Origin of the sequence: Bacillus hominis, assembly GCF_030348325.1 — a bacterium.
Classification (GTDB): Bacteria; Bacillota; Bacilli; order Bacillales; family Bacillaceae_G; genus Bacillus_A; species Bacillus_A hominis.
Map to the genome: position 1 here is coordinate 146,418 of NZ_JAUCFS010000005.1, position 57,671 is coordinate 204,088.

Genomic DNA, 57,671 nt, shown 5'->3' on the forward strand with positions numbered 1-57,671 from the left:
TTATGATTTAGCTAATAAGGATACAAAGTCATATAGTAGACGTAAAGCGGAGGATTTAAAAAGGCGTGTTGAGATCATTAATAAGCCTGATGTAGACTTTTTTGCGAGTATTCATTTAAATGCCCTAACTAGTAGTGGATCTAAGGGCGCACAAACGTTCTACTACCGTTCATCGATTGAAAATGAGCGGGCTGCGAAATTTATACAAGCTGAATTGAGAACAAGCTTAGAAAATACGAATCGTTCTGCTAAAACAATTCCTCACGTGTATTTATTGAAGTATGCCAAAACACCAGGTGCTTTAATTGAGGCTGGCTTTTTATCGAATGTGAATGAAAGATATATGTTAAATTCGGAGAAATACCAGCAAAAAGTAGCGGCTGCAATATATCGTGGTATATTACGTTATTTTACGGAAAAAGGAAATCCTCCAGAATAAGGAGGATTTTTCGAGTTTCTCTCGTTAACGAAGTTTTCCGAAAATATGTTATACTGGAAATGTAAACGCATTTATTTCAAAAATAAAGAGAGATAAATTTAATTAACATTACGTTATTTTTCATACAGGGGGCTGGGCTAATTATGGTAACAAAAGAGCAGGTAGTGGAAGCGTTGGAAGGGATTATAGATCCGTTTGTACATAAAACGTTAAAAGAAACAAATGCAATTAAAGAGGTAACAGTCAAGCCTGAGAAGGAACATGTAAGTGTTAAAATTGCAATTGTAAAGACAGGTACAGCGGAACAAATGCAGTTGCAGTCTGGAATTGTAAAGTTAGTAAAAGAACTTGGAGCAGCAACAGTTGGACTTCGTTTTGCAGAATTTACAGAAGAGGAATTAGCTCAGTTTGCACCACCGCAAGAGGAAGAGAAAAGTGAATCCTTATTATCACCGAACTCAAATACAACATTTTTAGCAGTGGCAAGTGGAAAAGGTGGAGTAGGGAAATCGACTGTTTCTGTTAACCTTGCAATTGCTTTAGCTCGTTTAGGAAAAAAGGTTGGTATCATTGATGCGGATATTTACGGTTTTAGTGTACCGGATATGATGGGTATAGAAAAACGTCCAATCGTAAGAGGTGATAAGATAATACCAGTGGAGCGTCTAGGCGTGAAAGTAATCTCAATGGGATTCTTTGTAGAAGATAACGCACCTGTTATTTGGAGAGGACCGATGCTTGGGAAAATGTTAAATCACTTTTTCACAGAAGTAGAATGGGGTGATTTAGATTACTTAGTATTGGATCTACCACCAGGTACGGGTGATGTTGCTCTAGATGTGCATTCGATGTTGCCGGCTTGTAAAGAGATTATTGTAACAACGCCGCATCCAACAGCGGCATTTGTAGCAGCGCGCGCCGGAGCCATGGCTTTACGTACAGAACATAGTATTCTTGGTGTTGTTGAAAATATGGCGTATTTTGAAAGTAAAGCAACTGGTGAAAAAGAGTATGTGTTTGGAAGAGGTGGAGGAGATAAATTAGCTGAGGAACTTCAAACGGATGTAATTGGCCGAATTCCACTTCAACAACCTGATTGGAATAAAGAGGACTTTGCGCCGTCAGTATATGAAGATACACATACAACGGGTCTTATTTATCGTACGATAGCTGAGACGGTTATTGATAAAACAGCTGTTACACAAAAATAAAGTAGTAATGAGTGGACAATGTATATATTGTCCACTCATTACTATAATTTTTATTGTTGTTCTTTGTTCCCATCTTGAGAACCACCTTCACCGCCTGCGCCTTTCTTATCAGACCCACCTTTTTCGGCTTTTTGTACACCTTTACTAATAATGTCAATCATCTTAGCTTGGAAGAGTGGACTTTCGGCAGTTTCGGTTAGTACTTGCTGTAAATATTGACGATATTCTTTGCTCTTCATTGTTTGTAACATAATTTTCTCTACTTCAGGATTTTTCATAATCTCTATAACACCTGATTGGTATTCAGGATCTTTTAGTAAAGTTTTCATTAAGTTTGTTTGTTCTTTGCCCATACTTTTAGCAAATTTCGATGAGAACTCAGGGTCTTTAAAGAGCTTTTCCCAGAATTGTTGCCCTTTTTCAGATACCATCGCATCTTCAATCGTTTTCTTTACTACTGTTTCATCTAGTATGAGTGCTTGTTTCATTTTTTCATCGGTTAATACATCTTGGATCGCCTTTTTTCCTTGGTCGGTTTTTAAAATATCAACAATCATTTTTTTTGTTTGATCATAATCAAGTTCGGATTTTGCTTCTTTTTCTTGTGCACATGCCACTAGTGCCATAAATAGAAAAGAAGAAATCAAAACGAGCAGCATCCGTTTCATAAGTTGGAGCTCCTTTCAGCACAGTTCTCTTTTTTTAATATAAATCTCTTTAAGGAATTTATACATGAACATGGCTAGCTTTTTGAAATTGTCATTGATACAATTTAATTAGAAATATAAGAATAATGGGGGATGTGTTGTGAATAGCCGCAAGTGGGTACGACTATTTTTTACGACGTTGTTTCTTGGTGGGATTAGCACGGTCTTTATTGGTTTTGTTTTAGAGTGGGACAAGTACGTTAAATTTTTTCAAAATTTTGACGGAAAAGAAATTTTAGCAATTTCTTTTTGGTTGATGGGTGTAGGGTTTATTTTTAGTGTTATAAGTCAAATGGGGTTCTTTGCGTATTTAACGATCCATCGTTTTGGATTAGGGATGTTTCGGTCATCTTCTTTATGGAATGCAGTGCAACTTTTCTTTATTGCGTTTGTATTGTTTGATTTCGTTTATTTAAGGTCAGTACTTATTGCGAATGGGGAAGTTTCATTAGGGAATAACATACTTGTTGCTGGGATGTTATTTGTGTTTGGGGCAATTGTCGCTTACATAAAGAGTAAAGAAACGAATAAAAAAGCATTTGTGCCTGCTCTGTTCTTTATGGTTGTTGTAACAATTCTTGAATGGGTACCAGCGCTCCGGATTAATGATACAGATTGGTTATATTTAATGGTGATACCACTTCTATTATGTAATGCATATCAGTTACTTGTATTGCATCGTTTAATTGGACAAAAGAGTAAGTCAGCTTAATGAGGAGAGAGTGGATTTTTAATTATCCAGATTTCTATCGTCTGTAAATACTAGGATGAAAAAAGCTCTGCTATCTTAACGAAAGATAGCAGAGCTTTTTATGTGTGAAGAATCGTGTGGAAAGGAACTACTTAATATCTTCACTTTTTGTACTTGTGTTGGAAATGAGTTGTGATACAGATGTTTGTTCATATCCGTCGCTCTTTAATTTTTGTAAGAGTAATGGTAAAGCATTATTTGTTTGAAGGGCAGAATCAGAAGCATGTAATAAGACAATATCTCCACCCTTTAAATTGCTAGAGACTGTGGAAACGATTTTATTTACGCCGGGATTTTTCCAGTCATTTGAATTGTTACTCCAATGAACAATGGTGTATCCGAGTGATTCCGCTATTTTAAGAGTTGTTTTGTTAAAATCGCCACTAGGTGGACGTAATAGCTTGACTTGTTTTACGCCAATTTTTGTAAAAACATCTTGTGCCCGCAAAAGATCTCTTCGTATTTCATTTGCTTCTAGTGAAGTGTAGGACGTGTAATTATAGCCCATACTACCAATCTCATGTCCATCTTTCATGATGCGTTCGACAATATCAGGGTGTCTTTCAGCCCATGCAGCAGAGAGAAAGAAAGTTGCATTCTTAATTTCTCTTTCTTTGAGTGTATTAAGGATTGGAATAGCTTTTTTGTCTCCCCAACTAATGTCAAAAGTGAATGCAACTTGTTTTTTTGCAGTGTCCCCTTTGTAAATCACTTTAGGACCAGTAGCAGTTGAAAAAGCAGATTCATGTGAATATGTTTTTAAAAAGAGTAGCCATGCTGTAAATAAGGAAAGTACGATTATTAAGCTAATGTGTTTAAATGTTCTTTTACTCGTAATAAAAAAGAAAAACATAATATTACGCCCCTTTGTCCAATCCTTTTCAGTTACATATATGCTTTAAATTTAAAAAAGAGAACAAGGGATTAATATCGTAAGTGGTGGATATAATGAGTGATAGAATTTTGTTTTTGATGATACATTATTGGTAATTGAAAATGAGTGGGGCGTTTATCGGTACACGTAAGGAATTATTGGGGTGATAATTTGCTTGGGATTATGTTGACGAAGGAAGAGAAGAAAGAAATGGAATACATACTGAAGAGAGAGTTAGAGGAACTTTTATTTGATTTTGCAGATGAGCGTATACATGGCGTTGTAAAAAAAGCGATGGAAGAAAGGTATAAAATCATTTTTTGTTTATTTCGGAGAGTTGCTAATAGGGAAGAATGTATTCGTTATGTAAGAAAAAGAATTTTTTATTAAAAAGTGTTGACGTTAAGAGTAGGTATATGATAAATTAATAAACGTCGCTGATGCAGAAACGCAGAAAACGACAAAAAAGAAATTGAAAAACTTAGTTGACATCGAAAAATGAAGATGTTAACATAAGGGAGTCGCAAATGAGCGGCTAAGTAGTTCTTTGAAAACTGAACGAAACAAACAACGTGAACGTCAATTTTTATTTTTAGATGCTAGACAAACTAACTTTATTGGAGAGTTTGATCCTGGCTCAGGATGAACGCTGGCGGCGTGCCTAATACATGCAAGTCGAGCGAATGGATTAAGAGCTTGCTCTTATGAAGTTAGCGGCGGACGGGTGAGTAACACGTGGGTAACCTGCCCATAAGACTGGGATAACTCCGGGAAACCGGGGCTAATACCGGATAATATTTTGAACTGCATGGTTCGAAATTGAAAGGCGGCTTCGGCTGTCACTTATGGATGGACCCGCGTCGCATTAGCTAGTTGGTGAGGTAACGGCTCACCAAGGCAACGATGCGTAGCCGACCTGAGAGGGTGATCGGCCACACTGGGACTGAGACACGGCCCAGACTCCTACGGGAGGCAGCAGTAGGGAATCTTCCGCAATGGACGAAAGTCTGACGGAGCAACGCCGCGTGAGTGATGAAGGCTTTCGGGTCGTAAAACTCTGTTGTTAGGGAAGAACAAGTGCTAGTTGAATAAGCTGGCACCTTGACGGTACCTAACCAGAAAGCCACGGCTAACTACGTGCCAGCAGCCGCGGTAATACGTAGGTGGCAAGCGTTATCCGGAATTATTGGGCGTAAAGCGCGCGCAGGTGGTTTCTTAAGTCTGATGTGAAAGCCCACGGCTCAACCGTGGAGGGTCATTGGAAACTGGGAGACTTGAGTGCAGAAGAGGAAAGTGGAATTCCATGTGTAGCGGTGAAATGCGTAGAGATATGGAGGAACACCAGTGGCGAAGGCGACTTTCTGGTCTGTAACTGACACTGAGGCGCGAAAGCGTGGGGAGCAAACAGGATTAGATACCCTGGTAGTCCACGCCGTAAACGATGAGTGCTAAGTGTTAGAGGGTTTCCGCCCTTTAGTGCTGAAGTTAACGCATTAAGCACTCCGCCTGGGGAGTACGGCCGCAAGGCTGAAACTCAAAGGAATTGACGGGGGCCCGCACAAGCGGTGGAGCATGTGGTTTAATTCGAAGCAACGCGAAGAACCTTACCAGGTCTTGACATCCTCTGAAAACTCTAGAGATAGAGCTTCTCCTTCGGGAGCAGAGTGACAGGTGGTGCATGGTTGTCGTCAGCTCGTGTCGTGAGATGTTGGGTTAAGTCCCGCAACGAGCGCAACCCTTGATCTTAGTTGCCATCATTAAGTTGGGCACTCTAAGGTGACTGCCGGTGACAAACCGGAGGAAGGTGGGGATGACGTCAAATCATCATGCCCCTTATGACCTGGGCTACACACGTGCTACAATGGACGGTACAAAGAGCTGCAAGACCGCGAGGTGGAGCTAATCTCATAAAACCGTTCTCAGTTCGGATTGTAGGCTGCAACTCGCCTACATGAAGCTGGAATCGCTAGTAATCGCGGATCAGCATGCCGCGGTGAATACGTTCCCGGGCCTTGTACACACCGCCCGTCACACCACGAGAGTTTGTAACACCCGAAGTCGGTGGGGTAACCTTTATGGAGCCAGCCGCCTAAGGTGGGACAGATGATTGGGGTGAAGTCGTAACAAGGTAGCCGTATCGGAAGGTGCGGCTGGATCACCTCCTTTCTATGGAGAATTGATGAACGCAGTTCATCAATAAACGTTGACTTGTTTCGTTTCGTTCAGTTTTGAGAGAACTATCTCTCAAGTTTAAATGTATGTTCTTTGAAAACTAGATAACAGTGTAGCTCATATTTTTTAATTTTAGTTTGGTTAAGTTAGAAAGGGCGCACGGTGGATGCCTTGACACTAGGAGTCGATGAAGGACGGGACTAACGCCGATATGCTTCGGGGAGCTGTAAGTAAGCTTTGATCCGAAGATTTCCGAATGGGGAAACCCACTATACGTAATGGTATGGTATCCTTACCTGAATACATAGGGTATGGAAGACAGACCCAGGGAACTGAAACATCTAAGTACCTGGAGGAAGAGAAAGCAAATGCGATTTCCTGAGTAGCGGCGAGCGAAACGGAATCTAGCCCAAACCAAGAGGCTTGCCTCTTGGGGTTGTAGGACATTCTATACGGAGTTACAAAGGAACGAGGTAGACGAAGCGACCTGGAAAGGTCCGTCACAGAGGGTAACAACCCCGTAGTCGAAACTTCGTTCTCTCTTGAATGTATCCTGAGTACGGCGGAACACGTGAAATTCCGTCGGAATCTGGGAGGACCATCTCCCAAGGCTAAATACTACCTAGTGATCGATAGTGAACCAGTACCGTGAGGGAAAGGTGAAAAGCACCCCGGAAGGGGAGTGAAAGAGATCCTGAAACCGTGTGCCTACAAATAGTCAGAGCCCGTTAATGGGTGATGGCGTGCCTTTTGTAGAATGAACCGGCGAGTTACGATCCCGTGCGAGGTTAAGTTGAAGAGACGGAGCCGCAGCGAAAGCGAGTCTGAATAGGGCGTTTAGTACGTGGTCGTAGACCCGAAACCAGGTGATCTACCCATGTCCAGGGTGAAGTTCAGGTAACACTGAATGGAGGCCCGAACCCACGCACGTTGAAAAGTGCGGGGATGAGGTGTGGGTAGCGGAGAAATTCCAATCGAACCTGGAGATAGCTGGTTCTCCCCGAAATAGCTTTAGGGCTAGCCTTAAGTGTTAGAGTCTTGGAGGTAGAGCACTGATTGAACTAGGGGTCCTCATCGGATTACCGAATTCAGTCAAACTCCGAATGCCAATGACTTATCCTTAGGAGTCAGACTGCGAGTGATAAGATCCGTAGTCAAGAGGGAAACAGCCCAGATCGCCAGCTAAGGTCCCAAAGTGTGTATTAAGTGGAAAAGGATGTGGAGTTGCTTAGACAACTAGGATGTTGGCTTAGAAGCAGCCACCATTTAAAGAGTGCGTAATAGCTCACTAGTCGAGTGACTCTGCGCCGAAAATGTACCGGGGCTAAATACACCACCGAAGCTGCGAATTGATACCAATGGTATCAGTGGTAGGGGAGCGTTCTAAGTGCAGTGAAGTCAGACCGGAAGGACTGGTGGAGCGCTTAGAAGTGAGAATGCCGGTATGAGTAGCGAAAGACGGGTGAGAATCCCGTCCACCGAATGCCTAAGGTTTCCTGAGGAAGGCTCGTCCGCTCAGGGTTAGTCAGGACCTAAGCCGAGGCCGACAGGCGTAGGCGATGGACAACAGGTTGATATTCCTGTACCACCTCTTTATCGTTTGAGCAATGGAGGGACGCAGAAGGATAGAAGAAGCGTGCGATTGGTTGTGCACGTCCAAGCAGTTAGGCTGATAAGTAGGCAAATCCGCTTATCGTGAAGGCTGAGCTGTGATGGGGAAGCTCCTTATGGAGCGAAGTCTTTGATTCCCCGCTGCCAAGAAAAGCTTCTAGCGAGATAAAAGGTGCCTGTACCGCAAACCGACACAGGTAGGCGAGGAGAGAATCCTAAGGTGTGCGAGAGAACTCTGGTTAAGGAACTCGGCAAAATGACCCCGTAACTTCGGGAGAAGGGGTGCTTTCTTAACGGAAAGCCGCAGTGAATAGGCCCAAGCGACTGTTTAGCAAAAACACAGGTCTCTGCGAAGCCGTAAGGCGAAGTATAGGGGCTGACACCTGCCCGGTGCTGGAAGGTTAAGGAGAGGGGTTAGCGTAAGCGAAGCTCTGAACTGAAGCCCCAGTAAACGGCGGCCGTAACTATAACGGTCCTAAGGTAGCGAAATTCCTTGTCGGGTAAGTTCCGACCCGCACGAAAGGTGTAACGATTTGGGCACTGTCTCAACCAGAGACTCGGTGAAATTATAGTACCTGTGAAGATGCAGGTTACCCGCGACAGGACGGAAAGACCCCGTGGAGCTTTACTGTAGCCTGATATTGAATTTTGGTACAGTTTGTACAGGATAGGCGGGAGCCATTGAAACCGGAGCGCTAGCTTCGGTGGAGGCGCTGGTGGGATACCGCCCTGACTGTATTGAAATTCTAACCTACGGGTCTTATCGACCCGGGAGACAGTGTCAGGTGGGCAGTTTGACTGGGGCGGTCGCCTCCTAAAGTGTAACGGAGGCGCCCAAAGGTTCCCTCAGAATGGTTGGAAATCATTCGTAGAGTGCAAAGGCATAAGGGAGCTTGACTGCGAGACCTACAAGTCGAGCAGGGACGAAAGTCGGGCTTAGTGATCCGGTGGTTCCGCATGGAAGGGCCATCGCTCAACGGATAAAAGCTACCCCGGGGATAACAGGCTTATCTCCCCCAAGAGTCCACATCGACGGGGAGGTTTGGCACCTCGATGTCGGCTCATCGCATCCTGGGGCTGTAGTCGGTCCCAAGGGTTGGGCTGTTCGCCCATTAAAGCGGTACGCGAGCTGGGTTCAGAACGTCGTGAGACAGTTCGGTCCCTATCCGTCGTGGGCGTAGGAAATTTGAGAGGAGCTGTCCTTAGTACGAGAGGACCGGGATGGACGCACCGCTGGTGTACCAGTTGTTCTGCCAAGGGCATAGCTGGGTAGCTATGTGCGGAAGGGATAAGTGCTGAAAGCATCTAAGCATGAAGCCCCCCTCAAGATGAGATTTCCCATAGCGTAAGCTAGTAAGATCCCTGAAAGATGATCAGGTTGATAGGTTCGAGGTGGAAGCATGGTGACATGTGGAGCTGACGAATACTAATAGATCGAGGACTTAACCATATAATATGTAGCAATGTTATCTAGTTTTGAAGGAATATATATTTAAAATTCCTTTTGACATTCTGAAAAGAATGTGTATAATGATAAAAGTCTGGTAATGATGGCAGAGAGGTCACACCCGTTCCCATACCGAACACGGAAGTTAAGCTCTCTAGCGCCGATGGTAGTTGGGACCTTGTCCCTGTGAGAGTAGGACGTTGCCAGGCTTATATTGTTCCGCAGTAGCTCAGCGGTAGAGCTATCGGCTGTTAACCGATCGGTCGTAGGTTCGATTCCTACCTGCGGAGCCATTATGCTTCCATAGCTCAGCTGGTAGAGTACTTCCATGGTAAGGAAGAGGTCACCGGTTCAAGCCCGGTTGGAAGCTTGGGAAAATTTTTTATTTTTTGGCCCGTTGGTCAAGTGGTTAAGACACCGCCCTTTCACGGCGGTAACACGGGTTCGAATCCCGTACGGGTCATCACTTTTGGAGGATTAGCTCAGCTGGGAGAGCACCTGCCTTACAAGCAGGGGGTCGGCGGTTCGATCCCGTCATCCTCCACCATATATTTTTAAATGTCGGAGGGGTAGCGAAGTGGCTAAACGCGGCGGACTGTAAATCCGCTCCTTCGGGTTCGGCAGTTCGAATCTGCCCCCCTCCACCATTTTCTTTAAAATAACCTGAAAGGGTTTATTTTTTTGAAAAGATAACCATACTAGTAAATATTAATGGGCTATAGCCAAGCGGTAAGGCAACGGACTTTGACTCCGTCATGCGCTGGTTCGAATCCAGCTAGCCCAGCCATTTACGAGCCATTAGCTCAGTTGGTAGAGCATCTGACTTTTAATCAGAGGGTCGAAGGTTCGAATCCTTCATGGCTCACCATTTTCGCGGAAGTAGTTCAGTGGTAGAATACAACCTTGCCAAGGTTGGGGTCGCGGGTTCGAATCCCGTCTTCCGCTTAATTACTAAGGGGCCTTAGCTCAGCTGGGAGAGCGCCTGCCTTGCACGCAGGAGGTCAGCGGTTCGATCCCGCTAGGCTCCATATAAATGGGGAAAGCTTACATCAAATGATGTAAGCTTTTTTTGTGTTTAAATTCCATTCCAAAAGGAAACTTTTCCGTATATCGTTTAGAATGAAAAAAAGGATTGAATAAGGGGGAGGTAATTATGAAAGTTGTCATTGCATCGGATTCATATAAAGAAAGCCTGAAAGCTATAGAGGTATGTGAAGCTATTGAAAGAGGCTTTGCAGCAATTTTTCCTAAAGCAGAGTATGTTAAAGTACCAATTGGAGATGGAGGCGAAGGAACGGTTGAATCTCTTGTTGGTGCTACAATGGGGAGAATTATAACACTTAGTGTGACAGGACCGCTTGGAGGGAGCGTGCAAGCCTTTTATGGTATGTCTAAGGATAAGAAGACAGCATTTATTGAAATGGCAGCAGCATCAGGATTACAACACGTTCCAATTGAAAAGAGAAACCCGCTTATTACAACGACAAAAGGGACAGGCGAACTTATATTACATGCATTAGATCAAGGAGCTAAACACATTATTTTAGGGCTTGGAGGAAGTGCTACAAATGATGGTGGGGCTGGTATGCTATCTGCCTTAGGCGCAAGATTTATAAATAGGAAAGGTGAGGTAATAGAACCCTCTGGAGGGACATTGCATTTGATAACCACTGTTGACCTTTCTAGGATTGATTCACGCCTGGAGGATATAAAGTTAGAAGCAGCATGTGATGTAGATAACCCTTTAGTTGGACTGAGCGGGGCATCTTTTATATTTGCGAGGCAAAAAGGTGCGAATGTAGAGATGATGAAAGAGCTAGATGAGAATTTAAAACATTATGCTAATATACTTAAACAACATGTGTCTTTTGATGTATCTGAAATACCAGGTGCGGGGGCAGCTGGAGGAATGGGAGCCGCTGTCGTTGCAGTGCTAAAGGGACAGCTAAGAAAAGGGATTGAAATTGTATTAGATTATACAAATTTTGATAAGTGTATAGAAGGTGCCGATCTTATTGTAACTGGTGAGGGAAGAATAGATGAACAAACAGCTTATGGAAAAGCTCCTGTTGGTGTCGCGAAGCGGGCGAAATGTCGTCATATTCCTGTAATTGCTATTGGTGGATCTGTATCTCCGAACTATACAATTGTTTATGAAAAGGGAATTGATGCAGTGTTTAGTATTACAGCCAGTCCAATGACATTAGAAGAAGCATATAAAGCGGCAGAAGAGAATATCGAAATGACAGCAAAAAATATTGCAGCAGTGTGGAAACTAGCATCAGAAAAACGCTTCTAAATATAGAAGTGTTTTTTAATCCAGTTATTTGAGAATATTTTGTGTAATCCTAGATGGTGATGGAGAAAAGCACTCATAAAAATATTAGCTGATAGAAAAGTTAGTTGGTTCATTAAGTTAAGTTTATACATAGAACAGTTTGAAAATTGGGATTCCAACGTAAATATAAGTGAATAAAATGTATATCCATGCAGAAAAATGTCGAGTTGAGTCAGACTATAAAAAAGATTTAAAATATTTAGTGAAGGCATAAAAGGGGGATACTATCTATGAAAAAAGAAATCTCAGTTATTGGAGTTCCAATGGATTTAGGACAGATGCGTCGTGGGGTTGATATGGGACCAAGCGCGATCCGTTATGCAGGGGTAATTGAAAGAATCGAAGAAATTGGATATAACGTAAAAGATATGGGAGATATATGTATAGAGAGAGAAAAAGAAATAGATGAAAATACAAAGTTAAGAAACCTTACACAAGTTGCAACTGTATGTAATGAATTAGCAAGTAAGGTTGATAATATTATAGAAGAAGGTCGTTTTCCACTTGTATTGGGCGGCGATCATAGTATTGCTATCGGTACGTTAGCTGGTGTAGCGAAACATTATAAAAATTTAGGTGTTATTTGGTATGATGCACACGGTGATTTAAATACAGAAGAAACTTCACCATCAGGAAATATTCACGGTATGTCACTTGCTGCAAGTTTAGGTTATGGACATTCTTCACTTGTAGACTTATATGGGGCATACCCGAAAGTGAAAAAAGAGAACGTTGTAATTATCGGTGCACGTGCATTAGATGAAGGGGAAAAAGACTTTATTCGTAATGAAGGCATTAAAGTATTTTCAATGCATGAAATTGATCGTATGGGTATGACGGCTGTTATGGAAGAAACAATTGCTTACTTATCTCATACTGACGGTGTTCATTTATCATTAGATTTAGATGGTCTTGATCCTCATGATGCACCAGGAGTTGGGACGCCTGTAATTGGTGGTCTATCGTATCGTGAAAGCCACTTAGCGATGGAAATGTTAGCAGAAGCTGATATTGTTACATCTGCTGAATTTGTTGAAGTAAATACGATTTTAGATGAGAGAAACAGAACAGCAACAACAGCGGTTGCTTTAATGGGGTCTTTGTTCGGTGAAAAACTAAAATAAATGTAAGAAAAGCAACTGAGAAGTTGCTTTTTTTATTTGAAAATAAGCGTATAATAATGACTTATATTATACTGTACTGTAGGGTAAGAAAGTTTGACATCTTACCAATTTAGGCCGAAGGAGGTCGTTTGTAATTGTCGTTTGTTTCATGTATGGTATAATTAACTAGTTGTTGGAAATACATACAGATAGAGCATAAAACAATATTTCAATATATGGATAGAATTGCTCGTAAGTAGGAGGAAGGGTTAGCATGCCTTTTGAAGATACGACCATTTTGAAATATCTTAGTACGGCATTAGATATTGCTGTTGTATGGTTTATTATATATAAGCTAATTCTTATAATCCGGGGTACGAAGGCTGTTCAACTTTTAAAAGGTATTACAGTTATTATTGTCGTCCGGATGATCAGTATTTTACTTGAATTGCATACGCTATATTGGCTAACGGAACAAGTATTAACGTGGGGATTCTTAGCTGTTATTATTATCTTTCAGCCAGAATTGCGAAGAGCACTTGAGCAGCTAGGACGAGGTAGCTTGTTTTCGCGTGTGGGAACTCACGAGGACGATGAACCTGAAATTGTTGCAACAGCGATAGCGAAAGCAACGGAATATATGGGAAAACGTAGAATTGGTGCATTAATTACTTTATCAAAAGAGACCGGTATGGGTGATTATGTGGAAACGGGTATTCCGCTGAACGCAAATGTGTCATCAGAATTACTTATTAATATTTTTATTCCAAATACACCTCTTCATGACGGAGCGGTAATTATGCAAGGAAGTACAATTAAAGCAGCAGCATGCTATCTTCCATTATCAGAAAGTCCGTTTATTTCTAAAGAATTAGGAACTAGACATCGTGCTGCAATGGGAGTTAGTGAAGTTACTGATAGTATTACAGTAGTTGTGTCTGAAGAAACTGGTCAAATTTCTTTAACGAAAAATGGTAAGTTGCATCGTGATTTGAAGACAGAACAGCTGAAGGATATGTTATTAGCTGAATTTAGTGGAAACGAAAAAACGACTTCTTCGTCTTTATGGAATTGGAGGAGAAAGCGTCATGGATAAGTTAATGGAGAATCATTGGTTTTTAAAAGGGATCTCATTACTATTGGCGTGTATGCTTTTTATGTCAGCGACGTTAACTGAAAAAAATACGACATCAGGTATATTACCTTTTGCAAATGATACGAAAGAAACATTAACTAATTATGAGATTAATCTTAAGTATGATGAGGAGAAATATATTGTAAGTGGTATTCCAGCAGAGGGCGTTAAGGTGAAGTTAGAAGGCCCAAAATCAGCAGTTGCTACAGCAAAAGCAAAAAAACAATTTGACATACCAATTGATTTGCGAGATAGTCCAAAGGGAACTTATGAGATTTCTTTAAAAACGAACGGGCTTCCAGATGATGTGAAAGGAACAGTTCAGCCATCAACAATTAAAGTTACTCTTCATGAAAAGGCGAGAAAATATGTTCATGTAGATTTGAAATTATCAAATGAGGATCAAATGCCAGCGGGGGCTACTCTCGAAAAATCAAGCCTTAAACCGGATACTGTTGAGGTAGTTGGGACGAAAGAAGAAATTGAAAGCATTTCATCTGCCAAAGCGTATGTTGATTTAAAAGGTGTTAATAAAACTGTTACAAAAACGCCCGAAGTTACATTATACAATAAAGAAGGAAAACGTTTAAATGTAAGAACAAGTCCATCTAAGATTAGTGTAACGTTGAATGTGGCAACGCAAACTACAGCCAATAATACTGAAAAAACAGTTCCTTTAACATATTCGAAAAAAGGGAATTTACCAGAAGGTTTAGCTGTTACAAATATTAGTGTTGAACCAAAAGAAGTAACGATAGCAGGTCCAAAAGACATTTTGGATAATATACAATCTATAGAGGGGATCGAGGTAGATCTTAGTCAATTGACGGATTCTACAACATTCGATGCCTCTGTTTTATTGCCAAAAGGTGTAACAAGTGCAAAACCAAATCAAGTGAAGGTTTCCATAGGGGTACAAAAGGTAAAACAAACGAAAAGTAAAACTATTGATGGTATCCCGATTCAAAAAAGTGGAATTCCGAATGATGTTACTGCTCAGCTACTTTCGCCACAAGATGGAAAGATAAGCGTTGATATTTCAGGAGAAGCAAGTATAGTAGATAAAATAACAGCTGCTCAAATAACAGCTGCGATTAATCTGCAAAATGTATCTCCGGGGACGAATGATGTTTCTATTCAAGTGAGCGGTCCTGGTAATATTTCGATAGAAGCAAAACAAAAAAGTGCTAAAGTCACAATTGTGAAGAAAGAAAAGCCAGATAAAGAAGTACAGGGTGATATTGAACAACCAGATTCAAAAAACAATCAAGAAAATCAAACTGAAAAACCAAAAAATCCTGAATCTGATCCAGAAAAGGATCAGGAAAAAGATAAAGATAAAGAAAATGGCCAAGAAACGAGCCAAGAACCAACAGAAGATAATCAAAAAGAGCAGGAAAAAGGAGCGAATAATAATGGGTAAATATTTTGGTACAGACGGAGTACGCGGGGTTGCAAATAAGGAATTAACACCTGAATTAGCATTCAAAATTGGACGTTTTGGCGGCTATGTATTAACAAAAGATACAGATCGTCCAAAAGTAATTATTGGCCGTGATACACGTGTATCTGGACATATGTTAGAAGGAGCTTTAGTAGCAGGTCTATTATCAACTGGAGCAGAAGTAATGCGTCTTGGTGTTATTTCTACACCAGGTGTGGCTTATTTAACAAAAGCTTTAGATGCACAAGCGGGTGTTATGATTTCTGCATCTCATAATCCAGTACAAGATAATGGAATTAAGTTCTTCGGTTCAGATGGTTTCAAATTAACAGATGAGCAAGAAGCAGAAATTGAAGCATTATTAGACAAAGAAGTTGACGAGTTACCACGTCCAACAGGTACTAACCTTGGCCAAGTGAGCGATTACTTTGAAGGTGGACAAAAATATTTACAATACATTAAACAAACTGTAGAGGAAGATTTCTCTGGTTTACATATCGCTTTAGATTGCGCACACGGTGCGACTTCTTCTTTAGCTCCATACTTATTTGCAGACTTAGAAGCTGATATTTCAACGATGGGAACTTCTCCAAACGGTATGAATATTAACGAAGGTGTAGGATCTACACATCCAGAAGTCTTAGCTGAATTAGTAAAAGAAAAAGGTGCTGATATCGGACTTGCTTTTGATGGTGATGGCGACCGTTTAATCGCTGTAGATGAAAAAGGAAACATCGTTGATGGCGATCAAATTATGTTTATTTGCGCGAAGTACATGAAAGAAACTGGTCAATTAAAACATAATACAGTTGTTTCAACAGTTATGAGTAACTTAGGTTTCTATAAAGCACTTGAAGCAAACAGTATTACAAGTGATAAAACAGCAGTTGGTGACCGCTACGTAATGGAAGAAATGAAACGTGGTGGATATAACCTGGGCGGAGAACAATCAGGTCACATTATTTTACTTGATTACATTACAACTGGTGATGGAATGTTAAGTGCACTTCAACTTGTAAACATCATGAAAATGACGAAAAAGCCATTATCTGAGCTTGCAGGTGAGATGACAAAATTCCCACAATTACTAGTAAATGTTCGTGTAACAGATAAAAAATTAGCATTAGAAAATGAAAAAATCAAAGAAATTATTCGTGTTGTAGAGGAAGAAATGAACGGCGACGGTCGTATTCTTGTTCGTCCATCTGGAACAGAACCGCTTATTCGTGTAATGGCAGAAGCACCAACACAAGAAGTTTGTGATGGATATGTACACCGCATTGTAGAAGTTGTTAAAGCTGAAGTTGGCGCTGAATAATTCAATGAATTTATTGAAAAGGAGCACAAGAAGTGCTCCTTTTTCATATGTTTTATAGACGATGAAAAAAATTTCATTGACGGGTTTATCATGTTTGTTATAAGATGGTCTTGTTCTTTTTCTCAAAGTAAATATTGTAAATTATAAAAGCGCCAGAGCTACAAGTAGTGTAGTTGACGAGGTGGAGTTTTATCGAGATTTCGGCGGATGACTCCCGGTTGTTCATCACAACCGCAAACTTTTGCTTAAAACATTAAGGTGACTTAGTGGACAAAGGTGAAAGTGTGATGAGAGAAAAGGAACGGATGAATACTAGCTGTATAAGTATATACGGACTTTAACCCAATCGAGAGGAAGGTGAAAGCCGTTACAAGCTTACAGGGCTAGCAATATGTAATCCGTTTTTTTTTAGTACAAATAAAAATGGTATCGGACTATGTCGTTACATGTTCGCAGAGCAGTGTAAGCATTTGTAACGGCGACTAAACATGTGTGGAATCGTAGGATTTATTGGAGAGCAAGATGCAAAGGAAATTTTATTAAAAGGTTTAGAAAAGCTAGAATATCGTGGATATGATTCAGCAGGTATTGCAGTACAAGCAGAGAACGGTGTTGTTGTATACAAAGAAAAAGGCCGTATTGCAAAACTTCGCGAAGTCGTAGAGGAGAATGTAGCAGCAAGTGTGGGAATCGGTCACACACGCTGGGCTACACACGGTGTTCCAAGCAAAGTAAACGCGCATCCGCATCAAAGTACATCAAAGCGTTTTACATTAGTTCATAACGGTGTAATTGAAAACTATGAATTAGTGAAAAAAGAATATTTACAAGATGTAACGTTCGTAAGTGAAACAGATACAGAAATTATCGTGCAGCTTATGGAACAACAAGTAAGCACAGGACTAAGTGTAGAAGAAGCATTCCGTAACACGTTATCTCTTTTACATGGTTCTTACGCAATCGGACTACTTGATGCTGAAAATCCAAACATGATTTATGTTGCTAAAAACAAAAGCCCGCTATTAGTAGGTGTTGGTGACAACTTTAATGTTGTGGCGAGCGACGCTATGGCGATGTTACAAGTTACAGATCAATTTATCGAGTTAATGGATAAAGAAATCGTAATTGTAACGAAAGAAAGTATTACAATTAAAAACTTACAAGGTGAAACGATTGAACGTGCACCTTATACAGCGGAATTAGACGCAAGTGATATTGAAAAAGGAACATATCCTCATTTCATGCTAAAAGAAATCGATGAGCAACCACTTGTAATCCGTAATATTATTCAAAAGTACCAAGGTGAAAATGGCGAGATTGAACTGGATGCAGATATCCGTAATGCAATCTTAGATAGCGATCGTATTTATATCATTGCATGCGGAACAAGCTATCATGCAGGTCTTGTTGGAAAGCAATTCATTGAGAAATTTGCGAAAGTACCAGTTGAAGTACACGTAGCAAGTGAATTCTCTTATAACATGCCATTATTAACAGAAAGACCATTCTTCATTTACATCTCACAAAGTGGTGAAACAGCTGATAGCCGTGCAGTACTTGTGCAAACAAATGAAATGGGTCATAAAGCATTAACGATTACGAACGTACCTGGTTCTACGCTTTCTCGTGAAGCTGATTATACACTTCCGTTATACGCAGGACCAGAAATCGCAGTTGCATCGACGAAAGCATACACAGCTCAGCTTGCAGTACTTTCAATCTTAGCGGCTGACATTGCAAAAGCGAAAGGTGAAGTTCTTGATTTTGATTTAACACAGGAGTTAGGACTTGTAGCAAACGCAATGGTAGTACTTTGTGATCAAAAAGAAGAAATGGACGCATTAGCAAAACAATTTTTAGCAACAACGCGTAACTGCTTCTTCATCGGACGTAGCGTAGACTTCTTCGTAGGTTTAGAAGGTGCGTTAAAACTAAAAGAAATCTCTTACATCCAAGCAGAAGGATTTGCTGGAGGAGAATTAAAACACGGTACAATCGCCTTAATCGAAAACGGTACACCGGTTATCGCACTTGCTACACAAGAGCACGTAAACCTTGGAATTCGTGGTAACGTGAAAGAAGTAGTAGCACGCGGAGCTAACCCATGTATCATCTCAATGAAAGGCTTAGAAATGGAAGGCGATAGCTTCGTATTACCAGCTGTACACGAAGCACTAGCACCGCTAGTAGCAGTTATTCCATTACAACTTATCTCATACTACGCAGCACTTCACCGCGAGTGTGACGTTGATAAGCCACGTAACTTAGCTAAGTCTGTTACGGTTGAGTAGAGGTTGGTAGATTTGAAATAAATTTGTGAAACTTCACCCCTTTGGATATTTTTATCTAAAGGGGTGTTTTTGTGTCCAAAAGAAAAAGAACATCTAAAATCGATAAATGGATTAAAGAGGGGCGAGGAACTAGCTGTGGGGATGGATAGAATCCCCACTGATTAAAGTTTCACTTTATCGGATTTGGAAAGGAACTACTTTTGTTTATCTGAATTTTCTGTTATCATTTTTAGGTATTCGTGAACAATTTCCTTTATTACACAGGAAGAGACGATAGATTATTAGACATTACGAGGGGGCTTATTAATGCAAATAAATGAAAAAACATATTTAAGTATAGAAGAGATTATTTCATTACCAACCTTATCAGATACAAACATAAGTGATGATGGAAAAAACGTAGCATTTATAAAGAAGACGGCTAATTGGAAAGACAATACATATAGGAATCATGTATGGATATATGAAAAAGATAAGGGACAGAGTTACCCATTAACAAATGGGGATATAGATAGTACATGCCCGTTATGGTCTCCAAATTCTAGGGATATCGCATACCTTAGCCCAGTTGGTGACGGGGGTAATAAGAAAAATCAAATCTTTGTTAAATCAATAGATGGTTATGACGGGGTTCAAATTACTGATGAGAAAGAAGGAGTCAGTAATTTTAAATGGGAGCCTACTGGAAAGGGTTTTTATTATGTTGCGCAGTCAAAAGAATGTGAGGAGATAAAGAAACGTAAGGAACGATATGGGGATTTTCAACATATAGGTAAGGAACACGAGCACAATTGTTTATATTACATTGAAATAGAAAAAGTGATACAAAATGATGAATATGAACATGAAAACAGAGTTGTGTATCAACTAACTGATGGGAAGGATTTTCATATCCATGAATTTGATATTTCAAATGACGGGAAAAAGGTTGTATTTATGGCTACACCAAGCCTAAACGATTATATGAATGGTGATCTATACATATTAGATGTTGAAGCTAGGGAACTACAAAAGATGAATGTAGATAAGTTGTTGGGCGGGAGCGTTTGTTTTTCTCCTGAGGGCAGCAAAATCTGTTACTCAGCAAGCATAAGAGAGAGGGATTACTATAGAAACCATATACAAGAAAGTACATTAGAGATATATGATATGAATATTGGAGGGGTAATTCAGCCTCTAACAAACTTTGATAGTACGGTTATGCCATTACAGTGGACAGCTAAAGGGATTTTAATTAGATGGCAGGATAAAACGAATTATCTTATTGGATTGCTAGCTGAAGATGGCACTGTGGAAATATTAAGCGAAAAAGTAGATGGCTTTATAATGGATGCTTCTATAACAAAGGATGGAAAACATATATCCTACAATAAGGCTATAACAAATGAAACTTTTGAAATCTATTTAGACGACAAAAAAATAACGGATGAAAATAGCTTTTTCAAAGGGAAACTTAAAAGTAACAGGGAAATCATCTCATGGAAAAGTAATGAGGGTCTTGAAATAGAAGGTGTTTTATCAACGCCGGTAGAGTTTGACACTAATAAAAAATATCCTTTATTAGTAGTAATTCACGGCGGTCCGGCTTGGGCATCCTTTCCGATATTTTCAGACTGTTTTAATGAGAAATATCCTATTGAACAGTTTATCGAAAAGGGCTTTATAGTTTTAGAGCCAAACTACAGAGGAAGTTCTGGTTATGGTAATGAATTCTTAAAAGCAAACTATAGAAAACAGGGAATCGCTGACTACGATGATGTTATATCTGGAGTGGATAAACTTGTTGATCAAGGGATAGTAGATAAAGATAGAGTAGGGGTTATGGGATGGAGTAACGGGGGATATATATCAGCTTTCTGTTCTACATTTAGTAGTAGATTTAAAGCTATTTCAGTTGGAGGTGGAATTACTAACTGGAGTACCCATTATGTACATACAGATATCCCTTACTTCATTAGGATGTATTTAGGAAATAATCCATGGGATGATCCAGATATATATATGAAAACATCACCAATGACATATATTAAATCAGCCTGTACGCCCACCTTAATCCAACATGGTGAAAAGGATGCAAGAATTCCAACTACAAATGCATATGAGCTATATCAAGGGTTAAAGGATATGGAAGTTGATACAGAATTAATTATATTTAAAGGAATGGCATATAGTCCTAATCAGCCAGGAACTAACGTGGCTATTATGAAGCAGAATTTGATGTGGTTTTCACACTATATTCTTGGAGAAAGTATGAAAGATTTTAGGGTTTTATAATGGATATACTCGGAGGATACATAAGGAAGCTTTTTTCTTATTTATCCTGTAATTGCAGCTCTATGATTTCCATGTGTTTTTATAGCGAAAAAGAGCATCTGAAATTAAAAAATCGAGGGACTGTTGAGTGACAATAAGATGTTTCGTTAAAAGGTCAGATTGTTGAAAAAGAGATTTAATAAATTATATAATTTATTGTAAACTGCATTCAAACAATTATTGAGAAGATTTATTTTGAAACATATACTTAAATGATTATAAGGAAACATAATATGGAGGACTAATATGACAGGGAATAAAAATGATTTGCCAGTAGAACAACGTGAAGAGTTATTCAAAGTATTGAAAGCTCGCTTTGAGAAGAATATGAACCGCCATGAAGGTCTTGAATGGATTAAAATCGAGGAAAAGCTGGATGCTAATCCTGAAAAATTATGGTCACTTAACGAAATGGAAGTGACTGGCGGTGAACCGGATGTTGTTGGGTATGACAAAGAGAAGGACGAGTATATTTTCTGCGATTGTTCAAAGGAGAGTCCTAAAGGCCGCAGAAGCCTTTGTTATGATCTTGAAGCGTTAGAATCAAGAAAAAAACATAAACCAGAAAATAACGCTATTGATGTGGCAACCGCTATGGGTATTGAACTATTAACTGAAGAACAATATCGAGAGTTGCAACAACTTGGAGATTTTGACATGAAATCATCGAGCTGGGTACAAACACCTTCAGATATTAGGGAACTCGGTGGTGCACTTTTTTGTGATTATCGCTTCGGACACGTTTTCGTGTATCACAATGGAGCAGATTCCTATTATGCTGCCAGAGGTTTTCGTGGTTCGCTAAGGGTTTAAGTTTGGCATAAATAAGAAAAGAGCCTGTATTCAGGCTCTTTTCTTATTATATATTCAGCAATTTATTTAGGTAATGTAAATTTAGCTTTTTTACCTTGTGAAATATCTTTTGCCTCTTTATTTCTCATAGGTCCTAACTCAATCTCAAAGCTTTTGTCTTTCCAAATTTTTTCATACTGCTCTTGATCTAATGTATATACTTGTAGTAACTCTCCAGACGTTCCGGTTTTAACGGAAGCATTATAGTCGTAATTTAATAGCATACCTTCGCTAATTGTATATTGTGTACCATCATTAACTCTTAATGTAGAGCTTATAGGAGATAGTGCGACGTCTTGCGTATCTTTGTTATCAAGTTTGAATTTGACTGTTAAAAGAACAATACCATTTTTGAAATTTGCAAATCGTGGAGCCTCGACAGAGTTTGGCGTGAATTGAGCAAATTGATATCCATCTAATGTAACGTTGACAGCACCTAATTCTTGACTGTTATTAATACCGGATTGTTCTTTTAACATTTTTTTATCGCCCATGTTATTAGCGGTAGCTTTATCTTGGTAGAAAGTTTTATCTGCTGCAACCTTTTCAGCGCCTTGAGCGTTTAAACTTAATGAAAAGTTTCCAGGGCTTCCGATTGGGGCATCAAATTTCCCTTTATTAGCTTGTGCAGTTGGAACTGTGACTGAGACTGTTGAGAGACTTGAAATTTTCGCTAAATCATCTTTTCCAAACGGATAAGCGATATAACCAGAAATAGTTTCTCCTGCTTTTACTAAGTAATCATTCGTTGGAGCAAGCTTAGTTGGTAGCTGATCTTCTTTTGGAATTAAATCTTTATAGTTACTATATACTTTCTGCGCACCAGTAAACGACATGTCCAATGCTGGCATATAATAGATATCTTTAGCTGAACTATTTTTTACGCTATAGTTCACAAGAATAACCCCGCCCTCTGTTTGACGGTTAAATGGAATGTTGAAGTCTGTATGGAAGCCATTTAATTCAACTAATGTATAACTATTCATTGATACTGAAATATCTTCAGCTTTATGTACTTGTGGTTCCTTATTTTCAAAAAGAACTTTTGTTTTACCACCTGTTTCTTTTTCCATATAGGAAATCAGCTTGGAATAATCGCTTGAGCTAGTAGCTGTAGCTTCAGTTTTTTTATCTTCTGATTTTTTTTCTTCAGGTTTATTTTCTTTCGCTGTATCCGTTTTTTCTGTTTTGCTTTCTTTGCTTGCAGTTTCTTTTTGTTCTTTATTTGTCGTATCGCTTTGACCGCAGCCAGTTATTACAAAAGCTGCTACAATTATTGTAGAAAATAAAGAAAGTAATTTTTTTGACATGTTTCTTCCCCCTATTTGTTTAAAACTAAACTCTCACATTAGCCCCACGTTTTATTATAAGAAGGTTAGTCAATATTTACCAGTATTTTTTCTGATTATTTTTATTATTTGGATATTATAATATAATAAAGTTAATAGAAGTTCATCATGGAATATCGGTTTTTATTTTTTTATCATTTGAAATATTACATCATATTGGTATGATAGAAACAGAGATATATGGAAAGGGGACAAAGACTCGATATGTGGATGAACTTGTAATGATTAGAATTTAGATAGATGAATTTTTCTCTCATAAGTGAGGGGTTATTTAGCTATCTGTAAATCATTCAAGGACTGCATATTTGGCCTGTACATCCCTTTTGTAAGGATAGATGCCTATTTTATGTATCTGTCTTTTTTGACGGGAAAGTTTATATCTCTTATATAAAATATGCGGCCTTTAATTTGGAGGAGTATATGATGAATCAATTAAAAAATAAAGTAGCAGTTGTTACAGGTGTTAGTCGTCTAGATGGTATAGGGGCAGCTATTTGTAAAGAATTAGCTGGGGCCGGATACGATATATTTTTTACGTATTGGATGAATTATGATAAAGAGATGCCTTGGGGCGTTGATCAAAATGAACAAATACAATTAAAAGAAGAGCTGTTACAAAACGGTGTTAAAGTATCAAGTACGGAGTTAGATTTAACTCGGAATGATGCATCAAAGCAGCTTATAAATAAAGTTACTGAACAATTAGGGTACCCCCATATATTAATTAATAATGCAGCGTATTCTACGAATAATGATTTCTCTAATTTGACTGCCGAAGAGTTGGATAAGCATTACATGGTAAATGTTCGTGGGACTACATTGTTAAGTAGTGAGTTTGCACGTGGATTCAAGAAGAAGTCCGGTGGTAGAATCGTTAATATTACTTCGGGACAATTTAAAGGGCCTATGGCCGGGGAGTTAGCGTATGCAACAACGAAGGGAGCTATTGATGCTCTTACTAGTACGTTGTCAGCAGAAGTGGCCCATTTAGGAATAACGGTGAATGCAATTAATCCAGGTCCAACCGATACAGGGTGGATGACTGAAGAGATAAAACAAGGATTAAGACCGATGTTTCCTTTTGGTAGAATTGGTGAGCCAAAGGATGCAGCAAGGCTAATTAAGTTTTTAGTAAGTGAAGAAGCAGAGTGGATTACTGGGCAAGTTATTCATTCAGAAGGTGGATTTAAAAGATAAAGTGAAACTTTAATCAGTGGGGGTCTTACTGCCCACAAATAGCGGGATAAAAAGAAGGTATCTCACCCTGGTGAGATACCTTCTTTTTTAATCTTTCTTCAATCTTCGTGCAACACCATTTCCTAAAGACTGCAATCCTTGAACGAGGATAATTAAAATAAAGACTGTTGCATACATCACTTCAGGTTCGTAGCGTAAGTGCCCGAAGCGATATGCCAAGTCCCCTAGCCCGCCAGCACCTACAAGTCCGGCCATTGCTGTTGCACCAATTAAGCCAATTGTTGCGATTGTTAATCCGAGTACAAGAGAAGGGCGAGCTTCTTTAACCATGACGTGCCAAATAATTTTTATAGTAGAGACTCCCATTGCTTGATATGCTTCAATGACGCCGCGATCTACTTCTAATAAAGCAGTTTCCATTAAACGTGCGATGTAAGGGGCTGTGAATACGACAAGTGGTACGATAACACCTTGCACACCAATGGATGTTCCCATTAGAAACTTTGTAAAAGGTAAAATGAAGAATAATAGAATGATAAATGGAAGAGAGCGAATGATATTGATAACTGTATTAAGAATAGGATAGATAATTTTATTTTCTCGCTGTCCACCAGGTCTCGTTAAAACAAGTGTGACACCAAGTGGCAATGCAATAAGGATAGAGATAAGTAGTGAAATAGATGTCATTTGAAATGTTTGAATGGTTGCTTCCCATATTACGTTACCCCATTCATCCAAAAAGGACTTGTTTCCCATAATCAGTTCTACCTCCTTCTACGATGATCCCTTGCTCTTGTAAAAATGATAAAGCACGGTGTACTTCATTTTCTTCACCTTGCATATGAACGACAAGTTTCCCATATGCTTCATGTTTTAGCTGTGTAATATTACCGGATAGAATGTTCGGATATACTTGGAAACGTTTTGTAGCGACAGCTAATGCCGGTTCCCCTGAAGGGGTCCCTATAAATGAAAGTGTTACGATCTCACCAGTGCTTTGTAGCGCTTTCTGTACTTCTTCTGGAATCTTCGCTGCGAATGCGCTATTTACAAATTTTTTCGTTGTTACATGTTGTGGGTTTGTGAAAATATCTTTCACAGTCCCGCTTTCGACTACTGCTCCATGTTCCATAACGGCAACTTGATCACATATACGCTGGATGACGTTCATTTCGTGTGTAATTAGTAAAATCGTAATCCCGATTTCTTCATTAATCTTTAATAATAAATCAAGAATAGAATCGGTCGTTTCCGGATCTAATGCGCTCGTTGCTTCATCACTTAATAAAACTTCAGGCTCATGAGATAGTGCGCGAGCGATCGCTACACGTTGTTTTTGACCACCAGATAATTCACTTGGATAGGCATCTTTTTTATTAAAGAGATCAACAATGCGTAAATACTTTTCTACCCTTTTTTCAATTTCATTTTTGGGCAGACCAGATAGACGTAAGGGGAGTGCGATGTTTTCATAAACGGTAATGGTTTTAAGTAAATTGAAGCCTTGAAAAATCATGCCGATTTTTTGCCTCGCTTTTGCAAGTTCTTTTGTCGATAAGGTTGTTAAGTCTTGATCGTTTACAATGATATTTCCTGTCGTTGGTTTTTCTAATAAATTTACACAGCGAATTAATGTACTTTTACCAGCACCGCTATATCCAATGATTCCAAATACCGCGCCCTTTTCTACTTTAAGAGAAGTAGATTTAAGAGCCTCAACATTCCCTTTTTTTGTTGTAAATACTTTGGAGACGTTTTTTAATTCAATCATTATAGTCAGCTCCTACCAAGACGGTAAAACAGAACCATCGAATTTTTTCTCAATGAAATCTTTTACTTCTTTAGATTGATAAGCTTTCTTTAATTTATTTACAACTGCATCATCTTTGTTCTCTGTGCGAACAACAACCCAGTTCACATATGGTGAATCTTTTCCTTCGCGGAAAATAGAATCTTTCGCTGGACTTAATTTTGCACCTAATGCGAAGTTCGTGTTAATTGCGGCTGCTTTCACTTCACTTAGCTGCGTTGGTAATTGAGATGCCTCTAATTCAACAATCTTTAAGTTTTTTGGATTTTCAATTACATCTTTTGCAGTCGCTTTTTCTGTAGCCTTTGGATCAACTTTTAAAACGCCTGCTTTTTCAAAGAGCTTTAAAGCGCGAAGTTCATTTGTTGGATCGTTTGGGACAGCAATTGCGTCGCCATCTTTTAAGTCTTTTACATCTTTTATGTCTTTAGAATATACGCCCATAGGGAATGTTACTGTTGAAAATACTTCAGTTAATTTCATGTTTCGTTCGGCTTTAAATACATCTAAATAAGATTTAGTTTGATAGCTATTTACATCAAGGCTTTTTTCATCTAAAGATACGTTCGGTGCTACGTAATCATTAAATACTTTTACATCAATTTCGAGCCCATCTTTTGCTGCAACTTCTTTCACCTTCTCAAAAATTTGTTCATGAGGTCCGCCTGTTACACCAACGGTAATCTTTTTCTCATCTAATGCTTTTACCTCTTTATCAGAATTAGCACCACATGCACCTAACAATAATACAGCTCCACTTACAATACTTAATAATACCTTTTTCATCTATAATTCCCCCTTAATATACGTTTCAAAATAAAAAGCACCTCTCAAAAATAAGAGAGGTGCCGAATAGACGAAATAGGTTCCTCTCTTATCTTCCAAAACGAAAATCGTTCTGCAGGAATTAGCACCTTAGCTTATACGTTATAAGCTCGGTTGCCGGGCATCATCGGGCCAGTCCCTCCGCCACTCTTGATAAGAGTATGTGTATGTAGTTTTTAAATATGGTACTAATAGTAAATCTTACAAAAAGAATTGTCAACATTATTTTCTGAATATATTTTATTTTAAGGTAATGGAAATATTACCTTTTTTATGTCCTATCTCTACGTACGTATGAGCCTCTGAAATTTCTTCTAACGGGTAAGTTCTATCAATAACAGGCTTTAGATTTTCTGTTTCAGTTAGTTTTTTTAGTAGAAACATATCTTCTTTACTTACTTTTGCCATCATTCCATTGACTGACACGTATTTACCGTTAGCGGTTAATGCTTTCTTGCAATGAGATTTTTTAATTTTTCCAACTGCATCAAATATAATATCGTAGCGTTCATCTCGCTTTGTAAAATCTTCTTTCGTATAATCAATTACGTGATTAGCCCCTAAAGATTGTACTAGTTCAAAATTTGAATTACTACAAACAGCCGTAACGGTCGCTCCGAAATATTTAGCAAGTTGTACGGCAGCTGTTCCTACGGATCCAGATGCGCCGTATATGAGCACTTGTTGCCCTCTTTTTATACGGGCCTTTCTTAGGAAGTGTAATGCCGAAGTTCCGCCAAAAGGAATAACTGCAGCTTCTTCATACGTCACATTGGTAGGTTTTAATGCTACTAATCCACTTTCATGTACACATGTATATTCTGCATAACCACCAACATTAAGCTCTGTTAATGCAAAAACTTGGTCTCCTTTTTTAAATAGAGTTACATCCGTTCCTACTTCTTCAATTTCCCCGGATAATTCTACGCCGAGTATAGGTTTTCTCGGTTTTCTGAAACCTAATATGATCCGCATAGGAACCCAAAATAAGAGTGGGCTATTAAAGCCCCGTATTCTACAATCTCCAGTCGTTACACTTGTTGCGTGAATTTTCACTAATACTTCATTTTTTTTAGGTGTAGGTTTTTTTACATGTTGGAGCTTGAGAACATTAGGTGGTCCGTACTTTGTGCAAATAATCGCTTTCATAATGACCTCCTGAATTTAGTTGTTTTCTTTACATCATATTTAAGTGTTTCTTGAAACATGTTGTTATGAGAGGAATAAAATTAGATAGAAATATTTAAAAATATATGGATTTAAAAGGAAAATAGATGATATCCTTTTGGAAAGGAGGGGGAATTATGAAAAAACTTATTTTAACTTCTAGTTTAGTCCTTGCAGTTATTTTAGGTGCAGGGTGTAGTAATGAGAAAACAACAAAAACTGATGAACCGAAAAAAGAATCGGTACAAAAAGAAAAGGAATTAGCAGCGAAGGATGTTTTCAAGAAAGCGAATGAAGCTTTTAAAAACGAGGAAAATGTAACGATGACATATGATGTAGGGATAAAAGCTGAAGGAACAGAGATGAATATTCTAAAGGCTAAAATGCAATTAGAGCCAAAGAAAAAGAATTCTCGCTCTGAAATGAATGTTTCTGGTACAGATGTTGTAGTCTATGCTGTGGACGGTAAAGTTGCTGGTCAGGTGAAAAATCCTAATACAGGAGAAGTTATATCTGTACCGGAGGAGCAATTAAATGCTAGCGGAATGAAAGCAACTCAAGATATTGTAGATAATTTAGAAGTGCCAGCAGTAGTTTTAGATAAAATGAAGATGGAGAAAAGCGGAGACAAATATAAACTGAAGTTCATATTAAAAGGGCAAGAAACAGAGAGTATGTTAGCTAGCATGGATGAAACGCAGAAGAAAATGCTACAAGCACAAAACGCAAAGATAGAAGAAGTGGATGCAGAATATATCATTACAAAAGATTTTAAATATGAATCAGCGAAGATAGATATGATTATGAGTAGTAATGGTGAGGATAAGGCACACATTATTACGAATGCAAAATATACATCGTACGAAAAGTTTGAGCCAATACAATTGCCAGTAGCAAAGTAACAGTCTTGATGAGGGAGGGACCTAAAACAAAGGGTCTCTCTCTTTTTTGTTAATACCTTCTTCGTAGGAAAATAGGTACAATATGAAGAGGAAGAACGTTAGAAGAGGAGAGTGCCATTTGAAAAAAAGAAAGATAGCAGTTGTAATTGTAGCGTATACAGTGTTGCTCACAACATCTATATATACATACAAAGAGCAACTGGATCATCCTATTATGAGTGATGTAGGAAAGTTGCTTCCAACGAAAATTAAACGTGTTGAAAATGCTGAGGATGAAAGTTCATTAAAAAAGTTAGTGCAAGATGCGAATGTTTCTGGAGAGAAGATTTCTATTGCAGGTATGCAACATAGCCAAGGCGGGCAGACGTATTATCCGAACGGTACGATGCTTGATATGAAAGGGTATAATGAAATATTAGAATTCGATCCGGAGAAGAAGAGGATTAGGGTACAAAGCGGTGTCACATGGAATGATATTCAAAAGAAAATCAATCCATATGGTCTTGCAGTTCAAGTGATGCAATCTCAAAATATTTTTACTGTTGGTGGTTCATTAAGTGTAAATGTACATGGGCGTGATATTCGTCATGAAGCATTGATTGATACAGTAGAGTCATTCAGATTGTTAATGGCAGATGGTACGGTGCGTAATGTAAGTAGAAAAGAAAATGCTGATTTGTTTCCGTATGTAATTGGTGGATACGGATTGTTTGGTGTGATTTTAGATGTGACGCTACAGTTAACAAACGATGAATTGTATGAAACGCATACGAAGGTACTAGATTATAAAGAATACTCTTCATACTTTAAGAATAAAGTGCGAAGGGACGAGAATATACGTATGCATTTAGCACGTATTTCTGTTGCCCCAAATTCATTTTTAAAAGAAATGTATGTGACAGATTATGTACTGGCAGAAGATCAACATAAGTTGAAAGAGTACAGCAAATTAAAAGAAGAAGATATTATAGCTGCGCCGAAATTTTTGCTCGGGTTATCACGTTATAGTGACTGGGGAAAGGGCGCATTTTGGGATATACAAAGAAGTTATTTTGAACGTACAGATGGTAAGTACGAAACTCGAAATAACGTAATGAGATCTGATAGTGCTTTTATGGAATACGATAATCCAAACTTGACCGAAGTTTTACAAGAGTACTTTGTACCGATAGATGGTTTTGCAGAGTATATAGATGATTTGCGAAGTGTTTTAAATGAAGAAGAATTAAACCTTCTTAACATTACAATCCGCTATGTAGAAAAGAATGAGAATGCGGTGCTATCTTATGCGAAAGATGATATGTTTGCGCTTGTGCTTCTAATTAATCAAGGGCGTTCTGAGGATGAAATAAAGAAAACAAAAGTGGTCATTCAGAAGATGATAGATGTTACTTTAAAGCATAATGGAAGTTATTATTTACCGTATTATTCTTATCCGGCAAAGGAGCAACTAAAGAAAGCGTATCCTCGCATAGAAGAATTCCTTCAGAAGAAGAAGGAAGTAGACCCAGAGGAAAGGTTTGTGAATTTATTTTATAAGGAGTATAGCAAATGACATATAGAAGATTTGTAGCTTCACAAAGCATTATTATGATGGCTGGTAGTATGGTATTTCCTTTTTATATACTATTGCTTCGAAATGTTGGGAATAGTTTCTCACAATTTGGCTGGGCTTACGGTTTATTTGCCTTAACTTCAGCTCTAGTATATCCGTTAGTTGGAAGAATCTCTGATAGGGTAGGTGATAGAAAGTTATTAATTGTATACGCTTGGTCTATGGCTATATTAATGCTTTGTTTTCCTATTGCAACAGAAGTTTGGCATGTATACATTCTCCAAATTTTAATGGGTATTTTTGGTGCTGTGCAGCGTAATACGGAGAAGACATCGTTAGCACGAAAGGTAGAGCAGAAAAAAGCTGGTTATGAGATTGGAAAATATCATGTGTGGACATCGGTTGGAGGAGCAGTAGCAGTTATTGCAACAGGATATTTAGTAGATTTCTTTACGATTGGCACCATCTTTTATATTGCATCTATTTTATATGCAGTGAGTGGAATTGTATTAAGTAGCAAAAAAATATAATCATACCCATTTTTACCTGATTACCCTTTATTTGTTATACTTATGGAGAAGACAAAAGAAAAGGGGACATTGCCTTTGATGAAATTTATAATTTTAGCTATTCTCACTTTGTTTTTGATTCCATGGGCTAGAAGCGGTAATAAAATTCGCGCGGTGGATAAAGGAGGAAATGAGAAAGTTGTAAAGGGTAAGAAATCATCTATTTTAGTTATTCCTGTTTTATTTTGGATAGGTATTGCAATCTATGAATATTTTTGGTTAATTGATGATCGGGTAGATTCAATTCTTACTCATTATTCTGTTGCAGTAGCGATTTTAATTGGTCTTGTCTTATTTTCACAAGAGAAGGTAGGGAAATTAGAAGGTACTTTAAAGGGACTTCTAATGCTTGTTTTACTCGTAAGTTACGGCTATTTTGGTTATTTACATGATATAGTAATCTCGCAAAAGAAATATGATTCTGTTGTTAAGGTAGAGAAAGATATTTCAGAACCATTTACTGAAAATGACCAACCGTTTACAGTTCCGCCTAAAACAGCGGAAAATAAAATGAAAAAGGTATTTGGTGATATTCCGAAAGTAGCTTATTTTGAGCTAGGGGAATTAACGCCACAAATGGTAAATGGTGAAGCCTTGTATGTAGCGCCGATTGAAGTTTCGGGATTTTTTAAAGCACGTAAAGCGGAAACAATACCAGGTTACGTAACGATGTCAGGTACGAATCCTGATGCGGAAGCGAAATTACATCTTGGTTATAAAATGAAGTATGTACCAAGCATGTTTTTCGGTAATAAATTAGAACGTGTCGTTCGAGAGGCAGAGCCAGATTTAATCTTTAAAGGGAAACCAAAATTTGAAGTTGATGATAAAGGGAAACCGTATTATACAATGACGTACGGTGAGTTTATTTCAGGAAGATCAGGGTTTGAAGTAGAAGGCGTTGTCGTTGTTGATGCAGAGACGGGTGATGTGAAACGATATGGTAAAGGGAATGCGCCTAAATTCGTTGATGGTGTATTAAATCATGAAACAGCATCTACGTTAAATACGTACTTTGGGAAATATATTCACGGATTTTGGAATACGAAATTCTCACAAACTGATATGAAGATTCCGACTGAGTGGGGGACGAAGGAAGGCGTTACGCCAATCTTCGGAAAAGATGGTAGACTGTATTACTTTACAGACTTTACCTCTCCGAAAGAAGGAGTAGATTCTGCCCTCGGTTATTCATTAGTCGACGCACGTACAGGAAAGTTGTATTACTATAACGGAAAAGAAGTAAAGGGCATTATGGATGGTTCGGCTGCTACAGAAGTAGTGGATAATTCCTTTAAGAGAGAGAAATGGCATGGGACGATGCCGGTTATTTATAACGTATACGGTAAACCTTCTTGGATTGTACCGGTTATCGATGACGGGGGATTAGTACGTGCTCATACTGTTATATCTGCTTCTAATGCAAAAATATTTGCAACAGGCTCGACGCAAAAAGAAGCACTTGAGAATTATAAAAATGCGCTGAGCGGAAGTGGAGATTCATTTAGACCGACTTCAAATGGAAAAGAAGCGCAAAAAGAAGGTATTGTACAACGTGTATACAAAGAAAAATCAGGCGAAAATACAATTGTATACGTACTGTTAGAGAATGAACAAAAAGTATTTATGATACCTGCAAAAAAATTCCCATATGCTATGTTTACAGAGGTGGGAGATCCAATTCAAATCACATATTTAGATACAGGAGAGGCGATGTCTTCCGTATCTAAATTTACAAATAGCAATTTGAAAAAGTAAAGCGATAGAATTTCTATCGCTTTTTTTTTACAGTATAAAACAGGAAAATGCACTATACTTGACGTATGTTTATGTTGTAACTATAATTGTTACGATTCGGCATATATAGGAAAGGGTGAATGGAAAAAGTGAATGAAGTTAATCACGAAATATATAAACCTGTAAAGATGAACAGGTTATGGATGATTCTTGTATTAGGGACACTTACGGCGATTGGGCCATTATCTATTGATATGTATTTGCCTTCGTTACCGAAATTAACGGATGATCTACAAACAGGTGCATCTCTTGCCCAGCTTACGCTTACAGCTTGTTTGCTTGGGCTTTCAGTAGGACAATTATTTGTCGGTTCAATTAGTGATATTTACGGAAGGCGCAAACCTCTTATTATTGCTCTTATTATTTATGTAGCTTCTTCCTTACTTTGTGCTTTTGCGCCATCTATTTGGAGTTTAGTACTTTTACGTTTCTTACAAGGTGCTTCAGGGTCTGCTGGTATCGTTATATCACGTGCAATGGTAAGAGATATGTACTCAGGTTCTGAAATGACGAAGTTTTTCTCGCTGCTCATGTTAGTAAACGGAGCAGCACCTATTTTGGCACCGATTATTGGAGGACAATTGTTACAGTTTACAACATGGCGCGGTGTTTTCATCGTTCTCGGGGCGATTAGTGTATTCATGTTAATATCAGCTACGTTCGTATTACGGGAAACATTGCCTCCGGAAGAAAGAGAAACAGGTGGTTTATCAGGAACGTTGGCGACGTACGGAAAACTTCTGAAAGATCGTTTGTTTATGGGATATGCGTTGTCACAAGGATTAGTAACAGCGGCAATGTTTGCTTATATATCGGGTTCACCATTTGTGTTGCAAAACATATACGGGGCATCACCACAGCAGTTTAGTTTGTTCTTTGCGATTAACGGTATCGGTATTATTATTGCTAGTCAAATTACTGGCCGTTTAGCAGGAAAAGTGAATGAGAAAACATTATTCGTTTCTGGCATTATTATTGCTGCTGTTGGTGGTTTATCGTTACTGCTTACAATCTTATTAGGAATAGGCTTAATTGGTGTTTTATGCTCGTTATTCCTTGTTGTATCAAGTGTTGGGGTTGTATCAACAACTGGCTTCTCGTTAGCGATGAGAAATCAAAAACAAGCAGCAGGAACAGCATCAGCTTTACTCGGTTTATTACAGTTTATTTCAGGAGCACTTGTAGCACCATTAGTAGGTATTGGTGGAAGTAATACAGCATTACCAATGGGGGGTGTTATAGCTCTTTGTGAAATTGGTGCTGTGTTATGTTATTTATTTATGGCAAAAAGAAGTGAAAAGCAGTTTGAACTGCAACAAAACCAGAATTTAGAAGCTTGATAAAAAAGAGCTGATTCAAACATTTCTTTGAATCAGCTCTTTTTTTCATTTCTTTGAAATAACTCATGCAAAAGTTATTTGCATAAAGTGACGATACTGTGACAAAAATGTTGATATGTATATTAAGATATCGTCTTAAGTGTAAAAAGTAGGGTGTTCTCGGTATAATAACAAGTGGAGATAAAAGAAACTATAATTAGTAGTAGCTGTAGATAAAAGGAGAATTCGAGATGAAGAAGGTTTTGGGTATTGCTGTAATGGGAAGTATGATCCTTCTAGCAGGATGTAATGGAAATAAAGATACGAAAGAACCGAAAGAAAAGGTAGAGCAATCCACTGAGCAAACAGAAGAAATGAAAGAATACAGCGCAGTACATGAAAAATATGATACGAAAATAAATAAAGAAATTAATAAGGCGTTACAGTTATTTGAAGTGGCAAAAGAAAAGGGCGGTAAGGAAATAACTAATGCTAAATATAAGGAAGACGTGCAAAATGTAACAACGGGTATGTTAGAAGATATAGATCATATGCGTAAAGAAATTCATGTACCGAAGTCGAAAGAACAAGAACATGAAATGTATGTTGGTTTCTTAAATGAATCGGAACAAGCGATGAAAAAATTACAGAAGTTAGCTAAAGAAGAAGATTCATCGTTGATTCGTGATATAGAAATTAATTTTTCAACAGCATCGACATACTATAAACGTTTTCAGGAAGAAACGAAAAAATAACCTTGCGCATGCAAGGTTATTTTTTCTTCTTACCATCGCCATCTTCATCCTCGCATACTAATACTTTTTGCTCTTCGTGAAATTCGGAAATAGTTTGTCCGGTAATATTATCGAAGGGGGTGTAAAAAGAGGTGATGCTTTTCTTTTTAATGAAGAGTTTATAAAAACCAATGATAACGAGTATGACGATTGTTAATGGTAATCCTATAGTCGCTAGAAGTAAGGGATCCATCGTATAACTCCTTTAATATGATTTCTTTTTAATTATAAGCGAAAAACTGCGATGTAGATAAACGCCCTTATTAAAAACTGATTTTTCTAAATATATCCAATTTGATTGACTTTTCATTTTTTCAGAATTATAATTCGAAATATACAATTTGAACCAAATAATAATATAGCAATTTACTTATCCAGAGAGGTAGAGGGACTGGCCCTATGACACCTCAGCAGCGGGTTCTGCAAGATGAACACCGTGCTAATTCCAGCAAGCAAGTCTTGAAAGATAAGTGATGGGCCTTTGTTTATTAAGCCTTGATCTTATTTTTTAAGATCAAGGCTTTTTGTATTCTAAAAAGAGAAAAGGGAGTAATGGAAAAAAGTACGTTCATAAAACAAAGTAAATTCATGTGTTTAGGGGGTTATTGAAGTGTATGTAATTAAAAAATTATCGGTTATGGTGTTCACACTATGGGTTATTACGACAGTGACATTTCTAATTATGCATATTATTCCGGGAGATCCATTTTCATCAGATGCGAAAATCTTTCCTGAAGAAGTGATCCAAAACATGAGAGCGAAGTATCACCTTGATGAACCGTTATGGAATCAATATGTTGCTTATTTAGATGGCGTAGTGCATTTTGATTTTGGTGAATCTGTTCAATCAACCGGACAAGGTGTATCAGAAATTATAACAACTGGCTTTGGTCCATCGGCAATTATTGGTCTACAAGCACTTGTTATTTCGTTGTTAGTCGGAATTGTAGCAGGTACATTTGCGGCGCTATATCATGGGAAATTGATTGATTATAGTGTGAGCTTGCTTGCGATTCTTGGTATTTCTATTCCTAGTTTTATTTTAGCGCCACTATTTATACAAGTATTCGCCATCAAATTTGAATTACTACCAGTGGCGTCTTGGGGAACATTTGATCATACTGTATTACCTTCCTTCGCATTAGCGTTAGGGCCAATCGCGGTTATTACAAGATTTGTTCGCTCTAATATGATTGAAGTGTTGCAGAGTGATTATATTAAGCTAGCGAGAGCAAAAGGTATACCAATTAAGAAAATCATTATAAGACATGCTCTTCGAAATGCGATTGTTCCGGTACTTACATTTGTTGGCCCATTAATGGCTGGACTTTTAACAGGGACTTTCGTTATTGAAAAAATCTTTTCAATTCCTGGTCTAGGAAAATATTTTGTAGATAGTATTTTTAATCGAGATTATCCGGTGATTATGGGAACGACCATTTTCTATAGTGCGCTATTAATTGTATGTATTTTTATTACAGATATTATTCATCGTATTGTTGATCCGCGCATTCGTTCTATTACGTAAGGAGGGGGATGTTTAAATGGGGGCTTATGAAATTAATGACGAGTTATTAACGAATGAAGAGAAGAAAGAATTAACGATAAATAAAGATCAGCAAACGATTAGCCGAAAGAAAGAAGTATTTCGTAAATTTGTATCAAATCCAATCGCAGTTTTAGGGACAGTAACGTTATTACTAATTATTATTTTCTCTCTTATCGGTGAAAGTTTAACGCCATTCACTGCGAGTGAACAAGTAAAAGAAGCAACAAACTTCCCACCTAGTAGTGAGCATTGGTTCGGAACAGATGATTTAGGGAGAGACATATGGGCGCGTACTTGGGCTGGAGGGAAAATATCACTAACAGTTGGATTAGTAGCGGCTGCCCTTGATATAGGATTAGGTGTACTAATCGGTGGCTTTAGTGGATATGTGAGAGGACGTAATGGCCTTGGAACGTTAATTGACGAGTGGATTATAAGAGGGATTGAAGTACTATACGGTATCCCATATTTGTTAATTGTTATTTTACTATTAATCGTTATGAAACCAGGACTTTTTACAATTATAATCGCCCTTGCATTAACGGGATGGATTGGCATGGCGCGTCTCATTAGAGCACAAGTCTTATCTTTGAAACAAAGAGAATTTGTTATCGCAGCAGAACGGTTAGGTACATCGCATATGAAGATTATATATGGACATATCATTCCGAACTTAACAGGTATTATTATCGTAAATTTATCATTTACAATTCCAGCAGCTATTTTCTCGGAATCATTTTTAAGCTTTATCGGACTTGGGGTACAATCACCAGCAGCGAGTTGGGGGACGATGACGAACGATGCACTAGGAACATTATTGAGCGGAGAGTGGTGGCAACTATTCTTCCCAGCAATCATGATTGCACTCATTATGTTCGCATTTAATGCAATTGGTGATGGTTTGCAAGATGCAATTGATCCGAAGATTGTAAAACGAAATCGAAAGGAGAAAAAACATGGGACAGCTCTTATCTTTAGAAAACGTAACGTTAGCCGTTGAAAAAGAGAATAGTAAGCAAGCAATTGTGAAGCATGTTTCCTTTTCTATTAACGAAGGTGAAATAGTTGCACTTGTAGGAGAAAGTGGTTCGGGAAAAAGTGTTACAGCGCAATCTATTATCGGCTTAAACCAAGAATCAATTCATATCGATGCTGGAAATGTATCTTTCGAATCGAAGGAGTTAACTAATTTACAAGAATCCGAGTGGAATCAAGCTCGCGGGAAAGATATTTCCTTTATCTTTCAAGATCCGCTTTCATCTTTAAATCCAACGATGAAGGTAGGTAGACAAATTACAGAAGTGATTTTGCAGCATGAAAAGAAATCGAAAAAAGAAGCAAAAAAAATTGCGATTAATTTACTAAATGATTTAGGGATACATGAAGCAGAGAAACGCTTTGAACAATATCCACATCAATTAAGCGGGGGGATGAGGCAGCGTATTTGTTTAGCAATTGCATTTGCTTGTCATCCAAAGCTTGTTATTGCAGATGAGCCGACAACAGCGTTAGATGTAACGATTCAGAAACAAATTATGGGGCTATTAAAAGAGCGGAAAGAAAAACAAAATACGAGTATTTTATTAATTACTCATGATTTGGCGCTTGTGCGTGAAGTAGCGGATCGAGTAGTTGTTATGTATGGGGGACGTGTTGTCGAGAAAGGAACGATAGAAGAGGTAATAGGTTCTCCTAAACATCCATATACGAAAAGCTTATTACAAGCAATTCCGAATATGGATGATTCTGAAAAAGTATTACGTGCAATAGAAGGAACGACACCTTCTATTGAAACATTAAATAGCTTTGGTTGTCCGTTTGTAAATCGTTGTCCAGTGGCGATAAAAGAATGTATTCATCGATTCCCAGAGAGAACAACATATTCTGAGGAGCATAGTTCACATTGTTGGCAGCACATTCTGGAGCATAATAAAGCGAAATCAAAAGAGAAGGTGAATGCCTCATGACGACAGATTTAATTACTGTAAAGCAAGTAACGAAAACGTATGGAAGTAAAAATAAAGAAATCGCAGCGTTAAAAGGTATATCACTTTCTATCCCCAAAGGAACAACGCTTGGCATTATTGGAGAAAGTGGTTCTGGAAAGACAACACTTGGTAAGCTCATAGCTGGGATCGAGCGTCCAACGTCTGGTGAAATTGATTATAACGGTCAAGTTGTTCACAAGCTGAAGTCAGCTTATAAGCGGGATTTCTTGCAGAAAGTACAGTTCATTTTTCAAGATTCCACAGCTGCATTAAATCCGCGCTGGAAAGTACGCGATATTGTAACAGAAGGCTATATTTCATTCGGTTTAGGCGATAAAGGATTGAAAGATAAAGTCGCAGGTGATGCACTAGAGCGTGTTGGATTAGATAGACGATATATTGATCGATATCCACATGAATTTAGCGGGGGACAACGTCAACGTATCGCTATTGCAAGAGCGTTATTATGTGAGCCAGAAGTTTTAATCCTTGATGAACCAATTTCAGCATTAGATGTTTCACTGCAAATCCAAATTGTACATCTGCTGCAAAAGATTCAAAAGGAACAAGGCTATACATATTTATTTATCGCGCATGATTTACCGATGGTTCACTATTTATGTGAAAAGGTGGCTGTCTTATACAAAGGGGAACTTGTTGAATTTGGAAATACGGAAAAAATTTTCCGTAATCCACAACATTCTTATACAAAAACATTATTAGCATCAACACCAAAAATTTCAGGTTAAAGGAGAATGTAGGATGAAGAAGTTTTTACTGTTTGTCATTATGACTGTTTTAGCGATTACTTCTGTTGCTTGCGGTAAGAAAGAGACGCAAAAAGCGAGTGCTGGTAAGGGTGAAGGAGATCGATTAGTAACGAATATTAGTAGTGATCCATATACGCTTGATTCTGCCATTGCGACAGATACTACTTCAAGATATGTAATTGGGAATTTATTCTCAAGTTTATATACGGAGGACAATGATGGAAAAATTCATAATGAGTTAGCGGAAAAAGAAGAAGTAAATGCTGATGGAACTGAGTATACAATTCATTTAAAGAAAGATATTAAATGGTCAGATGGTTCTCCTATTACAGCAAATGATTTTGAGTTTGCATGGAAGCGATTATTAAATCCTCAAACGGGTTCTATGAATGCGACAGAAATGTATTTTATTAAAGGTGCAGAGGCATATAATACTGGAAAAGGTGAAGAAGGACAAGTTGGTATTCAAGTCGTTGATCCTCAAACGTTAAAAGTGACACTTGAATATCCAGTTGCCTCTTTCAAACAAAAACTAGCAAGTTCATTATTTATTCCATTATCTAAAAAGTCGATTGATGATAATAATAAATTAAAAACAGATCCAAAAGAGTTAATTACGAACGGGCCATTCACGTTGAAAGAATGGAAACATAACCAAGCAATTACAGTGCAAAAAAATAAAGAATACTATGATAAAAAGGTAACATTAAAAGAAATTGAGTTTCGTATTATTCCAGACTCTAAAACAGCTTATCAATTGTTTAAATCAAAAGAATTAGATTTATTAAGTGGTTTACCACAAGAAATGATTGAGAAAGAAAAAGGAAATAAAGAATATAAACGTGTTGCAGGATTCTCATCGTATATTTATTCCTTTAACGTAGAAAAAGAGCCATTTACAAATGCGAAAGTACGTAAAGCATTTTCACTAGCAGTTGATCGTAAATTTATCGTTGAAAAATTGTATAAAAATAATGCACAAGCAGCATATGCATTCGTTCCAGAAGGAGCAAAAACACAAGGTGGTCGTGATTTCCGTAAAGAAAAAGGCGATTACGTAAAGTTTGATCCAACAGAAGCGAAAAAATTATTAGAAGAAGGTATGAAAGAACAAGGTTGGTCTACATTACCTGAAGTAACATTAAAATTCACGACAGATACACAACATAAAAAAGTAGCAGAAGCAATGCAAGAAATGTTTAAGAAAAATCTTGGTGTAGATATTAAATTAGAAAATAAGGAGTGGAAGAGTTATATCGATACATATAAGCAAAGTGACTTCCAATTAGCTTATATGGGATGGGGGGGCTCTAACTTAGATCCTAGTGCTCGCTTGGAGTTATATGCGGGTGATGGTCCTAGTAACTATGCAAAATGGTATAATAAAGAATTTGATGATTTAATTAATCAGGCAAAAACAGAACAAGATGAAAATAAACGCTTTGATATACTGCATAAAGCAGAAGATATTATGTTTGATGATACACCATTAATCCCAATTATTTTCCCAAGCTCTTCGTATTTACAAAAATCATCAGTATCTGGCGTCCAATTCATTATCGGTTCTAGTCCAGAACTAAGATACGTGAAAATTAAAAAATAAAGAAGTAGGCAACCGCCTACTTCTTTATTTTATTTCTCTTTTATATTCTTTTTTCGTTCCGTCAGAGAAGACAACTTCTAAATCGAACTTTTGGTAGTCTTTATCAAGTTTGAACACGTTTACTACTTGATCAATTACCTCTTGGTCAGGTGTGTTTTTATCAAATTTTAATTCTTGTAGAAGTGGGCTTAATTTTGTAATAGCCTCGTCACCTGTAAACTTCGCATTTGATTTATGGTCTTCAAGTTTTGCTTCCATTTTTTTATCTGCTGCTACATTTTTATAATCAGCTTCGTAATCTTTCTTCGTATCTTGATAGTCTGCATCTAAACTGAATTCATTAAAATTAAGTTTTAAATCTGCAGGGGCCTCATTTTTTGCTTCTTCAGTCGTTTTCTTATCAGAAGTTGTATCTTCTTTTGCAGGAGCTTTACATCCTGTTAATGCAGGTACTAGCATAAGAGCTAATAAAGCTGATAGTAAAATTCTCATTATAAATTCCTCCTTATGTAAATTTGTTCTATACAAGTTTTTCCAAAAAACATGTAATTATGTATGCGTTGAAAATAAATTCCTTTCTGCTGGCTTCAAGGATTAATTCGCAATTTAAATCAAAACTGATTTGTATGTATATGGTAAATTGAAGTTGTGAGGAGGGACTGAAATGCAAAAAGAAGCGAAAGAGAATTATTGACAATTATTAAAAAAGTAATATAATCAAAATGTAAGTGATCACTTGCATGAGGAAGAGAGGGTTTTATGGCGCGCTCAAAGACAGCAGAAAAAATTATTCAAGCGGCGATTGAATTAGTGAAAGAAAAAGGATATACGGCAGCAACGACGAAAGAAATTGCAATGCGTGCTGGTGTTAATGAAGTAACGATATTTCGTAATTTTAAAAGTAAAAAAGGTGTTATTGAAGCAGCTGTTGCTGAGTTTTCATATGTACCGCATTTAAAACAGTTTTTGCAAACAGAAATTGTGTGGGAATTAGAAACGGATTTAAAAAACTTAGCAAGGCATTATCATAGATTTTTAAATAGCATAAAAGATATTATTTTTATCGGTATACGTGAGGCCAGAGAATTTCCTGAATTAGATGAGGAAATCTCTAAAATTCCACAAGGATTAAAAGAGGAATTAATAATTTATTTTGCCAAGATGCAGGAACAGGGCAAGATTATTCATACAAATATTGAAGCGCAAGTAATGAATTTTATATGGATTAATTTTGGTTATTACCTATCTAAATTGCGTTTTGAAAACCGACTTATGGAAATTGATGATGAGAAATTTATTGAGAATAATATAGTTTTATATGCTAGGGCTTTAAGACCCTAGTATTTATTTAAAATAAAATGCAAGTAAGTACTTACTTGCAAAGTGAGGAGAGAGAAGATGAATGCATTAAAACAATTTTTAAAATTACCTGGTACGTATGTAGGAGTAGTAGTGGCGTTATCGTTCCAACTTATTTTCTTTTGTGTGTGGTTAACGGCATATGATGGAGTGAACGAAAGAGCAGATCAAATGCGTATTGCTATTGTGAATGAGGATGGAAATATAGGGAGTAAAATAGCAGAAGGCTTACAGAGAAATCTACCATTTCAAGTGAAGAAAGAACGGTCTATGGAAAAAGCAAATGAAAAAATGAATGACCATATGTATGATATGATTCTTGAAATTCCTGCTTCTTTTTCAAAAGATATAAATGAAACAGGAAAAACAAATTTAAACTTCCACATTAATCAAGCGAATGCCATGATGGCGAAGCAAATGATGGAAGGAGCAGCAAAACAAATTCGAGATAATGTAAATAAGGAAATAGCAAGTTATAAGAAACAAGAGATTGTGGGGAAATTACAAGCTGTAGGACCTGAGAATGTGGAAGTGATAAAAGGTTTAACAGGAGATTCAATTGGCTTTACAGTTCATAAAGTAAATGATGCAAAAGGATTTTCAGTTAATATGGTACCACTAATGATTGTATTAGCATCATTTGTAGGAGCAATGGTTATGAGCATGGAATTATCAAAAGTTGCAAAAGAAGTAGAGAACGGTTGGAGTAATTTCATATCACGACAAATCATTAACGGTACAGTATCAATTTTGCTTGCATGTATTACAATTGGTTTGATGAAGGGATTCCAAATTGAAGTACACGAAACAGTATGGAGTATATGGGTGTTTCAAGCGATAGTCTTCTTTACATTTCTTTCATTAACACAAATGTTTATAACTGTCTTTGGAAATGTAGGTATGATTTTTAATATTATCTCACTATCGTTACAACTTGTAAGTTCGGGTGTAATAGTGCCACATGAGATGCTTTCTAAAACATATCAAATAATCGGTGAGTTATTTCCCGCAACATACGCAGCGAATGGTTATTATACAATAATATTCGGCGGAGTTAATTTAGAGAAAAATATTATTTCATTATTGTTCATTATTTTAGTTACACAATTGGTAGCGGGAATTGCTATAGTTATAAAAGGAATGGTAAAGGGAAGAAGTTCTATAGTTAAAGAAGTATAAAATAAAAAAGGTATCCTTCAATTGGATACCTTTTTTATGGTACTTACTATTTTGCAACTTCTGTCCACTTGTAGTTAAATTCACCGCCGAAGTCAGTTGTTACAAGTCCTTTAATAAATCCGCGTTGTAAGTAAGAGCGACCTTGTTGGTATAAAGGAGCGACAGCACCGTCTTGTAATAAGATTTTTTCAGCTTGTTTCATAGCTTCAAAGCGTGCTTTTTCATCGCCAGCTAAATCAGTTTTTACTTTATGAATTAGCTCGTCGTACTCTTTGTTAGAGTATTTATCAAAGTTATAAGCACTATCTGTTGTAAATAAATCTAAGAATGTAATAGGATCCGCGAAGTCAGGGCCCCAGCCATCAATTCCCATTTCATAATCACCACTTAATAGTAGTTTCAACTGTTGTTTACGTGGTTGCGGTTTTAAATTCACTGTTAATCCATCTAGATTCTTTTCTAGTTCACCTTTTAAATATTCACCAGTCTTTTTAGCTAAAGCATTATCACTTGTTAATAGTTCGATTGTTACTTTGTCAGTACCAAGTTCTTGCTTCGCTTTTTTCCAGTTTTCTTTCGCCAATTTCACATCATCTTTGACTAGGTTTCCATTTTCTTTACGGAAGTCGTTGCCTTCTGGACTTTTTGCGAATTTCGCAGGAACCATTCCTTCAGCTGGAATTGCACCGTTATTTAAAATTGTTTCTACGTATGCTTTTTTATTCATTGCTCCGTTAATAGCAAGGCGTGCATGTTGATTTTTTAGTGTTGCATTTTTCTGATTTAGTCGTAGGAATTGAATGCCGACTTCAGCGCGTTCTTTGAAGTTTGCATCGCCCTTATATTTATCAACAAACTCTGCAGTTAAAGCAACGCGATCAATTTGTCCTGAATCATATAAGTTAACTTCTGTAGATTTATCTTTCACGACATTGAAGTTGATTTCTTCTAATTTTACAGTTTTAGCATCCCAATAGTTAGGGTTCTTCTTCAATTGGAAGCTTTGTTCATGTTTCCAGTTATCTAATGTGAAAGCGCCGTTGTAAATTAAATGATTTGTTTCTAAACCGTATTTATCACCTTGAGATTTTAAGTACTCTTCATTAATTGGTAAGAATGTTGAGAATGTCGTTAAGTTTAAGAAGTAGGGAACAGGACGATCTAGTTGTACTTCTAAAGTTTTTTCATCAAGAGCTTTGACACCTAATTGATTAACGGGTAATTGTTTTTGGTTTATTTGTTTCGCATTCTGTATATCGAAGAATAAGAATGCATATTCAGCTGCTGTATCAGGATTTACGGCACGTTGCCAAGCGAAGACGAAGTCTTTTGCTGTAACAGGAGTACCGTTTGACCATTTTGAATCACGCAGGTGGAATGTATATTTTGTCTTATCGGGACTAACGTCAACCGACTCAGCAACACCAGGAATAGGTGTATTATCTTCTCCCATTGCATATAACCCTTCAAAAACGTTTCGCATTACGTTCATGGATTCCCCATCCGTTGCTTTTGCAACATCCATTGTTGGAATTTCTGAAGCGAATGATAAGTTAATTGCCTGTTTATCAGGTGCTTTATCATTTGCTTTCGCTCCGCTTGCATTATCTTTATTCCCACCGCAAGCAGTTAATAGTAGACTTGCCCCTAAAACAGATGCAACAACAGGTACGACTTTTTTCTTCATTGTTCTTTCCTCCCTAAATGTGTTGTTCGTAACGTCATAATGTCCATGTCTTGAAGTAGCTATAGAAGGAGATAAAACCTATTATGAATATTTGTTTATAGGTAATCAGGTGTTCTATATGTATATACATGTTGAACTATAATCTGTCGTTATATGTTTCAACGTAGTAGACATTATATTTTGATGGTGAAATATTTCGTTTCTTTGATTATTTAGAATATTAACACTGGAAAGAACTATATGTCAATAATAAAAATAGAATGTTAATTTCTTGAAATAATATATTAAAAAAGTAGATTCCGGTGTATTAAGGAACCTACTTTTAATGCGTTTTGTGAAAAAATAATTAGTATGGTGGAATAACGTTGGTCAAAGTTACAATTTATTTTTCAATTTTTGCCCATTTGAAGTTTAATTGACCTGCAAAGTCTACTTGCACAATGCCTTTCACATAAGAACGTTCTAAATAAGATTCTCCTTTTTGGTAAAGAGGAGCGATAACAGAGTCTTTAAATAATATTTTCTCTGATGCTAGTAATGCGTCAAAGCGAGCCTTTTCATCACCAGCTAAAGTCGTTTTCACTTTTTCTATTGTTTCATCGAACTCTTTATTAGAGTAATGATCTAAGTTGTAAGGATTATTCGTTGTAAACAATTCAAGGAATGTAATTGGATCAGCAAAGTCAGGGCTCCAACCGTCAATTCCAATTTCGTAGTCACCTTTTAATAAGAGTGAAACTTGTTGCTTACGCGGTTGCGGTTTTATATTTACTGTTAAGCCCTCTAAATTCTTTTCTAGTTGTCCTTTTAAGAACTCACCAGTTTTCTTCTCAAGGTCACCGTCACTTGTTAATAATTCTAATGTGATTTTTTCAGAACCAAGTTCTTTTTTTGCTTTTTTCCATAGTTCTTGTGCAGATTTTGTATCAACCTTTGTTAAATCCCCGTTTGCAACGCGGAAGTCTTTTCCGTCAGGTCCTTTTGCAAAGTTTTGTGGCACGAGGCCATAAGTTGGGGTAGAACCATCATTTAAGAGCGTATTTACAAAGGATTTTCTATCGATTGTTTGATCGATTGCTTGTCGTGCAGAAACGTTTTGAAGTACTTTGTTTTGTTGATTCATACGTAAAAATTGTACGCCTACGTTCGGACGCTCTTTAAAGTTAGCATCTTTTTTATATTTATCAACGAAGTCAGATGTTAGTTTTATACGGTCTAATTGTTTTGACTCGAATAAATTTACTTCTGTCGATTTTTCTTTTACGACGTTAAAATTGATTTCTTCCAGTTTGACATTATCTTTATCCCAATAGGTAGGATTTTTCTTGAATTTAAAGCTTTGTTCGTGCTTCCAATCACTTAGTGTAAAAGCCCCGTTGTACAAAATTGTATTATCTTCTAAAGCGTACTTATCACCTTGTGCTTTAAAGAATTCTTCGTTAATTGGTAGAAATGTTGGGAACGCTGTTAAGCTAATAAAGTACGGAACAGGACGCTCTAATTCTACTTCAAACGTATGGTCATCAACTGCTTTTACACCAAGTTGATCGGCTGGAAGTTCTTTGTTGTTAATTTTTGTTGCGTTTTTAATATCAAAGAATAGAAATGCATATTCAGAGGCTGTTGCTGAATCGACAGCTCTTTGCCAAGCGAAGACAAAATCTTTCGCGGTAACAGGAGTACCGTTTGACCATTTTGAATCTCGTAAATGGAATGTGTATTTCGTTTTATCGCTATTTACTTCATGAGATTTTGCAACGCCAGGGACAGGTTTGTTACCTTCACCAAGATTATACAAACCTTCAAATACGTTTCTCATTACTTGACCAGAATCAGTATCTGTAGCACGAGCTGTATCCATTGTTCGTATTTCAGTAGGTGAAGATAAGTTTAAAACCTGTTTACTAGGTGCCTCGTCTTTTGCATTTGCTCCGCTTGCTTCGTTTTTATAACTACCGCAACCAGTTAATAAAATACTTACTCCTACAACTGATGCAATACCGGGTACAAACTTCTTTTTCATTTGATTTTCCTCCTAAATAATTAAGTTTGGGTGATGATGAGGGAAATGAAAAATAAAAAATCCCTCTTTTCATATTGAGAAAGAGGGATTTTTACGTACAAGTTATGCACCCGTATATAAACGAATTCCCTCATTCTATCTTTCAAGCCATAAGGCTTGCAGGAAGTGGCACAGTATTCAAAATGAACCTGTTGCCGAGGTTTCAAAGGGCCAGTCCCTCCACCTCTCTTGATACAATGAGTAAACGAATAAATTTTATTAATTTTTGTGTTTCTTTGATAATTCAAAATCTTACACCTTGGATAATGAAGTGTCAACCTAATGAAATGTAGTTTAAATTTTCAGTTTTCTTTAACGGAAAAACCACTGCATATGGCAGTGGTTTTTCTACTAGAAGTTAAAGTTATCTGGATCTGGACCAACGCGACGATCTTCATTGAGTGCTTGAATTGCTTTCATGTCATCAGCACTTAATTCAAAATCGAATATATTTGCATTTTCAATAATGCGATGTTCTTTAATAGATTTAGGGATTGTTACAACTTCGTTTTGTAAATCCCAGCGTAAAATAATTTGCGCAGTTGATTTATTATATTTTGTCGCAATTTCTTGTAACGTTGGATTATCAAGTAATTGTCCTTGCATTAATGGTGACCAAGCTTCAAGCTGGATATTATGTTCTTTACAGAAAGTGTGTAATTCTTCTTGAGCTAAACGTGGATGGTATTCTACTTGGTTAACCATTGGTTTAATTTCAGCGATTTCAAATACATCTTGCAAATGGTGAATGTGGAAATTACTCACACCAATAGCGCGAACACGGCCGTCTTTATAAAGCTTTTCTAACGCTTTCCATGATTCAGTATATTTCCCTTTTACAGGCCAATGTACTAAATATAAATCTAAATATTCTAGACCTAATTTTTCTAATGTAGTTTCAAATGCTTGAAGTGTTGTTTCATAGCCTTGATCGCTATTCCACACTTTTGATGTAATGAATAATTCTTCACGTGAAACACCTGATTCACGGATCGCTTGTCCAACGCCTTCTTCGTTTTGATAGATTGCAGCAGTATCGATGCTGCGGTAGCCATTTTTAATTGCTGCTTTTACAGAATCAATTACTTCTGAACCATCTTCTACTTTAAAAACACCTAAACCGAACCAAGGCATTTTTACACCGTTATGTAATGTTGTATAGTCTTTTAAACTTGTTAAACTCATATTATTTCCCCCTAGCTTTTTTGTTTGTTGCTTCTACTGCTTTTTGAATTGCCTCTGAAAAATTATACTCATATAAAGTTTTGAGACCTTCAGCTGTGGAACCCCCTGGTGTTGTTACTTGTTCGCGGAGGTTAGCTGGATCTTGCGTTTGTTCAAGCATAGAAGCAGAGCCAGAAATCATTTGAATGACAAGATGTTTTGCAGTTGCCTCATCGACTCCATAACTTATTGTTGCTTCAATTAAGCTTTCGGCAAAGTAATAAAGGAAGGCTGGTGCACTTCCAGTAACTGCAGTAAGTTGATGCACTTCTTCCTCAGTGCAAAGTTGCGAAGTGCCAATTCCTCTTAAAAGCAGTTGCAGGGTTTCCTGATGCATCTCGGTTACTGATTGTCCCATTGTATATAAGGAGATAGACTTTCCAATTTCAGCAGCTGTATTTGGCATAATCCAAGCAACAGGTGTCCCTTGAGGAAGTCTTTCTTCTAGATAAGATGGTCCGATTCCAGCAGCAACTGTCACGACAAATTGATCAGTTAGAAGAGGGGATAACTCCTGTAATAACTGTTCATGTGCAGCTGGTGGCATTGCTAAAACAATCGTATCAACGGATGTAATATGCTGCTTCCAATCTGTAGTGATGGACACATTATATTGCCCTTGTAATTGTTCTAACTTTTCTATGTTGCTTCGGTTGGAAACGATGATTTCTTCAATGTATTCTTTACTTGTTTTGAGTAATCCGGAAAATATAGCTTCTGCCATACGACCGGCACCAATAAATAAAATTCGATGTTTATTAGGCATATCCTTTATTCCTTTCTAGTGGAGATATGTTATAAAAAACGATACCATTTTTAAAAGTGAATTGTAAAAGAAAAAGCCTAATTTTATTTGTATTTCGAACCTTTGTCCTTATTTTGTATAGGATATTGTGTACTAAATATATACAGAGGGGAAGTTAAAGATGAGAGAGGAATATTTTAACAAACGAAATATCCATTGTGACAAATTCATGCCTCCTATTGCACCATGTCCAATAGAAGTAATAGGTCCAACAGGAGCAACAGGAGCAACAGGAGCAACAGGAGCAACAGGAGCAACAGGAAAGCCTGGTCCAATGGGCCCAGCAGGAGTTGATGGGACTAATGGGAATTGCGGATGTGATTGCTGCGCCTTAGCTATACAGGAATATTTAAGGTGCATCCCACTTCAATCAAATATTAATGTAGGAGTAAAAAACGTAACATCGTATAAATTAGATGGAGTAATTTTAGACGAGATAAATGAATATATGATTAAAGTAAAAAAAGAAGGTTGTGAGTATGTCATTCCGATTTGTCATATAACGAGCGTATTTGAAAGGATGGAAGTGACCGCAGTATCAATGAGTGAAGTAAAAGAAAATGATGAGTGTTTCAATTGTTGTGAAGGTGCGGTGGAAGAGTTTTTGAAAGCGGTTGCTGTTGCTGATTTTTATGTGGGGAATGATTGTTTTCAATGCGCTGAGATTGTAGAGCTCCGAAATGGGGGAGTTATAGTGAAAGTGAAAGAATTAGGTATGGGGATTATTTCTATTTGTGATGTTGTCGCAATCTCAAATATTGATAAACAAAGCAATTCATCTGCATAAATAGTTTTCTGAACATTCCGCTTATTTATTGGATTCATAAGAATAGGTATGTTATATTAAGGAGCCGGATTTTTTAACTAGCTCCTTAATTTGAATTTTTTGTGAAAATACAGATAATAATGAAAAAAATGACTTGTGCTTAAATATAATATAGTAAAATTAACATTTAGGAGGGTGTTATGGAGAAAGATATAGATTTGGCTATTGTCCTTTGTAAGGTAATAAAAGTTTATAGGGAAATGTACGGGGAAATGATTTTTAAATTTCGAAGGAAAAATAACGATTTTATTTATACGGACATTGATCCCAGACTTTTAAAGCTGATCGGGCTAAAAAGAGAGGAATTTATCAACAAGTCTCCTAGAGAAATTTTTACTAGACGAGAGACTGTCGATAAGTTGCTCGATATTTATAGAGAAGCCTATGAAGGAACAAAAGTAATTTATTGCATATTAGATCCTATGAAGAATGTATATGTAATTTCTTTACAAAGGAAAATGAAGAACAAGGCAGTTGAAGAAGTATATGGTCGTTGTATCATAATGACAGCGGATGATAAAGTGTTGGATATGACCAAAGGGGTAATGATTTTTGATTATTCGGAATTTTATGGTTGAATAGTTTTATTTTCAACTGCTTGTCGTAACTGACGAATAATATGAATAATGAATTCCATCTCATCTTCAGTTATAGATTTTCCATCTAGGGTAATATTGTATTTGATACTTAGTTCTTTTAAATCCATATCTAAATCTTGAAGAAATTCATTTTCATCTTTTTCTTTTTTTTCTTCATCCTCATCGCTTAAAAGATACCACATGTCTACATCATAAATATTTGCTATCCTTTTTAACAATGTTAAAGATGGTGTGTAAATACCCCGTTCAATTTTAGAAAGATTACTATAATCATAATTGAGTTTTTGGGCTAGACTTTTTAAGGTATCTCCATTTTTTTTACGGAGTTCTTTAATCTTAATGTTCATTTTTTTCCCACCTTAGAAAATTGCATACAATTTTATTCTACTCAAAAAAAATTGGAAAAGGCAAACTTTTTTGAGTTTTGGTTTAATAATCAAATATATATTTTTTTGGTATGAAAGACCAAAAAAAATATATATATAGAAGTTTACTTTTGCAAATATGCTGAAACCGAAGGTGTTTGTATAATGTTGAATTCGTTACATTGAATGGGATAATTTATTTTAGAAATAATCCATATGTAAGGGAATAGAGTGTTAGAATGAGAGACCCATCTTTTAGATTTATAATAATTTCTATAGTGTTCTAGCTTTTCTTCCATTATAGCAGAAGAATATCTGGAAATTTGAATTTCAACAAAAAATTCCTTTTTGTCCCATAACATATATATATCGGGTTGCATAAAAGTAGATCCATATCTTTTCTCTACTTCAAAAATAGTTGGTTGTTTGTATTTGCATACGTCTATATAAAAATTTACAATCGCCAAATAATGGTTCAATTTTTGAGAGTTAGTTTTAATTAAAGAAGGTGTTGGAAAATAAACATAAGGTTGTAATGTAGTATTAGCTTCTATATAATTTTCGCGTCTTAGCCTTTTTAAAACAAAGTTTGCTGATGTAATTGGGTTTTTTAAATTTCTAAAAAAAATTTGAGCAATTTGATCACGAGACATACAGCGGAATAGGTGTAAAGCATTAATAATTTCTTTATCACGGCATGTGAGCAAAAATAAGCCCTCCTTTTGTTGTTTATAGTAGAAACAATATTTGAGACATATGTCATACTACAGTTTCTAAAGTGAAAACAAATGTAGGGGTTACTATTGTAAGTATATATAAGGGAGTATTGTACTATTCTTAGAAAAAGCGAGAAGATAATCATTAAATTCGAATTAATAAATTTAAATTTATATAGAAAAAAAGCTAACTATATAAATAGTTAGCTCTTAAGCAAGAAAGGTTTTGGAGTGAAAAAATGCCTTGTAATGTATAGTACGTTTGAAAGTGATTCCTGTGCATATGTACAGAAAAAAACACCCAATTAAAGAGAAATTGGGTGTTTGGTGTTATGCTTTCGTCATACCAAGCAATACAGCGCCGCCGATAATTAAAACACTACCTAGTGCAATAAAGATCAATTGGCGTTTTGTTTTCTTTTCACCTAAGAAGACAATTGCGCCGAATGTTGAGATAACGATTCCAGTTTGAGATAATGGGAAGCTTGTTGCTACTCCGACACGTGGTAATGAAAGAAGTAAGAATAAGTTTCCTGTTCCCCATAGTAAACCAGATAAAGCATTACGAATTGCATATTTGTTAAATGGTTTATGTTTAGATGTCAGTACAACTGCACCAACAAACATACCGACTGCCTGTGGTAAAATAGCAGACCAACCATCAATGTTATACCAACGAATAATAATTACATATACAAGATAACCGAAAGTAGAAACAATTAAAGTAAGAAGTCCCTTTTTCAATTGTCCTGGTGGCTGTGCATTTTCTTTATCATCTAATGATGTGAATACAACACCAACTACGATTAATAGGATTGCAATCGTTCCCAGAACAATCGTTGTAGTAGTAGTCCACTCACGAAAAGCGATAACCCCAAAGATAGTAGTTGCAACAAGCTGCATACCAGTAGAAATAGTTACAGTAGTTGAAACACCTAGTTTTTCAACTGTTTTTAATTGGTTTACTTGTCCTAAAGCCCAGAATAAACCTGAAATAAAGCCAACAATCAAGACTGTCATTGTTAAAGTTGGTTGAGTAAATACATACATAATTGTTGCGAAGAATAGAGCACCGATTGTCATACCTACCGTTTGGCTATATGCACCACCGCCCATTTTTACGCTTACTAATAAGATGTTTCCCCATGCGATTGCAGGAAGAAGCGCTAATAAAATGTCCATTACAAGACTCCCTTCGGTTTTCTATACCAATATAATTACATATCGTTCTAACGATTGGTAATGCCCCACTAATAGAGTAGAAGATTACCGATCGCCAAAACAGGATGAAGAATTTACGATATAAATGCGTTTTCATTTCTTCATTTTTTGAAACACTTTCATATAATAACAGGAAATTACCTATTTTAGAAAGTAAATTCAAATAAAATGTATATTTAAATAAGAGGTAAAATTCAGTTATTAATCAAATCATTTTATTTTTCGGGAAATAAAAAGCAACTTTTGTCGAAAGTTGCTTTAAGAAGTAGTAATTCTTCTATTAATGAGTTGAATACATAGTAAGAATAGAAGGGACATACTAATCGTTATGATTACAAGTGTCCAAGCTAGTTGCATATTACTTGCATCAATAGCCATATAAATCGCCGTTGGAATCGTCTGAGTTTTGCCAGGTATATTTCCTGCAAACATTAAAGTTGCACCAAATTCACCGAGTGCGCGAACAAAGCTTAAAATCATACCACTTAGTAACGCAGGAAATGCAAGCGGGAGTGTAACATGTAGAAAAACTTGATATTCACTTGCACCAAGGTCGCGTGCGCCATCTTCAATTTGTACATTTGCGATAGAAAATCCTGTTTTTGCTGATTGATACATGAGCGGAAATGCAACGACTGTAGAAGCAATGATAGCAGCAGTAGATGTAAACATAATGGACTGCTGAAATAATGATTCAATCCACTTTCCAATGGGACTGTTATTTCCGAAAATGATAATTAGAAAAAAGCCGATAACAGTTGGTGGAAGCACCATTGGTAATAAGAAAATAGTTTCTAGTAGTACTTTATATCGCCACGAGGAGCGCGCTAATGCTCGTCCAATAATCGTTCCCAAAATCGTAACGATAATGGTGGCGCACGCAGCTACTCGCAAAGATAGAAAGACAGGTGACAAAATTGTATTAAAGCTCATAGCAATTATGGCAGGATTGTAAATCCATATTTCTTAAAGATAGATTGTGCATCTTTTGATTGCAAATACTCATAGAATGAAGTCGCCTCTTTCTTATGCTTAGATTCCTTTATAACACCTAAAGGATAGTGGATTGGCTCATGAGAATTAGCCGCTGCTGCCTCTGCAATTTTCACTTTGTCTGAAACGAGAGCGTCTGTTTTATATACAATACCGGCATCAACATTACCTGTTTCTACATATGTTAACACTTGGCGAACATCTTTTGTAAATACGATTTTATTTTGAATGTCATTCCAAAGATTTTCATGTGTTAGAGAAGCTTTTGCATATTTTCCTGCAGGTACAGATTCGGGTGTACCAAGTGCAATTTTTTTGATTTTCTCATCTTTTAAATCTTGAAATTTTGTAAGAGAACTATCTTTTGGAACGACTAGAACTAGTTCATTTCCAAGAAGATTTTTCCCTTCTTTTTCATTAATGAATCCTTTTTTAACAAGAGTTTGGAATTTATCCTCTGCTGCAGAGAAGAATAAATCAGCGGGTGCACCTTGTTCAATTTGTTGTTGAAGTGCACCAGAAGCACCGAAGTTAAAAGAAAGTTGAATAGTTGGTTCTTTCTCTTTATATTGCTTTTCAATTTCTTTTAGTGCATCTTGTAAGCTTGCAGCAGCGGATATAGTCAGCTCTATCGATTCCCCTTCTTTAGCAGCTGATTTTTCTTTCTTTTCTCCGCTGGAACAAGCTGTACTGAACATAAGAAGGAAAGAAAGTATGAGTACTCCAATAGATCGAAATGTGAACTTATTCATAAAAAAATCCCCTTTTGTTTTGATATATTCAATTATAACTAATTATAACTAATTATAACTAGTTATAATTGAATATAATTTGAACATATAGCTATTTTTAAAAAATAGGAGAAATATTCTTTTCTTTGTTACAATGAAAGAAGAAAGTGAGGAATCGTCTATGGATCATCATTCCTACACAACGGAAGAAGTAGCAAAGCGATTAAAAGTATCAAAACTAACTGTATACGACCTAATTAAAAAAGGCGAACTTCCTTCTTATAGGGTTGGTAGACAAATGCGCATTGATGCAGCTGATTTAGAACAATATATAAAGCAAATGAAAACCGGTAAAATGCAATTTACTCCTGTAAAGAAGGACGAAATTAGTAGTTCGAATACACGCATCATTAGTGGTCAAGAACTAACGTTAGATATGTTGGCAAAACATATAGAAAATCGTCTGCCAAATTCTAATATATTAAGAGCGTATCAAGGTAGTTTAACGAGTTTAGTGAAGATGTACCAAGGAGAAGGAAGCGTCGTTAGCTTGCATTTGTTTGATGGGGAAACGGGTACGTATAATGTTCCTTATGTAAAACGTATTTTAGTCGGACAACCATGTATTATGATTAATTTATTATCAAGAAACGTTGGGTTTTATGTGCAAAAAGGGAATCCAAAAAATATAAAAACATGGGCTGATTTATCCCATTCATCTATACGATTTGTAAATCGAGAAAAAGGTTCTGGTATTAGGGTGTTAGTGGATGAACAATTGCGAATTCAAAAGTTAAATAAAGAACGTATTAGTGGATATGAATGGGAAGAATCGAATCACCTTGGTGTTGCCACGCAAGTCGCGAATGGAAAAGCTGATGTGGGAGTAGGATCAGAAAAGTTTTCACAAATTGTAAACGTAGACTTTATTCCAATCATGAAAGAGCAGTATGATTTAGTACTTCTGAAGAATAAAGAAAATGAGGAACTTATTGAGGTTATAAAAGGGATTTTGCAATCTGAAGAGTTTCGCAATGAATTAAAAGCAATTGGTGGATATGATATAAGCAAAACAGGCCAAATTATATATGAAACAAACTAAAAGGCTGCTTGTCTATAAGACGAGCAGCTTTCTCTATATAGAAAGGGGTCTGGGGAAACAAAGTGTTAAACGAGACTTTGAGCAAGTGTGTAAATGAAAGCCGTAAGAAGAGTCGCTCCACTTGCAAGTCCGATAAAGTCTGATTTGTTGAAAGTAATGTTGTTCATTATAATCTCTCCTTATTTGTTTAATGTAGTTGCAACTGCTTTTGCATCGACAAGTGCGGATAGCACCATGCCCATTGTATTTAAAAATTTATTTGATTTCATTTTGTTCATCATGCGTATCCGCTCCTTTTCGAGTTGTTGTTGCCCTGCTTTATGTCTTAATTATAGGAAATATAATCAGTTACAACTATCGAATTAGCTTACGGAAGACTTACACTTTTGTAAGAAAAAAAGACATTCGTGTAAGAATGTCCTTCAAAGCATATTGATATGATGATGCTCTTCAATTGTTTTTAAAAAACTACGCATTGAATTGGTCATATAGCTATCTTTACGACGTATAAAAACTGTTGAAATACTACCATATTTTTCAGGGATTGCATGACAATGCACTTTACCTGCTTTAGAAAGATGGTGGACGGCAGACTGGGGGACGAGTGTAATCCCAAGACCGAGCGCTACGCTATTTAATATGGTTTCTAATATATTAAATTCCATAATTCTTTTTGGCAGCAAACCTTCATCTTTAAGCCATCGTTCGAGTTTAGAACGATACCCACATCCTTGATTGAAAACGAGAAGAGGGGTTGTCGTGAATTCTTCTATACGAAAGGCGTTATTATGTGTAACGAGTACAAGCTCTTCTGTACTAACATCGTATTGTTCAATTAGTGGATGTTTAATAGGACCTGATATAAAGGCACCATCTAATTGATGATCAAGCACTTCTCTAATAAGTCCTTCCGTTAGACCAGCTTGTAATGATAAATCGACATTTGGATAGCTTTTATAGTAAGAAGACAAAATGGTAGGTAATGTACTGACTGTTTCGACTGTACCGATTTTTAATATGCCAGATGGTGTTTCACTATCTAAAAATACTTGTTTTAGCTCTTCAACATCTTGCAAAATTTTATTAACATAAACGAGCATTTTCCTTCCTTCAGCTGTTAAAGTCATACCTCGTTTATGACGGTAAAAGAGCGGTGTTTTTAGCTCGTTCTCTAATTGTTTAATACGTGCTGTTACATTTGATTGTACGTAATTTAATTCCTTTGCTGCGCCACTTACACTACCGCGGTCGGCAACACTTTGGAAGATTTGTAAGTCTCTTAATTCCATTTTATGCTCCCCCTTGATGTTAACTATCATTATAAATGATAGTTAACATCATTTTGAATCATTTTACGTGATATATTTTTTCTTTTACAATTCTCCTTGTGCAAATAGAGAGAAGCGGGGGATTGTGGTGAGAAAAGGTCAAATGATAATAGGTGCTTTAGCGTGTTTAATTGCAAGTATGTCATGGGGAGCGATGTTTCCGGTTGCTGATCATGCGCTAGAATACATAGATCCGTTTTATTTTTCGTTTATTCGTTATGGGGCGGTAGCAATTGTACTGATTGTATTATTGCTAATGAAAGAAGGAAAGAAA

50 protein-coding genes, 9 tRNA genes, 3 rRNA genes, 2 pseudogenes and 3 riboswitches (2 of these 67 cut by a window edge) are annotated in these 57,671 nt (G+C 37.0%); of the genes and pseudogenes, 44 read left to right on the forward strand and 20 right to left on the reverse strand.

What is annotated here, in order from left to right; genetic code table 11:
- Together cwlD and QUF93_RS03250 are read left to right on the forward strand one after the other, a co-directional pair.
- Positions 1-439 carry the 3' portion of an N-acetylmuramoyl-L-alanine amidase CwlD gene (gene cwlD / locus QUF93_RS03245; RefSeq protein WP_128283411.1) on the forward strand. The gene continues 275 nt to the left of window position 1, outside the view, so the window shows 439 of its 714 coding nt (coding positions 276-714); its start codon lies off the left edge, out of view; the stop codon is at positions 437-439.
- A gap of 143 nt (positions 440-582) precedes the next feature.
- Positions 583-1,650, forward strand: coding sequence for an iron-sulfur carrier protein/transcriptional regulator SalA (locus QUF93_RS03250; RefSeq protein ID WP_289357830.1), 1,068 nt, complete (start codon positions 583-585; stop codon positions 1,648-1,650).
- A gap of 50 nt (positions 1,651-1,700) precedes the next feature.
- On the opposite strand, the gene gerD is transcribed toward QUF93_RS03250, so the two are convergent.
- Positions 1,701-2,318, reverse strand: a complete 618-nt coding sequence (gene gerD / locus QUF93_RS03255; RefSeq protein ID WP_002115342.1) for a spore germination protein GerD — start codon at positions 2,316-2,318, stop codon at positions 1,701-1,703.
- A gap of 139 nt (positions 2,319-2,457) precedes the next feature.
- Between gerD and kbaA the strand changes: the two genes are divergently transcribed.
- Positions 2,458-3,069 (forward strand): KinB signaling pathway activation protein KbaA, encoded by a 612-nt coding sequence (gene kbaA, locus QUF93_RS03260; RefSeq protein ID WP_289357832.1) that lies wholly within the window; start codon positions 2,458-2,460, stop codon positions 3,067-3,069.
- Between the two features lie 127 nt (positions 3,070-3,196).
- Here the strand turns inward: kbaA and pdaB are convergent, their stop codons facing one another.
- A complete protein-coding gene (gene pdaB / locus QUF93_RS03265; RefSeq protein ID WP_289357833.1) occupies positions 3,197-3,961 on the reverse strand; it encodes a polysaccharide deacetylase family sporulation protein PdaB in 765 nt (254 codons plus the stop codon).
- A 192-nt stretch (positions 3,962-4,153) separates the two neighbouring features.
- Here pdaB and QUF93_RS03270 point away from each other — a divergent pair, with 192 nt between their 5' ends.
- The 23 genes and pseudogenes from QUF93_RS03270 to QUF93_RS03375 all read left to right on the forward strand — a co-directional run bounded on the left by QUF93_RS03270 (position 4,154) and on the right by QUF93_RS03375 (position 21,967).
- The gene (locus tag QUF93_RS03270) at positions 4,154-4,372 is read left to right on the forward strand and encodes a hypothetical protein (RefSeq protein ID WP_033711590.1); all 219 of its coding nucleotides are present in this window, start codon (positions 4,154-4,156) and stop codon (positions 4,370-4,372) included.
- A 224-nt stretch (positions 4,373-4,596) separates the two neighbouring features.
- Positions 4,597-6,148 (forward strand): 16S ribosomal RNA (locus QUF93_RS03275).
- 145 nt (positions 6,149-6,293) lie between these two features.
- Positions 6,294-9,215 (forward strand): 23S ribosomal RNA (locus tag QUF93_RS03280).
- 90 nt (positions 9,216-9,305) lie between these two features.
- Positions 9,306-9,421 (forward strand): 5S ribosomal RNA (gene rrf, locus QUF93_RS03285).
- Together the 16S, 23S and 5S rRNA genes with 9 tRNA genes alongside form the textbook arrangement of a ribosomal RNA operon.
- A 9-nt stretch (positions 9,422-9,430) precedes the next feature.
- Positions 9,431-9,505, forward strand: a tRNA-Asn gene (locus QUF93_RS03290).
- Positions 9,506-9,509: 4 nt separating this feature from the next.
- A tRNA-Thr gene (locus tag QUF93_RS03295) sits at positions 9,510-9,582 on the forward strand.
- A 21-nt stretch (positions 9,583-9,603) separates the two neighbouring features.
- Positions 9,604-9,675, forward strand: a tRNA-Glu gene (locus QUF93_RS03300).
- A gap of 8 nt (positions 9,676-9,683) precedes the next feature.
- Positions 9,684-9,759, forward strand: a tRNA-Val gene (locus QUF93_RS03305).
- Between the two features lie 16 nt (positions 9,760-9,775).
- Positions 9,776-9,859, forward strand: a tRNA-Tyr gene (locus QUF93_RS03310).
- Between the two features lie 65 nt (positions 9,860-9,924).
- Positions 9,925-9,999 (forward strand) — tRNA-Gln (locus QUF93_RS03315).
- 5 nt (positions 10,000-10,004) lie between these two features.
- A tRNA-Lys gene (locus QUF93_RS03320) sits at positions 10,005-10,080 on the forward strand.
- Positions 10,081-10,085: 5 nt separating this feature from the next.
- A tRNA-Gly gene (locus QUF93_RS03325) sits at positions 10,086-10,157 on the forward strand.
- A gap of 10 nt (positions 10,158-10,167) precedes the next feature.
- A tRNA-Ala gene (locus tag QUF93_RS03330) sits at positions 10,168-10,240 on the forward strand.
- 125 nt (positions 10,241-10,365) lie between these two features.
- The gene (locus tag QUF93_RS03335) at positions 10,366-11,511 is read left to right on the forward strand and encodes a glycerate kinase (protein WP_289357834.1); all 1,146 of its coding nucleotides are present in this window, start codon (positions 10,366-10,368) and stop codon (positions 11,509-11,511) included.
- A 269-nt stretch (positions 11,512-11,780) separates the two neighbouring features.
- Positions 11,781-12,674, forward strand: a complete 894-nt coding sequence (gene rocF / locus QUF93_RS03340) for an arginase (RefSeq protein ID WP_289357835.1) — start codon at positions 11,781-11,783, stop codon at positions 12,672-12,674.
- Between the two features lie 253 nt (positions 12,675-12,927).
- On the forward strand, positions 12,928-13,749 hold the full coding sequence (gene cdaA, locus QUF93_RS03345; protein WP_289357836.1) for a diadenylate cyclase CdaA: 822 nt from the start codon (positions 12,928-12,930) through the stop codon (positions 13,747-13,749).
- Entirely contained in the window at positions 13,742-15,211 is a 1,470-nt protein-coding gene (locus QUF93_RS03350; protein ID WP_289357837.1) for a CdaR family protein, read from the forward strand. Before cdaA ends, QUF93_RS03350 begins: the two co-directional genes overlap by 8 nt.
- A complete protein-coding gene (glmM, locus tag QUF93_RS03355) occupies positions 15,204-16,550 on the forward strand; it encodes a phosphoglucosamine mutase (protein ID WP_289357838.1) in 1,347 nt (448 codons plus the stop codon). Before QUF93_RS03350 ends, glmM begins: the two co-directional genes overlap by 8 nt.
- Positions 16,551-16,837: 287 nt before the next feature.
- Positions 16,838-17,026: pseudogene (locus QUF93_RS03360) on the forward strand (hypothetical protein).
- A 12-nt stretch (positions 17,027-17,038) separates the two neighbouring features.
- The gene (glmS, locus tag QUF93_RS03365; RefSeq protein WP_002115352.1) at positions 17,039-18,841 is read left to right on the forward strand and encodes a glutamine--fructose-6-phosphate transaminase (isomerizing); all 1,803 of its coding nucleotides are present in this window, start codon (positions 17,039-17,041) and stop codon (positions 18,839-18,841) included.
- 71 nt (positions 18,842-18,912) lie between these two features.
- A pseudogene (locus QUF93_RS28980) lies at positions 18,913-19,100 on the forward strand (TnsA endonuclease N-terminal domain-containing protein); the annotation flags it as partial.
- A gap of 47 nt (positions 19,101-19,147) precedes the next feature.
- Positions 19,148-21,115: a S9 family peptidase gene (locus QUF93_RS03370; RefSeq protein WP_289357839.1), complete on the forward strand. Its 1,968-nt coding sequence runs from the start codon at positions 19,148-19,150 to the stop codon at positions 21,113-21,115.
- A gap of 285 nt (positions 21,116-21,400) precedes the next feature.
- Positions 21,401-21,967: a DUF4256 domain-containing protein gene (locus QUF93_RS03375; RefSeq protein WP_002115359.1), complete on the forward strand. Its 567-nt coding sequence runs from the start codon at positions 21,401-21,403 to the stop codon at positions 21,965-21,967.
- Between the two features lie 62 nt (positions 21,968-22,029).
- On the opposite strand, the gene QUF93_RS03380 is transcribed toward QUF93_RS03375, so the two are convergent.
- Complete coding sequence (locus QUF93_RS03380) at positions 22,030-23,316, reverse strand: DUF5068 domain-containing protein (protein ID WP_289357840.1); 1,287 nt, start codon at positions 23,314-23,316, stop codon at positions 22,030-22,032.
- A 459-nt stretch (positions 23,317-23,775) separates the two neighbouring features.
- Here QUF93_RS03380 and QUF93_RS03385 point away from each other — a divergent pair, with 459 nt between their 5' ends.
- Positions 23,776-24,552, forward strand: a complete 777-nt coding sequence (locus tag QUF93_RS03385) for an SDR family oxidoreductase (RefSeq protein WP_289357841.1) — start codon at positions 23,776-23,778, stop codon at positions 24,550-24,552.
- Between the two features lie 87 nt (positions 24,553-24,639).
- Here the strand turns inward: QUF93_RS03385 and QUF93_RS03390 are convergent, their stop codons facing one another.
- The 4 genes from QUF93_RS03390 to QUF93_RS03405 all read right to left on the reverse strand — a co-directional run bounded on the left by QUF93_RS03390 (position 24,640) and on the right by QUF93_RS03405 (position 28,336).
- Complete coding sequence (locus QUF93_RS03390) at positions 24,640-25,308, reverse strand: methionine ABC transporter permease (RefSeq protein WP_098561489.1); 669 nt, start codon at positions 25,306-25,308, stop codon at positions 24,640-24,642.
- Entirely contained in the window at positions 25,283-26,323 is a 1,041-nt protein-coding gene (locus QUF93_RS03395) for a methionine ABC transporter ATP-binding protein (protein WP_289357843.1), read from the reverse strand. The genes QUF93_RS03390 and QUF93_RS03395 overlap by 26 nt, the downstream gene beginning before the upstream one ends.
- Positions 26,324-26,335: 12 nt before the next feature.
- A complete protein-coding gene (locus QUF93_RS03400) occupies positions 26,336-27,148 on the reverse strand; it encodes a MetQ/NlpA family ABC transporter substrate-binding protein (RefSeq protein ID WP_289357844.1) in 813 nt (270 codons plus the stop codon).
- 85 nt (positions 27,149-27,233) lie between these two features.
- Positions 27,234-27,347: riboswitch (SAM riboswitch) on the reverse strand.
- An 80-nt stretch (positions 27,348-27,427) separates the two neighbouring features.
- Positions 27,428-28,336: an NAD(P)-dependent alcohol dehydrogenase gene (locus QUF93_RS03405; RefSeq protein ID WP_289357846.1), complete on the reverse strand. Its 909-nt coding sequence runs from the start codon at positions 28,334-28,336 to the stop codon at positions 27,428-27,430.
- A 155-nt stretch (positions 28,337-28,491) separates the two neighbouring features.
- On the opposite strand from QUF93_RS03405, the gene QUF93_RS03410 reads away from it, so the two are divergent.
- The 6 genes from QUF93_RS03410 to QUF93_RS03435 all read left to right on the forward strand — a co-directional run bounded on the left by QUF93_RS03410 (position 28,492) and on the right by QUF93_RS03435 (position 35,251).
- Positions 28,492-29,256, forward strand: coding sequence for a hypothetical protein (locus QUF93_RS03410; protein WP_289357847.1), 765 nt, complete (start codon positions 28,492-28,494; stop codon positions 29,254-29,256).
- A gap of 118 nt (positions 29,257-29,374) precedes the next feature.
- Positions 29,375-30,811 (forward strand): FAD-binding oxidoreductase, encoded by a 1,437-nt coding sequence (locus QUF93_RS03415; RefSeq protein ID WP_289357848.1) that lies wholly within the window; start codon positions 29,375-29,377, stop codon positions 30,809-30,811.
- A complete protein-coding gene (locus QUF93_RS03420; protein WP_289357849.1) occupies positions 30,808-31,341 on the forward strand; it encodes an MFS transporter in 534 nt (177 codons plus the stop codon). Before QUF93_RS03415 ends, QUF93_RS03420 begins: the two co-directional genes overlap by 4 nt.
- A gap of 78 nt (positions 31,342-31,419) precedes the next feature.
- Positions 31,420-33,138: a DUF3981 domain-containing protein gene (locus QUF93_RS03425; protein ID WP_289360953.1), complete on the forward strand. Its 1,719-nt coding sequence runs from the start codon at positions 31,420-31,422 to the stop codon at positions 33,136-33,138.
- A gap of 119 nt (positions 33,139-33,257) precedes the next feature.
- Positions 33,258-34,517, forward strand: coding sequence for a multidrug effflux MFS transporter (locus QUF93_RS03430; protein WP_289357850.1), 1,260 nt, complete (start codon positions 33,258-33,260; stop codon positions 34,515-34,517).
- Positions 34,518-34,747: 230 nt separating this feature from the next.
- Entirely contained in the window at positions 34,748-35,251 is a 504-nt protein-coding gene (locus tag QUF93_RS03435; RefSeq protein ID WP_289357852.1) for a hypothetical protein, read from the forward strand.
- A 16-nt stretch (positions 35,252-35,267) separates the two neighbouring features.
- Here QUF93_RS03435 and QUF93_RS03440 read toward each other — a convergent pair whose 3' ends face one another.
- Entirely contained in the window at positions 35,268-35,483 is a 216-nt protein-coding gene (locus QUF93_RS03440) for a DUF3951 domain-containing protein (protein WP_098253241.1), read from the reverse strand.
- 174 nt (positions 35,484-35,657) lie between these two features.
- Positions 35,658-35,763, forward strand: a riboswitch (SAM riboswitch).
- Between the two features lie 137 nt (positions 35,764-35,900).
- Between QUF93_RS03440 and QUF93_RS03445 the strand changes: the two genes are divergently transcribed.
- Genes QUF93_RS03445 through QUF93_RS03465 form a run of 5 tightly spaced genes read left to right on the forward strand, consistent with a single transcriptional unit; the run spans position 35,901 to position 41,200 of the window.
- Positions 35,901-36,818: an ABC transporter permease gene (locus tag QUF93_RS03445; protein WP_289357854.1), complete on the forward strand. Its 918-nt coding sequence runs from the start codon at positions 35,901-35,903 to the stop codon at positions 36,816-36,818.
- Positions 36,819-36,834: 16 nt separating this feature from the next.
- On the forward strand, positions 36,835-37,839 hold the full coding sequence (locus QUF93_RS03450) for an ABC transporter permease (protein WP_289375200.1): 1,005 nt from the start codon (positions 36,835-36,837) through the stop codon (positions 37,837-37,839).
- The gene (locus QUF93_RS03455) at positions 37,796-38,806 is read left to right on the forward strand and encodes an ABC transporter ATP-binding protein (protein ID WP_289375202.1); all 1,011 of its coding nucleotides are present in this window, start codon (positions 37,796-37,798) and stop codon (positions 38,804-38,806) included. Before QUF93_RS03450 ends, QUF93_RS03455 begins: the two co-directional genes overlap by 44 nt.
- The gene (locus QUF93_RS03460) at positions 38,803-39,576 is read left to right on the forward strand and encodes an ABC transporter ATP-binding protein (protein WP_289357858.1); all 774 of its coding nucleotides are present in this window, start codon (positions 38,803-38,805) and stop codon (positions 39,574-39,576) included. The genes QUF93_RS03455 and QUF93_RS03460 overlap by 4 nt, the downstream gene beginning before the upstream one ends.
- Before the next feature lie 13 nt (positions 39,577-39,589).
- Complete coding sequence (locus QUF93_RS03465; protein ID WP_289357860.1) at positions 39,590-41,200, forward strand: peptide ABC transporter substrate-binding protein; 1,611 nt, start codon at positions 39,590-39,592, stop codon at positions 41,198-41,200.
- A 24-nt stretch (positions 41,201-41,224) separates the two neighbouring features.
- Here the strand turns inward: QUF93_RS03465 and QUF93_RS03470 are convergent, their stop codons facing one another.
- A complete protein-coding gene (locus QUF93_RS03470) occupies positions 41,225-41,692 on the reverse strand; it encodes a YusW family protein (protein ID WP_289357862.1) in 468 nt (155 codons plus the stop codon).
- A gap of 267 nt (positions 41,693-41,959) precedes the next feature.
- On the opposite strand from QUF93_RS03470, the gene QUF93_RS03475 reads away from it, so the two are divergent.
- Entirely contained in the window at positions 41,960-42,541 is a 582-nt protein-coding gene (locus tag QUF93_RS03475) for a TetR/AcrR family transcriptional regulator (RefSeq protein ID WP_002115395.1), read from the forward strand.
- Between the two features lie 57 nt (positions 42,542-42,598).
- A complete protein-coding gene (locus QUF93_RS03480) occupies positions 42,599-43,738 on the forward strand; it encodes a YhgE/Pip domain-containing protein (protein ID WP_289357864.1) in 1,140 nt (379 codons plus the stop codon).
- Positions 43,739-43,784: 46 nt separating this feature from the next.
- Here QUF93_RS03480 and QUF93_RS03485 read toward each other — a convergent pair whose 3' ends face one another.
- The 4 genes from QUF93_RS03485 to proC form a co-directional block, all read right to left on the reverse strand.
- The gene (locus QUF93_RS03485; protein WP_289357865.1) at positions 43,785-45,425 is read right to left on the reverse strand and encodes a peptide ABC transporter substrate-binding protein; all 1,641 of its coding nucleotides are present in this window, start codon (positions 45,423-45,425) and stop codon (positions 43,785-43,787) included.
- A gap of 382 nt (positions 45,426-45,807) precedes the next feature.
- Positions 45,808-47,448: a peptide ABC transporter substrate-binding protein gene (locus QUF93_RS03490; RefSeq protein WP_289357866.1), complete on the reverse strand. Its 1,641-nt coding sequence runs from the start codon at positions 47,446-47,448 to the stop codon at positions 45,808-45,810.
- Between the two features lie 132 nt (positions 47,449-47,580).
- A riboswitch (SAM riboswitch) is annotated at positions 47,581-47,686 on the reverse strand.
- Positions 47,687-47,838: 152 nt separating this feature from the next.
- Positions 47,839-48,672, reverse strand: a complete 834-nt coding sequence (locus QUF93_RS03495) for a glyoxal/methylglyoxal reductase (RefSeq protein WP_156576835.1) — start codon at positions 48,670-48,672, stop codon at positions 47,839-47,841.
- Between the two features lies 1 nt (position 48,673).
- Positions 48,674-49,477 (reverse strand): pyrroline-5-carboxylate reductase, encoded by an 804-nt coding sequence (proC, locus tag QUF93_RS03500; RefSeq protein ID WP_289357869.1) that lies wholly within the window; start codon positions 49,475-49,477, stop codon positions 48,674-48,676.
- 160 nt (positions 49,478-49,637) lie between these two features.
- Between proC and QUF93_RS03505 the strand changes: the two genes are divergently transcribed.
- Both QUF93_RS03505 and QUF93_RS03510 read left to right on the forward strand, forming a co-directional pair.
- The gene (locus QUF93_RS03505; protein ID WP_289375203.1) at positions 49,638-50,303 is read left to right on the forward strand and encodes a hypothetical protein; all 666 of its coding nucleotides are present in this window, start codon (positions 49,638-49,640) and stop codon (positions 50,301-50,303) included.
- A 179-nt stretch (positions 50,304-50,482) separates the two neighbouring features.
- Positions 50,483-50,920: a hypothetical protein gene (locus tag QUF93_RS03510; RefSeq protein ID WP_289357872.1), complete on the forward strand. Its 438-nt coding sequence runs from the start codon at positions 50,483-50,485 to the stop codon at positions 50,918-50,920.
- On the opposite strand, the gene QUF93_RS03515 is transcribed toward QUF93_RS03510, so the two are convergent.
- From QUF93_RS03515 to modA, 5 genes are all read right to left on the reverse strand, one after another.
- Positions 50,911-51,288 carry a helix-turn-helix domain-containing protein gene (locus QUF93_RS03515; RefSeq protein WP_289357873.1) on the reverse strand — a complete coding sequence of 126 codons (378 nt, stop codon included), beginning with the start codon at positions 51,286-51,288 and terminating at the stop codon, positions 50,911-50,913. The genes QUF93_RS03510 and QUF93_RS03515 overlap by 10 nt on opposite strands.
- 143 nt (positions 51,289-51,431) lie before the next feature.
- Complete coding sequence (locus QUF93_RS03520) at positions 51,432-51,959, reverse strand: replication-relaxation family protein (protein WP_289375205.1); 528 nt, start codon at positions 51,957-51,959, stop codon at positions 51,432-51,434.
- A gap of 393 nt (positions 51,960-52,352) precedes the next feature.
- A complete protein-coding gene (locus QUF93_RS03525; RefSeq protein ID WP_289357874.1) occupies positions 52,353-53,204 on the reverse strand; it encodes a GRP family sugar transporter in 852 nt (283 codons plus the stop codon).
- Between the two features lie 297 nt (positions 53,205-53,501).
- On the reverse strand, positions 53,502-54,176 hold the full coding sequence (gene modB / locus QUF93_RS03530) for a molybdate ABC transporter permease subunit (RefSeq protein WP_289357875.1): 675 nt from the start codon (positions 54,174-54,176) through the stop codon (positions 53,502-53,504).
- 5 nt (positions 54,177-54,181) lie between these two features.
- Positions 54,182-54,988, reverse strand: coding sequence for a molybdate ABC transporter substrate-binding protein (gene modA, locus QUF93_RS03535; RefSeq protein WP_289357876.1), 807 nt, complete (start codon positions 54,986-54,988; stop codon positions 54,182-54,184).
- Positions 54,989-55,121: 133 nt separating this feature from the next.
- On the opposite strand from modA, the gene QUF93_RS03540 reads away from it, so the two are divergent.
- Positions 55,122-56,069: a substrate-binding domain-containing protein gene (locus tag QUF93_RS03540; protein WP_289357878.1), complete on the forward strand. Its 948-nt coding sequence runs from the start codon at positions 55,122-55,124 to the stop codon at positions 56,067-56,069.
- 65 nt (positions 56,070-56,134) lie between these two features.
- Here the strand turns inward: QUF93_RS03540 and QUF93_RS03545 are convergent, their stop codons facing one another.
- Both QUF93_RS03545 and QUF93_RS03550 read right to left on the reverse strand, forming a co-directional pair.
- The gene (locus QUF93_RS03545; protein ID WP_001060020.1) at positions 56,135-56,236 is read right to left on the reverse strand and encodes a DUF3948 family protein; all 102 of its coding nucleotides are present in this window, start codon (positions 56,234-56,236) and stop codon (positions 56,135-56,137) included.
- Positions 56,237-56,491: 255 nt separating this feature from the next.
- A complete protein-coding gene (locus tag QUF93_RS03550) occupies positions 56,492-57,358 on the reverse strand; it encodes a LysR family transcriptional regulator (protein ID WP_289357882.1) in 867 nt (288 codons plus the stop codon).
- A gap of 127 nt (positions 57,359-57,485) precedes the next feature.
- Between QUF93_RS03550 and QUF93_RS03555 the strand changes: the two genes are divergently transcribed.
- Positions 57,486-57,671: the 5' portion of a DMT family transporter gene (locus tag QUF93_RS03555; RefSeq protein ID WP_289357883.1), read on the forward strand. Its footprint extends 783 nt past the window's final position; the window shows 186 of its 969 coding nt (coding positions 1-186); the start codon lies at positions 57,486-57,488; the stop codon falls past the right edge of the window.

What these genes read in the sequence shown, in the direction of transcription:
- QUF93_RS03250 (WP_289357830.1), top strand. Translation starts at nt 583, where the DNA reads ATGGTAACAAAAGAGCAGGTAGTGGAAGCGTTGGAAGGGATTATAGAT.
- gerD (WP_002115342.1), bottom strand. Translation starts at nt 2,318, where the DNA reads ATGAAACGGATGCTGCTCGTTTTGATTTCTTCTTTTCTATTTATGGCA.
- pdaB (WP_289357833.1), bottom strand. Translation starts at nt 3,961, where the DNA reads ATGTTTTTCTTTTTTATTACGAGTAAAAGAACATTTAAACACATTAGC.
- QUF93_RS03335 (WP_289357834.1), top strand. Translation starts at nt 10,366, where the DNA reads ATGAAAGTTGTCATTGCATCGGATTCATATAAAGAAAGCCTGAAAGCT.
- rocF (WP_289357835.1), top strand. Translation starts at nt 11,781, where the DNA reads ATGAAAAAAGAAATCTCAGTTATTGGAGTTCCAATGGATTTAGGACAG.
- cdaA (WP_289357836.1), top strand. Translation starts at nt 12,928, where the DNA reads ATGCCTTTTGAAGATACGACCATTTTGAAATATCTTAGTACGGCATTA.
- QUF93_RS03350 (WP_289357837.1), top strand. Translation starts at nt 13,742, where the DNA reads ATGGATAAGTTAATGGAGAATCATTGGTTTTTAAAAGGGATCTCATTA.
- glmM (WP_289357838.1), top strand. Translation starts at nt 15,204, where the DNA reads ATGGGTAAATATTTTGGTACAGACGGAGTACGCGGGGTTGCAAATAAG.
- glmS (WP_002115352.1), top strand. Translation starts at nt 17,039, where the DNA reads ATGTGTGGAATCGTAGGATTTATTGGAGAGCAAGATGCAAAGGAAATT.
- QUF93_RS03370 (WP_289357839.1), top strand. Translation starts at nt 19,148, where the DNA reads ATGCAAATAAATGAAAAAACATATTTAAGTATAGAAGAGATTATTTCA.
- QUF93_RS03375 (WP_002115359.1), top strand. Translation starts at nt 21,401, where the DNA reads ATGACAGGGAATAAAAATGATTTGCCAGTAGAACAACGTGAAGAGTTA.
- QUF93_RS03380 (WP_289357840.1), bottom strand. Translation starts at nt 23,316, where the DNA reads ATGTCAAAAAAATTACTTTCTTTATTTTCTACAATAATTGTAGCAGCT.
- QUF93_RS03385 (WP_289357841.1), top strand. Translation starts at nt 23,776, where the DNA reads ATGATGAATCAATTAAAAAATAAAGTAGCAGTTGTTACAGGTGTTAGT.
- QUF93_RS03390 (WP_098561489.1), bottom strand. Translation starts at nt 25,308, where the DNA reads ATGGGAAACAAGTCCTTTTTGGATGAATGGGGTAACGTAATATGGGAA.
- QUF93_RS03395 (WP_289357843.1), bottom strand. Translation starts at nt 26,323, where the DNA reads ATGATTGAATTAAAAAACGTCTCCAAAGTATTTACAACAAAAAAAGGG.
- QUF93_RS03400 (WP_289357844.1), bottom strand. Translation starts at nt 27,148, where the DNA reads ATGAAAAAGGTATTATTAAGTATTGTAAGTGGAGCTGTATTATTGTTA.
- QUF93_RS03405 (WP_289357846.1), bottom strand. Translation starts at nt 28,336, where the DNA reads ATGAAAGCGATTATTTGCACAAAGTACGGACCACCTAATGTTCTCAAG.
- QUF93_RS03410 (WP_289357847.1), top strand. Translation starts at nt 28,492, where the DNA reads ATGAAAAAACTTATTTTAACTTCTAGTTTAGTCCTTGCAGTTATTTTA.
- QUF93_RS03420 (WP_289357849.1), top strand. Translation starts at nt 30,808, where the DNA reads ATGACATATAGAAGATTTGTAGCTTCACAAAGCATTATTATGATGGCT.
- QUF93_RS03425 (WP_289360953.1), top strand. Translation starts at nt 31,420, where the DNA reads ATGAAATTTATAATTTTAGCTATTCTCACTTTGTTTTTGATTCCATGG.
- QUF93_RS03430 (WP_289357850.1), top strand. Translation starts at nt 33,258, where the DNA reads ATGGAAAAAGTGAATGAAGTTAATCACGAAATATATAAACCTGTAAAG.
- QUF93_RS03435 (WP_289357852.1), top strand. Translation starts at nt 34,748, where the DNA reads ATGAAGAAGGTTTTGGGTATTGCTGTAATGGGAAGTATGATCCTTCTA.
- QUF93_RS03440 (WP_098253241.1), bottom strand. Translation starts at nt 35,483, where the DNA reads ATGGATCCCTTACTTCTAGCGACTATAGGATTACCATTAACAATCGTC.
- QUF93_RS03450 (WP_289375200.1), top strand. Translation starts at nt 36,835, where the DNA reads ATGGGGGCTTATGAAATTAATGACGAGTTATTAACGAATGAAGAGAAG.
- QUF93_RS03455 (WP_289375202.1), top strand. Translation starts at nt 37,796, where the DNA reads ATGGGACAGCTCTTATCTTTAGAAAACGTAACGTTAGCCGTTGAAAAA.
- QUF93_RS03460 (WP_289357858.1), top strand. Translation starts at nt 38,803, where the DNA reads ATGACGACAGATTTAATTACTGTAAAGCAAGTAACGAAAACGTATGGA.
- QUF93_RS03465 (WP_289357860.1), top strand. Translation starts at nt 39,590, where the DNA reads ATGAAGAAGTTTTTACTGTTTGTCATTATGACTGTTTTAGCGATTACT.
- QUF93_RS03470 (WP_289357862.1), bottom strand. Translation starts at nt 41,692, where the DNA reads ATGAGAATTTTACTATCAGCTTTATTAGCTCTTATGCTAGTACCTGCA.
- QUF93_RS03475 (WP_002115395.1), top strand. Translation starts at nt 41,960, where the DNA reads ATGGCGCGCTCAAAGACAGCAGAAAAAATTATTCAAGCGGCGATTGAA.
- QUF93_RS03480 (WP_289357864.1), top strand. Translation starts at nt 42,599, where the DNA reads ATGAATGCATTAAAACAATTTTTAAAATTACCTGGTACGTATGTAGGA.
- QUF93_RS03485 (WP_289357865.1), bottom strand. Translation starts at nt 45,425, where the DNA reads ATGAAGAAAAAAGTCGTACCTGTTGTTGCATCTGTTTTAGGGGCAAGT.
- QUF93_RS03490 (WP_289357866.1), bottom strand. Translation starts at nt 47,448, where the DNA reads ATGAAAAAGAAGTTTGTACCCGGTATTGCATCAGTTGTAGGAGTAAGT.
- QUF93_RS03495 (WP_156576835.1), bottom strand. Translation starts at nt 48,672, where the DNA reads ATGAGTTTAACAAGTTTAAAAGACTATACAACATTACATAACGGTGTA.
- proC (WP_289357869.1), bottom strand. Translation starts at nt 49,477, where the DNA reads ATGCCTAATAAACATCGAATTTTATTTATTGGTGCCGGTCGTATGGCA.
- QUF93_RS03505 (WP_289375203.1), top strand. Translation starts at nt 49,638, where the DNA reads ATGAGAGAGGAATATTTTAACAAACGAAATATCCATTGTGACAAATTC.
- QUF93_RS03510 (WP_289357872.1), top strand. Translation starts at nt 50,483, where the DNA reads ATGGAGAAAGATATAGATTTGGCTATTGTCCTTTGTAAGGTAATAAAA.
- QUF93_RS03515 (WP_289357873.1), bottom strand. Translation starts at nt 51,288, where the DNA reads ATGAACATTAAGATTAAAGAACTCCGTAAAAAAAATGGAGATACCTTA.
- QUF93_RS03520 (WP_289375205.1), bottom strand. Translation starts at nt 51,959, where the DNA reads ATGTCTCGTGATCAAATTGCTCAAATTTTTTTTAGAAATTTAAAAAAC.
- QUF93_RS03525 (WP_289357874.1), bottom strand. Translation starts at nt 53,204, where the DNA reads ATGGACATTTTATTAGCGCTTCTTCCTGCAATCGCATGGGGAAACATC.
- modB (WP_289357875.1), bottom strand. Translation starts at nt 54,176, where the DNA reads ATGAGCTTTAATACAATTTTGTCACCTGTCTTTCTATCTTTGCGAGTA.
- modA (WP_289357876.1), bottom strand. Translation starts at nt 54,988, where the DNA reads ATGAATAAGTTCACATTTCGATCTATTGGAGTACTCATACTTTCTTTC.
- QUF93_RS03540 (WP_289357878.1), top strand. Translation starts at nt 55,122, where the DNA reads ATGAAAGAAGAAAGTGAGGAATCGTCTATGGATCATCATTCCTACACA.
- QUF93_RS03545 (WP_001060020.1), bottom strand. Translation starts at nt 56,236, where the DNA reads ATGAACAACATTACTTTCAACAAATCAGACTTTATCGGACTTGCAAGT.
- QUF93_RS03550 (WP_289357882.1), bottom strand. Translation starts at nt 57,358, where the DNA reads ATGGAATTAAGAGACTTACAAATCTTCCAAAGTGTTGCCGACCGCGGT.